We start from the raw sequence: 57,671 nt of genomic DNA, 5'->3' as shown, positions 1-57,671 counted from the left end.
AGACCGTGGTGCGCCAGGATTTCGTGGGCGAGGGTTCGGCGAACTTCGATGGGCGAAGACATAAGGGCTGCGTTGAGAACAATTCTTCCAGTTTTTGGGAAGTAGGCTCCCATGGCTCTTTGGTGGAGATGGACGGGATCGAACCGACGACCTCCTGCTTGCAAAGCAGGCGCTCTCCCAATTGAGCTACATCCCCATAAGGACCTTTCAATCCCACGAACATGATGCCCTTCGGGCAAAAAGTCAAAGGCAAAATCAAGGTCAGCCTTGTAAGTCGCCCCCACGCCACGCACTGGTGAAGTGCCTTCAGCCCTTCAATCCCCAACCCCTCCAAACAAAATGATTCCACGAGAGAAACGCAACATCACTGTTCCGCTTCATCGGGAATCCCGATTGGGAGTTCAAAACGGGTCGCGTGGGACACCTCGCCCTGATAGAGAAGGGCATGTCCCTTCCCGAGTCGTTCGACGATCATTCGGCCCAGGAAATCGAAGACTTCCATGGCGCGGTCCGGGGCAACCACCACCGTCACGACCGCCACTGCCACGATGCCGTCCGGGTCGCCCGCCATGCCCGTTCCACCGAGCCCCTCTCCGACACCATACCCCCGGCACGGATAGGAGTTGGCGGTGAACAGACCCATCTGGTCTTCCAGTGCGAGAATCAATGCACGATCCATCCCGTCATCGGGAACGATACAGGTCAGCAATCGTGCCGGTGGATGCTCCCGCATCCAGGGAGGGACGGTTTGGCACTCCTTCGGGTCATTGTCCAAGTTTATCGACGACCTCCTTAGGAATGTAGGTGGCTGCCTTTTCCAGGGGCGTCACATACATGAACCCCATCCCCGGGGTATCGAGTTGACCGGCGAGGTAGACGCTTTCGAAAACCCCCTCCATCTGGTCGGAAGAGACGACAATGTTGACGATCTCCTTTTCGACCTCGACCGCAACGCCCAGGAGCCCCAACCGTTCGCGAACGCCGCTGCCCTTGGCGAAGAACACCGTCGCCCCCTGGGCCCCGGCGTCTCGTGCCGCCTTGACGATGATGTCGCCCAGACCGCGCTGGACGATGCAGGTGATCAGTTTGACCTCGGTCAAAAACGTGATGGTCCGTCTGCCGGTTGTCATGATATACCGCTCCCGGAGGACGCGCCATGTTGCAGGCGTCCGGTAAACAGTGTGGCGACGATCGCCCCGGCAGTGAGGAAAAAAAGCAGCCCCGACCCGTGGCTTCTCCCGCCAAGACCAATCCCAAGGGGATGGATCAGCCCCACCAGGAGTGGTCCGGAAATCACCATGCCGCCGTCCCAGGAAATGGTGCCCCAGTCTTCCGGGAAACCGAAGATTGCGAAAAGAATGACCAGCCCCAGAGGCGCCAGCATCCAGAGATGAATGCCGTTGGCGAGGATGCCCGCGACCCCCACCAAACCGCCGATGCCCGCGCCAAAGGCCATCGATCGGGTCAGTTTTCGTTTTCTCGCCACCCCGTGCGACAGGCTTTCGATATTTGCGGTAAAAACAGTCAATCCCGGTTCGGCCAAGGTTGCACCGATGGCAACGGTCCCCACGAGAAACAAAACCATCCCGAACATGAATCCCGAGTCGAACCATAAATCAATCATTCCATTCCGGGCCAGGGCCGATGCGAAAAACTGCCCCAGACGTCCCCCCGCATCCGCCAGTCCCAGGCCCATGCCCGTATTGAAGAGGGCCAATCCCAGGGTGGACAGAACCACCCCATGGAGCAGCAACCCCACCCCCTGGACCCGTTCCCCAAGGACCAGAACCAACAGGAAAAACATCAGTCCCGCCATGGGAAGCACCGCCACCACGGCGGAAAGCGCCGCGGAACGATAAACAAACATCCATCCAGAAGATGGATCCGCCGCAACCGTCGTCCCTTCCGCCAGAATCGGCAACCGGGGCCCAACGACCTCGGGAGATACCGTTGCGGCCAAAAGGGTTCCAAGCACCAAAGTCGCAGCCACGACCAGAAAAAAAGCGACCGCGATCATCCCCAAACCCCATGCTGTCTCGTTGCCTCTGGACAGGGCCGTCGCCACCCCCCGTCCCAACCCCAGAAACATCGCAACCGTCACCGGTCCCAGAACCACCGCGCCGCAATCCCAGGCCAATCCGACCACATCCTTGCCCCATGGATCCATCCATGCCATTACAGTCAACCCCAGAGGCAAAAGCGACACGGCAAGAATCATTATTTTAAAGCGCCAACCGTGGAAAAAACGGAGTGTCGCCAACACAAGGGCCAATCCCACGGCCATTCCTGACGCCAATAGGACCCATCCCATTCGACCGAGCAACAGGAGCTGCACATCCGGAATCGTTCCCCGATCCACCGCATCGCCCACCCTCTCCATCCATCCCCAGGTCGCGTCGCAACACGTACTCCCCACTCCGAGAATGAAAAGGATCGACAACATCGCAGGCATCGGTAATTTTCGCGGCAAGGCATTACCCAGGAGTTCCCCCAGGGGAAAGATTCCCAGGCGCAACCCTTCGACCAGCATCATCAGTCCGATGACCACCAGAAACGACCCCGAAATCATTCCCACAATCAGCCACAATGGATCCTTCAGAAAGTTCCACTGAAACACCGAAAGAACAAGAGTCACGGGAAGAACGATCTTGAATGGTTCCATGAAGCGATGGGAAACATAATTCTTCAGCAAACGAAAAACATCCCTCAAATTGAGTTTGACCGCCGATGCGACATGAGGCACAATTCGCCCCTTCAAGTCGCGCCGAATCCTTGGAGTCAACAGGTTGTAACTCAAATGCCGTGTCACTACCGACTCTTCATCCAAGCCAGAACCCGAGCGGTTTTCCCGACTCATTGTTTCTCCCCTTTTTCTGACGCCCGATATTCCGGTCCGTCATCTTCCGTTGCCTTCACGGTCCGCCCCCGCCTTTCGCAAGGATTCTATCACCAATCACCTGAAAACGCCCCGCCCAAACCCCATCGGGTCACGAACCACCCACCGACCGGGACCTTCCTTCCCGGGAAACGTATCGATTCCCTGGTTCCACAAACTTCGCTCCGTCGATCATCACCGGTCGTTTTTCTTTTCAGCGCCATTTTTCACGCACAACTCCCACACTGAACCGTCATCCGGTCCGACCAGACCGTCGTCATGATTCGATCATTGGTCGCATCATGACAGACCCTTTCAAATTTATAAACAATCATTCAGAGTAAACCCATGACCACCGAAACCCCTGGCACCCACCGCACCCTGGGACAACTGAATCCGATCTGGAATTATTCGATGCTCCTGGGCATCGCCTGGTATGGATTTTCGGTACCCATCGAAATTGCGCTCAGACTTGATATGCCTTTGTGGTCCCACGGGTTGGACTTTATTCTGTCGATCCTGTTCATGGTCGATATTTTGATATTATTTCGCACGCCATTCTTCAAGGGACACGAATTGATTTCCGATCCGGTCGCGATTCGTCGGCACTACCTGAAGAACCGATGCCTGCTCGACATCATCGCGACGATTCCCTGGGATTTCGTCATGTGGTCCATTCTGCCGGCGGACCTGATCCATGCCGAAGTGATCATCTGGTTGCGGATGTTGCGCTTGTTACGGTTGTTCCGGGTACCCAGCATCGTCGCCGACCTACCGGCAACACCCTGGTCGATGCGATCTACCTGGAAACCAATCAGAAGGTTCGGATCTACCTGTTGCTGTTCTGGGTCCTGCTCGCCCTCAATCTGATTGCCTGCGGCTGGATCCTCCTTTATCAAACCGACAATACCGATCCCTTGTCGATCTACATTCAAGCCGTCTACTGGCTGATCGTCACCGTGGCGACGGTCGGCTATGGCGACATCACGCCGAAAACCGACATTTCCCGCATCTACGCCACACTGGTCATGATGGTCGGGATCGGCATGTACGGTTACATCATCGGTACCGTCTCCACGGTGATTGCCAATGCCAATGCCCAGAAACAACGGCAGCACGAAAAATTCTCGGCGCTGGCCGACTTCATGAAAAAATATGAGATTCCCCTTTCGATCCAGAACGACATCTTCAGTTTCTACGACCATTTTCTCCGCGATCGGGTGACGATGGCCACCGAGATCCTCGCCGAACTGCCGCAGGAATTGCGCCGTGAGATCGATAAATACGTCAACATGTTCATGCTGCGCAGCGTCCCTTTTTTCACCCAGGCATCCCATGAATGCCTGACCGATCTGGTCAATTGTCTCACCACCACCATCTGTTCCCCACGGGAAACCATCATCAACGCAGGGGACCAGGGCAATGAAATGTATTTCCTGTTTCATGGCGAGGTCGAAGTCCTCGATGCCCAGGGACGACTCCTGGTCCGCCTGAATTCCGGGGCGTTCTTTGGTGAGATTGCCCTGTTGCGTCAGGTCGAACGGGTCGCCACGGTTCGCGCCGTCAGTTTTTGTGACCTTTATGTCCTCAGTCGGACCGAGTTCAACCGGGTCATTGACCGGTATCCTGACTTTGCACGACAATTGGACGCAGTGGTTCGGGAACGGTATCCTTCCCTGAATGATAAGAGTTGATTCTGACCTTTTTCCGACGGCCATGGACGAACCATGAATCTTTCCTTTCCACGGCACGGGATCAGGCTTTTGACCCTGAACAGTCATGAAGCCTGGATCCATCAATTGGAGGCGTTGGGGTATCCGTTGGCGATCATCGACGGACTGCCCAATCGCGAGGTCTCCTCATGGGATAAACGCATTCGACCGGTACCGGAAAATGCCCGTCTGATCACCTTGAATCAGGCGCATGAAACACCGGGTGGCTATGATTGCATCATCGCGCATTCGATCCAGGATTTGATGGATGTCCGGACCATCGCCGGGGCGCGGATTCTGGTGATCCACAATCGCCTGGAAAGCAGAATCAGGGGCGCTTTGGATGTGATGAATCCGATGATGGTGCAACAAACCTTGAAGCATTACCTTGAATTGACGGGGGGTCATGTCGTCGCGGTTTCGCGCGCCAAGGGGGAATCCTGGGGATTCGCGGGTGGCGATGTCGTGGAATTCGGGGTCGATCCGGAACATTATCTGCCCTGGGTCGGCGACATGGCGGCGGGGTTGCGTGTTGCCAACCAGATTGACCGAAAAAAGGAACTATTGAACTGGGATTTTCATCGCGCCGCCTTTACGGGGATACCGGTCACCATCGTCGGCGACAATCCGGAAATGCCCGGGGTGCATCCTTCGCGGGATTGGGAGGACCTGAAAAAAATTCTAAGCCATCACCGGTTTTTCATTCATACCGCCCATCCATCGCTGGAGGACGGATACAACATGGCAACCATCGAAGCGATGGCGGCAGGATTGCCGGTCCTGGGCAATGTCCATCCCACGTCGCCCATCGAGCATGGAGTCAGTGGTTTTCTCTGTGACGATCCGGGAACGTTGCGACTTCATGCCAAACAGTTGCTGGAGGATCGATCGTTGGCGGAGCGGATGGGACGCCAGGCACGACAGAAGGTGACCGATTTTTTTTCCCGTTCCCGTTTTGCCGCCGGGTTCATGAAAGTCATCCAAAAGGCATTGAAAATAGAACATCGGATGATGGCGTAAGGGCATCATTCTTCACTTTCCCCCGTCATTCCCGTTCAGTTCCATGCGGCAATCCTCCGTTTCACCTCCTCGGCCCGATCCTTGAACCCTCCCGCCAACAAGGCGCGAAAATATTCGGCAACCAACTTTTCGGCAAAAGGCCATGACCCCCGATCGGTCTGCCGATCCAAAAGATCGAATCCCCGCTGCAAATAGTAAAGCCCCTCGCTCCCCGCCCCAAGGTGTCGCAGGTTGATCCCGAGTTTGTAACAACCAAAAATGGAGTCAGGCTCCCGCTCCAGCCAGGAACGGAGGATGGCGACGTTGCGCCGCATTTTTTCCCGATTCATCCCTCCCCGATAACCCAAATGAAGCAATCGCACCCCCCGAGCCACCAATGGCGGTTGCCGCGGCCAATGCGCAAGGAGCGACTGCGCCACACTTTCATGAATGGGATTGGCAAAACGGATGGCGGGATGGTTGCGAAACAGACGAACCGCCTGACTTTCCACAACCCCGCCATCGGCCATCAGATTGTCGATGGCGATGATCAAACCCGGACGATCGCTCCGACGGCAGCAATCACGCAAAATACCACCGACCCGAGGCGCATCCTGAAGAATTTCATCGCAATCGACGTTGAAAATCCACGAAAACCGGGCATGGTCGATACCCAGATTCTTCGGTGCGGAAAAATCATCCCGCCAGTTGGTTTGAATCACCCGCCCCCCCGCCGCACGGACCACGTCCATGGTTCGATCGACGGAACCGGTATCGACAAAGACAAGCTCGTCGGCAACCGCCAGGAGTGGAGGCAGACTCTCGGCCAGATGGTGCGCCTCATCGCGTCCCATCATGACGACCGAAAGCCCCTCCCCTCCTGGCACGGACATGAGCCGCTACTTTTTCTCGCCGATGATGGTCACACCGGGGAGTTCCTTGCCTTCCATCAGTTCGAGGAAAGCGCCGCCGCCGGTGGAAATGTGGGACATGGAACTGGCCACCCCCGCCTGTTTCACCGCCGCGTCGGTATCACCGCCGCCGACCACCGAGACCGCGCCACTGTTGGCGACCGTCTTGGCCAGGGCCATGGTGCCGGTGGCATAGGCGGGCTTCTCGAACATGCCCAAGGGTCCGTTCCAGACGATGGTCCGAACGCCACCCAGGGCCTCGTTGAACAATTTGACCGTTTCGGGACCGACATCAAGCCCCATCCATCCGTCGGGAATGGCATTGACCGGAAAAATCCGGGTCGGAGCGCCATCGTCCATGGACTGGGCACAAACGGCATCGACCGGCAACACCAGTTGCACCCCCTTGGCCTTGGCCTTGGCTTCGGCGTCGGCGGCGACCTTGACCTGATCGTCCTCGACCAGGGATGTGCCGGTGTTGTAGCCCCGGGCCTTGAAGAAGGTGAACGCCATGGCGCCACCGATGATGATCTTATCCACCTTGTCCATCAGGGCTTCGATGACCCCGATCTTGCTCGAAACCTTGGCGCCACCGAGAATGGAGACCACCGGACGCTGCGGATTGCGCACAACCTTGTTGAAGTATTCGATTTCCGCCGCCATGAGGTATCCCGCGACCGAGGGAGGAACACGTTCGCCGACGCCGACATTGGAGGAATGGGCACGATGCGCCGTACCAAAGGCATCATTGACCGCCACGTCGGCCAGTCTGGCAAAACCATCGGCCAGCGCCGGATCGTTCTTGGTCTCGCCCCCGTGAAAGCGGACGTTCTCCAGCAACAGGACCTCACCCGGCTTCAGGGCGTCAACCATCGCCTCCACCTCGGGTCCGACACAGTCGGGGGCGAGTTTGACTTCCTGACCCAAAAGCATGGACAGACGCTCCGCCACCGGTTTCAACGACAGGCTGGGGATGATCTTGCCCTTGGGACGGCCCATGTGCGACGCAAGCACCACCCGGCCTCCATCCTTGATCGCCTTGCGAATGGTCGGGAGGGCGCCACGGATGCGGGTATCCTCGCGAATCGTACCGCTCTCGGTCATCGGCACATTGAAATCGACACGGATAAAAACCCGTTTGCCCTTCAACGCCACATCATCAATCGTCAACTTGTTCATTCTGTTTTCCTTTCCAAGGCTTCAAGAATTAATGCCACCCGACACCCGGTTCGGGAGATTTAACACCGAAGACAACAATATTTCAACTGTTTCCTGTCGTGGAGGTTCCCCACCGAACACATTGCGCACGATCGCCCGACCGAGGGCCTCTGTGTCATGGCCATTCAGGGCATCCATGTAGGCCCGACTCCGCCCCATGGCATGCTGGATCAATTCCCGCATGCGCGAACCGATGCGAATGTCGTTGACGCCACGCCCCCGCAAACTTTCCTCGAATCCCTCGAAGGTCATGTCCCACAATCCCTGGACCAGTTCCCGGTCCTCCTTCACGGACACCATCACCACCGAAACCGCCAACACCATGACCTCGAAGCGCAGCGAAAACCGATCCGCGACGCCCAAGCGGTCCCCGGCGGTCCACTCCAGAACCTCCTCGACGATCCGTCCATGAAGCGCCATGACCCGTTGCCGCGCCACCTCCCTGTCCCTGTTCCCCGAACGAAGAAACCCGATGCCCATCATGGAAACTTTGCTCCCGCCCCGACCGGTAGTATCATGAGACCGATTCAAGATCGCCCCCGAGGCTGGCCCTGGTCTGGCCAGACCAGGGCGCTCCCAAGCCAACCCCGTCCAAGATGTTGGGTGATGCCATGTCCGTCCTTTCGTATCCGCTCGCCCGATTCCTCGTGCTTGTTTGTTCGCTGTTTCTGGCCGCTTGTCAAGCCATCGTCAGCGAATCGGGCAACATCATCGAAACCGACAAGGCGGACCAGATTCACATCGGCCAGACCCATCGCGACCAGGTTCGCGAACTTCTCGGACCGCCAACCCTGGTCAACACCTTTCGTCAGGAACGGTGGATCTATATCCAGGACCGGCAGTTTAAAAACATTCAACGAACATTCTCAAGGGTCACCAACCGTATCGAAATCACTTTCGACGAACAGGGGTTGGTCCGGGACATCCAGAAAAATTTCAACGATTCCCTCTATGATCCACGTCATTCATCCCGGGAGAACGAAGACAGAAGTTACGCCAAATGGCTTTTCGGCGGAGAATTCAGCAAACCGATGACCGATCCACCGAAGGAATCGGAGTCGGCGGCAGAGAACTCCCCATCCTTCTGGCCCCGTTTCCTGAAAAAGGATTCCGCCTCCGAGACCACATCGGAATCATCTCCCGCATCCGCCGTGGAACCAAACGAATCGGCCCCCGCCACCACTCGGGACTCCGGGACCTCCAACCTGCCCGAAGCCCCGATGGCCGGGACCGCCGATCCGTCCGAGATCCAGGCAGACAGGGCCATGCAGGAACATGAAAAGAACGCAACCGAAGCCTCCGAGACCGGGAAAAAATCCTTCTGGTCCTTCTGGCCCTGGGGCAAAAAGGATGAACGCGAAGAAGCATCAACCCAAACCGAACAGGAAGCGACCCCCGGCGCTCCCACGGAACCACGGGGGGAAAACAAACCACCCGTCCCGACCGACGCCGACGTGATGCAGGGGGGCAAGTATCAACCCGCCTATACCGAGGAATTGACCCCGAGAACCGTTCGCCAACCCGGAATGGACGGTCCACCGAACGATGCCCCTGCCGCCCCGAAGAAGGTCGAAACAAGACTTGAACAGCCGAAACCGCCCAGCCCAGGACTGCCCCAGGCCCCCTGGTGGCGCTTCTGGTCGCGCTGACCCATGACCGGGACCGAACAGAAGGCCGTCATCGTCGGGACCTCGCTCATGGGTTTGATGAAGACCGAGCCGTTTTGCCAGGCGCGGCGCTTCCAGGTCGCAACGCCGCATGGGACGGTAGCGTTCCTGGAGGTCTCAGGCCGAATTCTGTTGCAACGCCATGGACTGGATGACTATGATCCCCCCCATCGGATCGATCACCTGGCCCATTTTGCCGCCTTGAAGCAGGCTGGCGTTCGTTCCGTGGTTGCCCTGGGGTCGGTCGGAAGCCTGCGACGGCATCTTCCTCCCGGTTCGGTGGTGGTGCCTGATGATTTTTTCGCCCCCAACCTCAACCCGACCTTTTTTGCCGATGCCCGGGGACATGTCCTGCCGCGATTCGATCCGGTCCTGCGGTCCGTTCTCCTGGCCGCCCTGTCCCGCGCTGGTCTGCCCGCACCGGTGGATGGGGCCGTCTATTGGCAGACCACGGGTCCCCGCTTTGAAACGGCAGCGGAAATCCGTTGCCACGCCCCATGGGCCGAGATTGTGGGCATGACCTTGGCATCGGAATGTATTTTGGCTTGCGAACTGGGTCTTCCCTATGCGGCGGTTGCCATCGTGGACAATTTTGCCAATGGCATCGGCGGCGATCCTCTGACGATGGACCTGTTCCGAAGCCAGGTCGCCGACAACGCCCCCCTGGCGCATGGAATCCTGGAGACGCTCCTGAACCTGCCATGAATCTTTTCATTCACAATGTTTTTCTGGAAGGACGAGCGGGTCCGTTGTCGATCCTCATCAAAGATGGACGCATCGAACAGGTCGGATCCGGCGAACCCAATGAGACCGGGAGCAACCCTTCCACGTTTCCACGCCTCGATGCCCGCGGCATGACGGCGCTTCCGGGTCTGGTCAATGGCCATACCCACGCCGCCATGACGCTGTTTCGCGGCGCCGGCGACGATTTGCCCCTTGAAACATGGCTCAAGGAACGGATCTGGCCCGCCGAGGCACGCTTGAGCGCGGAAGATGTCTATTGGGGAACGCGCCTGGCCTGCCTGGAAATGATCCGCTGCGGAACCGTCGTCTTTCAGGATGGATATTGGCATTATCACGCCGTCGCCCGGGCGGTTCATGACAGCGGCCTGCGCGCCAGTCTGGGGATGGCAATGGTGGACGCCCAGGGACCGGAACAAGGAAAAGTCTGCAAGGAGACGGCCATGGAGATCATGAGAGATCCCGAACATCATGGTCCGCACATCCGGCCAATCCTTTTTCCCCACTCGATCTATGCGGTCACTCCCGGGAATCTGCGCTGGTGCGCCCGATTTTCCGCGGATCATGACCTTGGGGTTCATATTCACCTTTCGGAAAATCGATGGGAAGTCGAAGCGTGCCTGAGACAACACGGGATGCGCCCGGCCTTCCATCTTGACGCCCTGGGATTGCTGCATGAACGCTGCATCCTCGCCCACGGCGTCTTTCTCGATGACGCGGAACTGGAACTGATCGCCCGTCGCGGCGCCACCCTGGTCACCAATCCAACCTCCAACCTGAAACTGGCGGTCGGAGGAATTTTCCCCTACGGTCGGGTCGCGTCACTGGGAATTCCGGTCGGACTCGGAAGCGATGGCGCCGCGTCGAACAACAGCCTCGATCTGTTTTCGGAGATGAAAACCTTCGCCCTGATCCAAAAACACGCCACCGAAGACCCCACCACCCTCCCCGCCCCCCAGGTACTGGACATCGCCCAGGGAAGAAAAGCGCCGCTACTTGGGGCATCGGGTCTCCTCGCCCCCGGACAACCCGCCGATCTGCTCCTGATCGACACCAATGATCCGTCGATGACCCCTCCCCTGAACCTTGCCTCCAACCTGGTCTATTCCGCCACGGGCCACGTCGTCGATACCACCATCGTCGCCGGGCGTATCCTGATGAAGCACCGAATCATCGACGATGAGGAAGACATACGCCGCGAAGTCGCCAACAGGGCCCGGTCTCTCCTGGGCCACGGAACGCCCTCGTGAACATCATCGAACTGATCACCCTCCCCTGGTCTCAGGACCCAGACGCGGACCTCCTGATCCGGATTCGTTTCCAGGGACGTTGGCTCAAGCATCATTCATTGACCCAGGCAAGACTCCGTGAGGTTCTGGCCATCGTCGATCATTTCCGCTCCCTGTTTCTCCACCCGTTGCCCGCGGAATTGGAACAAACCGCCCTCATCAGCACCGGAATCGAACTGTTCGATGCCTGGCTCGCCCCCTCCTGGCCATTTCTCCAGACACGGATCGTTCCCGGCGAGGATCTTTTTCTTGTCGTCCAAAGTCCCCTCCCCGAGATCATCCTCCTCCCATGGGAGTTGTTGCGTCCCCCCACCCATCTTCCCTGGATCGGCAATCGGGGTTGGAGCATCCGTCGCAAGGGTGGAACGCCACGTACACCACACCGGTTTTTCCACCTTCATCCGCCGTCGCCACTGAAAATACTGGCAACCTTCCCCCCGCACCCACCTTCCGCCGCCCGGCATCACAGAAGGATCCCGCCACCCCTGAATCAGGAGATGGTGGAACTGCACTGGGAACCTTCGGGAAGTTTCGCGGGATTGCTTCAGGAAGTCCACCGTTTGCAGCCCAAGGGATTGATCCTCGATGGCACGACTCTGGTACGCGCCAACCGGGGATTTTTCCAGTTCATCGACGAGGGGGGAAATCCCGATCCCCGAAGCGGTCAGGAAATCGCCACGCCCGAATTGAAAGAAAGCGGCATCGAACTTCTGATCATCCTTGGACAGGCCCCACCGGGAGGCCCGCCCCCCTGGTCGGCAACCGCGCTCCTGGCCGACGAGCTCGCCAATAACGGAATCCCGATCACCATGGCCTGGCCCGACCCGAGCACCTGTTCTTCCAGCCGGAACGTGGTCCCCATCACGGAAAAAGCGGAAATGGCCGACGTTCAGGGACCCCCGCTGATGGACAATGTTTTGTTGTCGGTTTTTCTCAAAGCCCTGGCCCAGGGAGTCCCCATCGACGCAGCCCTCGACCGGGGACGGCGGGAGTCCACGCCGCAACAGCCACCCTTGCGCTCCCCCTCCGTGGTGATTCCCCTGGTCTTCGGCGCCCTTCCCGCCCTTTCGTAGACGCTACGGACAGGTAAATTTCTCCTTGATACGAAGGATCTCCGGAAGAATCTTCTGAAACAGATCCAACATGCGTGGGTCGAAATGGAGACCACGATCTTTTTGCATCATGGCCATGGCCTGCTCGACCGGCCATTGTTCCTTATAGGGACGCTTCATGGTCAGGGCATCGAATACATCCGCCACACTGACAATCCTGGCCCAGACCGAAATGGCATCCTCCCGCAACCCCTGCGGATACCCGGCACCATTCCATTTTTCGTGATGCTGATGCGCGATCAAGGCCCCCATTTGAAAAAGCGGATCCTGGCTCTCCAACAGAATATCCCGCCCGATGACCGTATGTGTTTGCATGATCCGCCACTCTTTGGCATCCAGCTTGGCAGGCTTCTTGAGCACCGAGTCGGGAATACCGATTTTGCCGATGTCATGCATGGAAGCAGCCAATTGCAGGAGTTCGCACTCCCGGGCGGAGGCCCCGGCCGCCACGGCCAATTCCTTGGCATACGCCGACATGCGCCAGATATGCACACCGGTATCGGTATCATTGAACTCACCAGCACGAGCCAGCATGTAGATGGTTTCACGCCTGCTTTCTTCCAACGCCTGGGTCCGCTCGCGAACCTGCACCTCCAGGGAATCGCTGTAGAGCCTCTGCGTTCGCTGCATTTGGCTCAAGGAGGCAAACGTCTGCACGCGGGACAGAACCTCGTCGTCCTCGAAGGGGCGCAGCAGGTAATCAACAGCCCCCTGGACCCTGGCCTGACTGCGCTGGGCGCCACTGTCCAGGAGAAACACCACGGGCGTCTCCTGGCTCTCCGGGACATCGGCCCGCATTCTGGGACAGACCTGGGCGCCATCGGCCAATCGGATATTCCCATCCAGCAGGATCACATCCGGACGGCGTTGCCGGGTGGCAAAAATCGCCTTTTCCCCATTGAGCGCAATCGTAATCTCGAATTGCTTTTCCAGGATCCTGGCCAAATGCCGAATTTCCGCCAGCTGGGCCACAATGAGCACCAGGGGTTTCACGTTATCTTATCCTCCTCGGATGCAACAAGATCTCAGGACAGTTCCGCCATGCGCACCCTGCCGCCGCCCTGCAACTGCGCCTGATTCAGGGCATCTTCGGCCAGTTGCAAAAGCAGGTTTTCGGCGGAATCAAAACTTGCCACCCCGCAACTGACCGTGATCCGTTCGTATCCGGGAAATGAACGCTCCTGGATGCGCTGACACAAGCGGTTGGCGATATTCATGGCATGCGTTGGTGGCGTATTGGGCAGCATCACCACAAAATCATATCCACCAAAATAAGCCACCCGATCGCTCTCCCGAAAACTGAACATATGAGCCACGGCCCGCAGCAAATCATCGTTGGGCTCATCCTCCGGCGCCGGCAGATCCAGCCGCACACGAATGACGGAAAAATTGATTTCATAGCGGGTGGCGCGGGCCAGTTCCCCCACCAGCAGGGATTCCATGAAAAAGGGTTCATTGAAGAGTCCGGTCACCGGATCCATGGCCGGAACGTTCCGCTCCTTGGACAATTTCATTCCCTTGCGCACATAGGCGGTCAACTCTTCGATATCATAAGGCTTGCGCACGTAGGCATCGGCGCCGATTTCCAACCCTTCGGCCAGGCCCCCTTCACGTCCCGTCAGCATGATGATGTACACCCCGTTGAACTGAGGCTTGCTGCGAATCAGACGACATGTGGAAATGCCATCCATCACCGGCATCATCACATCCAGCACGATGACCATGGGATGTTCCCGTTCCACGATCGTCAAGGCCTGCTGGCCGTTTTCCGCTTCGAGGATCCTGTCCGGTCCGAAAACACGTCCCATCTGCCGGACCAACGGTCGGCGAATCTCTTTTTCGTTGTCATCGACAACCAGAATTTTGGCCATCGCATTCTCCAAGATGCGGGGAGGAAAAAAACAGGCACGATTTCCTCGATTCAAGGCAACCATGACCGCGCAGGAGCCCACCTCGGGGCCGTTCATCAAGTCAAAGGAATGTCGATTATAACCGTTATGCCACACCCCGGAGCACTTTGACAAGAGATGCTTCCGCCGAGGGTCCGGGTCGCCAGATTGTAGACAATGTGCATGCCCAACCCACTGCCCCCCAGATCACGACGGGTGGTAAAAAACGGTTCAAAAATACGTTGACGCACCTCCTCCGACATCCCTTTGCCATTGTCACGATAGATCAACCGCAGACGATCTCCGACAGCCTGGAATTCCAGGATGACCTCGCCAGGGGTGTCCGGCGCGAACGCATGAACTTTCGAATTGATGATCAGGTTGATGAGAATCTGTGACAGCGCTCCCGGATGGCAGCGAATTTCCAGACGCTCATCGCACAGGATCTCGATGTGCAACCGGGTATGACGCAATTCGTGATGAATCGTCAGGAGGGTCGATTCCACGTATTCACGGACCCGGAAGGTGCGCAGGTTTTCGTTGGACTGATCCACGGCCACCGATTTGAAGCTGCGCACCAGTTCCGCGGCACGCACCAGATTGTCCAGGGTAAGTTTTGTCAATCGCCGCGTCGATGCGATGCACTCGCTCAATTCCTCCTCGCTGATCCCCTCGGATTGGACGACGCCTTCAAAAACAAGCATGCGCTCCAGCAGTTCCGAGGCCGCGGTCACGCCAATGCCCACGGGCGTGTTGATCTCATGAGCCACCCCAGCCACCATGCTGCCCAGGCCCGCCATTTTGGCCGACTGGATCAGGTCCTCCAGCAACCGCTTCTCCTCGGTGATGTCGGAAACCATGCCCACGATCGCCAGTCCCCCTTCCAGCATCATCGAATTGACGGCCAACCGGATCGGAAAAGCCGAACCATCCCGACGCAAGGCCGTCGTCTCGAACATGTGGGGAACGGTCGTCCGCGGCAATCCCGACTGAAAATACCGCATGAACCTGTCCCGATGCACGTCATGCAAACCGGGCGGAATCAGTGTGGTCAGGTTTTTGCCGATCATGTCGCCGCGCCAATCGCCGAAGATCCGTTCCGACGCGGGATTGAAGACGTGAATGACGCCGCGATCATCCGCCACGATGATGCCGAAAGGCGCCTGCCGGATAATTTCCCGGAACTGTTCCTTCAATTTCATCTCTTCACTGACATCGCGCAACAAGGCTGCCGAACCAATGACCACCCCATCCTCACGCAAGGTCGAAGCATGAAACAGCAACGCATTGCCCTTGTAGACCAACAGGGTGGGCATGTCCGCTCCTTCCCGCTCCAAAAAGGCGCCGACATACTCCGGATCGTCGATCAAATGGATGAACCCCTCCTCGGCAATCCTCGTAGCGGATTTTTTCAGCAGCCGCTCGGTGGCCTCGTTCACCAGAATCACCTGACCAGAGGCATCCGTGACGACAATTCCCTCCTGCACGCCATGAATGACGGTACGCAACTTGTTGCGTTCCTGCCAAAGCCCCTGATAGGTCCGGCGCAACTGGTTGGCCATGGCATTGAACGTGGCGGCCATCCGACTGATTTCGTCACGTCCCGGCACGATGATCCGTTCATCCAGATGACCGCCAGCCACCCGTTCCATGGAGCCCTCGATTCGACCCAACGGTCGGATCAGGAAACGATGCATCATCCAGTACAGCAAGGGCAACACGACAATCAACGCACCGATACCAAAAACAAGAGCTTCCTTCCTGGTGGCATGGATATCCCGTTCCGCTTCGGCCAGAGAGGTGGTCAGCAGCATGATTCCAAGCGGCTTCAAGCCCTCGCCATGACACGGGAAACAACGCTCATTCGGCAGAATCGGGGCCAACACCGTCATGACCAACTGGCCATCCCGCAGGTGCGGGTCGGAAAGGATGCGTTTCTCCTCCAGGGATTTCTTCAGATGGGCATCATCCGCCGCCAGGCCCCGTTCATGAAACTCCTGTACTCTTGGGGTAAACATCGTTCCCCCCAGACGGCGATTCATCTCGTCGATCGTGCCATTGTCCAGAAACGCCGTCTCCCCATTGGTCCGCAGGATACGAAAATCGAGAATGGCCGAATTTCTGCGTACCGACTCGACGAAGGCATTGACAATCAAGGCATTGCCCGATTCCATGAGCGACTGAATACCACTGGTGATGTTGGCGGACATCATGGCCATGGCACGTTGATTCTGGGCAATGATCGTTTTTTCCTGTTCGCGCACAAAAAAAGCGGTAAGCCCGACAACCACCATCGAAATGGTGCATAGAAAAAAAATGATCACTTTCCCGGTAATGCTCAGAAAATACATCCCTGGAGATCCCGTACCGTCCGCATTGAAGGCAATCCAATCTAACGGGGAATGAGCCGCACCCCCTGGGTGATGTCGTCCCCCTCGACCCGGGCCGAAAAGACCGCACCCCTGCCCCACGGTGGCAGCAGATTTTGCACCACAAGGTCAAACCCATACCGGTCCTTGAAGTCCCAGCGACCGCGACCGTTCATGACATAATCCTCCGCGGCGATCTTCATGTGTTGGATGCGGATTCCTCCAAGGTCCCAGCGCAGACGGGCCTGGGCATGGTCCCAGGACAACGATTTTTCCGCGTCGGAGATGGTCATCTCCTCGGTGGGCGATTTGAGAAACGGGACCGGGTCGATGCCCACGATCCGCCCCGACAGAAGATGAAGATCGCCCACTCCCGTCATCGTCGCCTCCTCCCAGGTGGACACGGAAGGGATCATCCCCTGGACACTCAAGGACCCGAACAACACCCCTTCGAGACGGGCCTCCCCCGCAGTGTTCCCGAAAGGAAGGTTTTCGAGGAAAATTCCAGTCGGATGCAGGGTGGCATGGTAGACCAGGGGACGTTCGTCCCGTGCCATCACCGCAAGATGCCCCACGATCCGCCCTCCTTCGGCTTCGATCACAAAACGAGGGACATTGAACATTTTTTCCTTCCACCGAAAAGGGGCCGCGAAACGGGTGAAGGAAAAGGAATCGATCGTCCCCGGTCCCAGTTGCGCCATCCCCTCGATCCGATCCTCGGGCGTCCCCCCCTGGACCATGGTCAACGTCACATCAAGATTCCCGGTGGGTTTTCGGACGGCGGACTTCCCAGTTGCGACCGGCCACGGCGGAAGATGTCGGGCCAACCGGGACAACGGCCATCGCGCCTGGACCCGCAACGCCCGTGATGGGTAAATGCGCCCCGAAACGCCAATCCGGGATTCAGGATCATCCGCCAGCGCCAGTTCGCCCGCTTCCAAAAAAACACTGCGCTCCGAAAACCGCCCCCTGGCCGTCAGGCGCAGTGGCTGACTTTCCTGCGTGAGAAACGGCGGTGGAAGTTCGATCGTCGGCGTCCAGTCGAGTTCACAGCGAAATTCCCCCGCCATGGACCAGGAGCCTTTCAGAAAGAGTTTCCCCACCGGAGTGGTCCCGCCCGGAAAAAAACCTGGCGGCAGGGGAAGCCGGCTCATTTCGACGCTGTTGCGAAAGGTCAGCTCCAGATCCCAGATCCCATCGCCATGGTTGGGAATTCCTCCCCTGATTTCAATCATGGGCTCGCCATCGAGGTAGATGAAAAACTCCTCGAAAGACAACGTCGTTCCCCCATCAGCCGTGACGCGAATCGACGATTTCTGGCGCAGGGCGATGTCCATGGCCCGAGGCCCATCCTTTTTTGTCCGCCCGACGCCGATGTTCCACAAGGGATTTTTTTCCCTGGGATTCATCGGATCGGCATAGGCCAGATCGAAACCATTCAATTCGATCCAACTGCTCGTTTGCAACCCCGTTCGTGGCACACCATGCAGCAGGGTGGTCACGAATCCCCGGGAAAGGCGGGCCTGGACCTCCTTGCCGGGAAAAAGATCGTTCAAATCCGCAAGCCCCGTCGATTTGGCGTCCAGGCTCAAAAGCACGGGCATTTCCATGGGATCCAGGGATGAAGGAAGCGGTCCGATCTGGCCGTTGACAGTGAACGGAATGTTGTACATCCGGGCAGCGGCGGTCAGCGGCGAGGCCCGACTGGCGGAAAGGGCATGCAGATTCAAGTGGATGTGATCGAGAATCAGGGTACCATCCCCGAACCGGCCATGGTCAAGCACCGTGATCATGCCATTCTGAATCGCCACCTTTCCCAGGGTCAATCCGGTCAGCCCCCATCCCAGTTCCTGGGTCATCTTGCGGTTGCTGGACCGGGCCTTGTCCTGGGCGCGGTCCAACAATTTCCCGCCTCCAGGCAGAACGATATTGAACTGGGGGTTGACCAGGGTGACACTGACCACCTCCGGTCGATCGAAAACCAGGGACAAGGCGCGAATTCCCAGAAGGACCTTGGGCGCCAGGAGCACGGGAGGATTGTCGGGATCGGAGGCTTCGATCTCCAGATTGTGCAGTTCCAGGGTGAACAGACCGTTGAAGGGATTGTAATCCAATCGCTCGATCCGAACCTTGTGCCCTGAAATCCGTTCCATCGTATGACGAATCTGTTCGCGCCGCCGTTCGGCACCAAACCATGTCGTGGTGTCCCACGGCATGAATGCCAGAAAAAGGATCAGAAGGAGAAGAATAAGGGAGAAAAAACGGATCATCCTTCGAGTTTGGCCTTGAGAATGGCATTGACCGCGGCAGGATTGGCCTTTCCCTGAGTTGCCTTCATGACCTGACCGACAAGGAAACCCACGACCTTGGTCTTTCCGTCGCGGTACTGTTGCACCTGAAGCGGATTGTCGGCCAGCACCTTCACGACCGCTGCCTCGATCGCCCCCGAATCACGGACCTGTTCCAGCCCCCGTTCCGCCACGATCCGTTCGGGATCGGCATCGGTTTCGAACATGAGATCGAACACCTGTTTGGCGATTTTTCCCGAAATGGCGCCGTTTTGAATCAGGCGCAACAAACGTCCCAGACGCCCGGGCGAAACGGGTGACTGCTCGATTTCCGTACCGTCGCGGTTGAGCCGGCCCAGGAGTTCGACCGTAATCCAGTTGGCGGCGGTTTTCGGCGCCGCGCCCTGGGCAACCGTCTCCTCGAAGAACATCGCCATTTCGCGGCTTGAGGTCAACACCCCGGCATCGTACTCCGACAGCCCGAAATCGGCGATGAAACGGGTCCCCTTGGCATCGGGCAGTTCCGGCATCCGCCGGGCAATTGCCTCGATCCGCTCCCGGGTGATCGACAGAGGCGGCAGATCAGGCTCTGGGAAATAACGGTAATCGTGCGCCTCCTCCTTGCCACGCATGGGGCGCGACGCATTGAGGCCGGCATCCCAGAGACGGGTTTCCTGAACGATGCGTCCCCCCGATTCGATCAGGTCAATCTGCCGATCCGCCTCATAGTCGATGGCACGCATGACATTGCGGATGGAATTAAGATTTTTAAGTTCGGTCCGCGTTCCAAGCCGCGTTTCTCCCCGGCGTCGCACCGACACGTTGGCGTCGCAACGAAACGATCCCTCTTCCATGTTGCCGTCGCACACCTGAAGATAGCGCAGAATGGATCGCAGTTTTTTCAGATAGTCTCCCGCCTCGCGGGAAGAACGAAGATCGGGTTCCGAAACGATTTCCAGAAGCGGTGTCCCGGTACGGTTGAGATCGATCCACGATGCCCCCGGAATCCCTTCATGCAGACTTTTTCCCGCATCGACCTCCATGTGGATGCGGGTGATGCCGATCCGTTTTTTTTCTCCGCCTTCCGGAAAGATCGTCAGCCCTCCGTGTTCGATGATCGGAAGTTCGAACTGGGAAATCTGATAACCGGCGGGAAGGTCGGGGTAGAAATAATTTTTCCGGGCGAACTCGGAACGATGGCGGATGGTACCGTCGATGGCCAATCCGGTCCTGATGGCCATCTGAACCAGTTCCCCGTTGAGGACCGGCAGGACCCCGGGAAAGGCGGCGCAAACAGGACAGATCTGGGTATTGGGTTCGGCCCCGAAGGTTGTGGCGCAACCGCAGAATATTTTGGAGCGGGTCCGCATCTGGGCATGAACTTCGAGCCCGATGATGGTCTCGTAGTAGGGATCGTTCGCCATGGGATTCTAGAGTTCCGGTTTGCGTTGATGCCAGGATGTGGCGGATTGAAAGGCATGCGCCACCGCGAGCAGCCGATCTTCCTTGAGGATGGGGGCGATGAGCTGCATGCCGATGGGCAATCCCCGGGTATCGGCGCCACAGGGAAGCGACAGGGCGGGAAGACCCGCCAGATTGACGTTGATGGTAAAGATGTCGGAAAGATACATAGCGACCGGATCATCGACTTTTTCGCCCAGGGGAAAGGCGGTTCCCGGAGTGGTCGGTGTCAACAGCAGATCCACCTGGGCAAAAGCGCGCTGAAAATCGTCGGCGATCAGACGGCGGACCTTTTGCGCCTTGCGGTAATAGGCATCATAGTATCCCGAGGAGAGGACATAGGTCCCCAGCATGATCCGCCGCCGGACCTCGGCGCCAAATCCTTCGGAACGACTGCGAGTATACAGGTCGCCAAGGTCCCGCGGATCCTGGCAACGATAGCCGAAGCGAATCCCGTCGTAGCGGGCAAGATTGGAAGAGGCCTCGGCGGGGGCGATGATATAATAGGTGGGAATGGCATGACGGGTATGGGGCAGGGACAGGGGAACCAGGGTGGCGCCCTGTTGGACGAACACCTCCTGGGCGGCATCGAGCGCCCGGGCGATTTCGGGATCGAGGGTATCGGGGCGGTATTCGACGGGAATGCCGATGCGGACCCCTTCCATGGATGTGTTCAGGGCGGCGGAATAATCGGGGACATCGGCCTGAATGCTTGTCGAATCGCTCGGATCGTGCCCCGACAGGACCTGAAGGACAAGCGCCGCGTCGGCGGCGGACAGAGTCATGGGTCCGGCCTGATCGAGCGATGAGGCGAAGGCGATCATGCCATAACGGGAAATCCGGCCATAGGTCGGCTTGAGACCGGTGATGCCGGTCAGGGCGGCAGGTTGCCGGATGGAACCGCCGGTATCGCTGCCGATGGTCGCCAGGGCGAGCCGGGCGGCAAGGGCGGCGGCGGAACCACCGGAGGAACCGCCGGGAATCAGGCGAGTATCCCAGGGATTCTTCACCGGGCCGAACCAGGAGGTTTCGTTGGAAGAACCCATGGCGAATTCGTCCATGTTGGTCTTGCCGAGAATGATCGCCCCGGCTTCCTTGAGTTTCCGGGTCACGGTCGATTCGTAGGGGGGGCGAAATCCGGCAAGCATCCGCGAACCGCAGGTGGTGGTCAGGTTTTCGGTGCAGAAAAGATCCTTGACCGCCACGGGAATGCCTGTCAACCCCGTCGACTGTCCCCGGTCCAGCCGTTCGTCCGCCTGGCGGGCTGCGGCCATGGCCCCCTCGTGATCGATGGTGATGAAGGCGTTGAGGATCGGATTGAGCCGGTCGATGCGTTCGAGAAAGGCTGCGGTCAGGTCACGGGCACTGAGCTTGCGTGCGCGGAGCATCGCGGTGGCCGAGACAAGGGTAAGCTGGGTTGGATCCACGGGAATGCTCCGCGTTGGCAATGGTTATTCGATGATCCTGGGAACCTGGAAATACCCCTGGACATGATCCGGGGCGTTGGCGAGCAGGGCTTCCCTGCGGTTGCCGTTGACCACGACATCGGCGCGTTCCGGAATGGGCATGTCCAGGGGGTGGGACATGGGAACCACCTCCCGGGTGTCCAGCTCGTCGAGTTGGCCGGCCAGATCAAGGATGGCGCCCAGTTGTCCGGCCAGGGACCCGACCGCCGCATCATCGAGTTGCAGCCGGGCCAGAAGGGCTACCTGCTTGACAGTTTCGGGTGGGATGGACATGATGAGACATGGGTGATCGGGAGAAGGGGTTGACCTTGATTTTAAATGTTTAACAACAGGGATGAATAATTGCAAGAAAAACCAATCATGACGCTCGATGAACCCCTGCGACAAAAATTGCTGCGTCTGCGACAGGACCTGTCCCGAAAGAGACGGACGATCCTTGCCTTTTCGGGTGGGGTGGACAGCACGTTTCTCATGGCGATGCTGAAGGAAGCGGGAACCAACTTTCTTGCCGTCACCGCGGTTTCCCCCACGATGCCCGCCCATGACCGCGAACAGTCCGTATCGCTTGCCCGCGCCCTCGATGTCGGGCACAGGATCATCGCCAGTGGTGAAATGGACAATCCCCGGTTTGTCAAAAACGATTTTGACCGATGTTTTCATTGCAAGGACGATCTTTTTTCCCGCCTGGTCACCATGGCACGGGAGGAAGGATTCGACCACGTCGTCGATGGCAGCACCGCGGACGACCTGTACGACCACCGTCCGGGAATGCGGGCAAAAATGGCCCACGGAGTAGAAAGCCCGCTGCTCGACGCTGGCCTGACCAAGGAGGAACTGCGCCTCCATTCGCGAACCCTGGGACTTCCCACCTGGAACCGCCCCGCCTCTCCCTGTCTTTCCTCCCGGATCAGCTACGGCGAACCGATCGAATCCGAAGCCCTGCGCATGATCGAATCGGGAGAAACGTGGCTTAAAGACCACGGCTTCGACATTGTTCGCGTCCGCAAACAACACCACACCGCCCGAATCGAAATTCCCGAAGAACAAATGGCCCGGTTCCTGGATCCCGGGTTTCGCCATGAAACGAACCTTTTTTTTCGCAATCTGGGATTTCAATTCATTTCCCTGGATCTGGAAGGGTTTGCCAGTGGCAAGCTCAACCGGATGGTGTTGAAATGAGCGCTTTTCGCGGACGAAACCGCCAGGGCTGTCCGTTCATCCGAGAACTTTCCGTTGCATCGTGCCACCCACGGAACGAACCGGTTTGCCGGATAGACCGTTCACCTGACCATTGGCGATGCGGACAAGTCGTTTGCATCCGGGTTGCGGGCCTTGAACCATTTGCTTGTCAACAATCGAGGAGAGGATCATGAACGACTTCTGTAGAAGAGCGATCACAGGGATGATCGTCTTTGCCGCACTGGCTCTGCTCCTGCCGGAAAATGCCCAGGCCCAACCCGGAAAACGAATTTGTGGACGCTGGGCGCAAACGGCGGGGGGATACGTCGGTTTGCTGATCGACGTGCAAAACAAAGACCCTCTGGCCAGTACCGTCTGCGACAAGGTCCGCAAGATCGATCAGGTCGGATACATTCAGTGGATGCAATCGATGGATGCCACCATGAAGGCATTGCAGGTAGACGTGAACGGGTTGACCTGGGTTCACCAGAGTTCGACAGCTTGCGAAAATGTCGGAAAAATGTTCACGGACAGCAAATATACCAGCTCCGACATGTGCGACAACATGGAAGGTTATTACATTTATATCGTCGTGAAAAACAACGGAACAACAACCTATTTCAAGAAAGATAAAGTTTCCTCGCTGGACGGCCTGGTTTCGGCAAGCACCAGCATCGCCAAGTCCGAATTGAACTCCCTGGCCGCGACGGCCAAGTCGGTCTACTCCAGTGCCGCCAACGCAGTCCAGGCGGGTTACAACGAATCCGTCGCCGCGCTGAAATCGGCCTGGACCGCCGCCCTGGAAGCCTTGTTCAGACAGATTGGCGGAAAGTTCATCAGCGACAACAAAACCGTCCTCACACAAATACGCAACTCACTGAAAAACCTTGATACAGATACCAAGGTCGCCTATACCCGGATCCAACGTTCCCTTTCCGACGGGCAAATCACCTCCCAGATGGCCCAGGATATGAGAGCCGTGGTGACCGCACTGAAGATGATGCCCAACCAAGCGGGGGCCGCCATTCCCGGCAAGGTCATCAACTCCTCGGTCGGCATTCCCCTGATGGGCGTCGATGCGGGGATGATTGGCGGCGTTTCGACGAACATATCTTTCGTTATGAATCTAATGCCTGACAGCAGCGGGAAATATACCTATGGAATCGTTTCTTATGTTGGCGGCACATTGGGCGCCACGATGAAAGCAGAGATTGACGGAGGAGGCTTGGGTATCTCCTGGAGTCCGGGCACCATCGATGAAAACAATGGCTGGTCCGTAGGGTTTGGAGTGGGCGCCGCGTTGGGAACGGGAGCGGATATGGGGTTGTCATGGGATGTATCGAAGGGAATGTCCGGGGCATCCAATGCCATTCCTGGGTTCGCCTTGAGTACTGCCAGCGGAGCGGGCTTCGATGCCTCCTTCAGCGCCGGATATACCAAGATCCTGATGAAATCGACGTTTTGACCTTTGGCGCAAGGACGCAAAATTCGCAAGAATTCAGGACAACGGCCTAAAGATTCCAGCAATGCCTGCGCAGGATTCCCGAAAAAACCACGAGGGAATCCTGCTTCGGGTAAACTGGCGCGTGGAGAAGCAAAGTCGAAACCAACCCCCTGGAGGCAATCCCCTGCCCCCTTTTTTCTTTCAATAATCTCGAACCGGAGGGGGCACCTGGGGAGTTACCTTTTTTCTTTTCAATATTTTTAATACTTTTTTTATATATATCAGTACACTGTCAACGGTTTCCTCCAATTAATGAATGTGACAAAATAGAATCAATCAGACTCCGAGCCACCGTCACTCGTCCCCAGACGGTTGATCAGGCCCGCGACATATCCCGCGCCAAATCCATTGTCGATGTTGACGGTAGTGACGTTGGCGGCGCAACTGTTAAGCATCCCCAACAAGGCGGAAAGCCCGCCAAACGAAGCACCGTAACCTTGCGAGGTGGGTACGGCGATGACCGGTTTATCGACCAGTCCACCGATCACCGAAGGAAGCGCCCCTTCCATTCCGGCGACGACGACGAACACCCGGGCCCGGGCCAGAAGATCTCCCGCCGCCAACAGCCGATGGAGTCCGGCGACACCGCTGTCGAAATGGGTGACGACCCGCGCTCCCATGATGCGGGCGGTCAGGACCGCTTCCATGGCAACCTCGATGTCGGCGGTTCCGGCGGAAAACACGGCGACCAGTCCCGTTTCATCTCCCACTGGATCGCCCTCGCGGTACAGACACCGGGTATGTTCCTCGTTTTTCAGGTCGGGAAACCGTTCCATCAGACGTTTTTGCTGTTTTTTCGCCAGTCGGGTGATCAGGACCGCTCCAGGACGACCCAGGGCATGGGCGACCACCTCCCGCAAATGACGCCAGCGCTTTCCCTGAGCGAGGATCACCTCGGGAAAACCGTGGCGCACATGGCGATGGGTATCGAGTCGCGCCACCACCCGATCATGATCGCGAACCTCCTCGATCGGGAAACGGGCCAGATGTCGCATCGCCGACGCCACATCCATCCGCCCGCGATGGACCTCTTCGATAATGGTGCGCAGGCGATGGGGCGTCATGAAGCGATGCCCTCCCGCGAAGGTTGGGCCTCGATCAGAAACGGAGCGATCCGAAGCGCGGTTTCAGGCAGGGACCACCCCATCTTCCGGGCAAGTCGCAGCAGGTCGTCGTGTTCCGCCTTGCAGCGCCCCGCCGCCACCTTGACCCCGATCTCCCCCCAGGGCGTCGCCACGTTCTTTTCCGTTCGCGGCCAAAGAAACCGGTCACACGGTTGCATCCGCACCCCCAGAGTGGTGGAATGTTCCAGAATGACCCGGGCCAGTTCCGCAGCCCGATCCATGGCCACCATGCATTCCAATCGTACCCCCGGACGTCCCTTCTTCATCGTCACTCCCGACAAGGACACATCCAACGCCCCCGCCTCGAACAACCGGTCCCATAACGGACCAAACCATTCCGGATTCATGTCGTCGATGTTGGCGGTGATCAGAGTCACCCGGTCCCGATCCAGGCCCCCGCCAATGGCGGGAGAAGACTCCTGGGCCAGCATTCGCAGACCGTTGGTGCGTCCGGGAAGTTCCCTCGTCCCCAAACCCAAACCGCAACGATCGATCGTGGTCAACATGGAAGGTCCGAAACGCCTGGCGAAGTGAACCAGAATGACCGCCCCCGTGGGCGTCGTCAATTCACCAACCGCCCCCTCCATTTCCACCTGAAGAGGCACACGAAAGCGACGAAAGAGTTCCGCGACCGCCGGGACCGGAACCGGCATCGAACCATGGGCGCAACGTACCATCCCCGACCCGACCGCAACGGGAGACGCAGTCACCTCCGTCACCCCAAGCCGCCAGACGGCAAAAGCGGCGCCGCACACATCGAGAATGGCATCTTCCGCCCCGACTTCATGAAAATGGACCTCCTCGGGATCGATGCCATGCACCTTCCCCTCCACCTCGGCCAACAACGAAAACATCGCCGCCGCATCCTCCTTGACCCGTTCGGGCAGTCCGGAACGGGAAATCAAGGCAAGGATGTCCGCCAGATGACGGTGATGATGGTGGTCATGAGCGGCAGCCGGATGGGAATGGCCCTCTTCCCCGGAAAGAAGAAATGCGACATGAAGCCCGGACATGCCGCCACGACGCAACCGCGTCACATCCAGCCGCCAGGGAGCGAGGTCCAGTGTACCGAGGGCCTCGACCAGCGCCTCCCGATCAAGGCCAAGATCAAGACAACCGGCGATGAACATGTCACCGGCGATTCCGGAAACGGGATCCAGATGAATGCGCATGAACCGTGGTCCTCGCTGTCGATTCTTGCCGGGAAAGGGACGCCGTGGGTTAAAATCCACCCGACCCCAAAAGATGGGACAGCCTTCGATGTTCCACCATGAGGCACCGATCCTGAACCGAAAGCAATCCCGCCCGTCGGGTGATCGCCAGTGCCTCGTCGTTGATGATCCCACTTTGCAACCAGAACCCCCGGGCCGCCACCGCCTCTTCGGCAATGGGGAGCACCTCGTCGGAACGGCGAAACACATCGACCAGATCGACGGACACCCCCGGTGGAAGCTGCTTCAGCGAAGAAAAACAGGGTTCTCCAAGAATCTCACCCCCTCCCGGGCGGATGGGTATGATCCGATATCCCGCCCGCTGCATGTAGGCGGCAACCCGATGGGATGCCCGGTCGGGTTTCGGCGACAGGCCAATGACGGCAATGGTCTTGAAATTTTTCAAGATCGGCAGGATGATGTCGTGATCGATATTGGTCATGGATGGATCCGAAATGAGGTGGCTGTGCATCGGGCAATAAAGTCAAAACCAAAACCCTGGGGACAATCCCCCGTCATTCCCTGCCACGGCGGGCCCCCTTTTTTTTCTTTCAATAATTTTTTCCGCGACACGAACACCAAGTACCGGTGGTTTCTGCCGGCGAAAAGGTTATTATGGGGCAAACAGGATGGCATGTCCTGGAATTTCCATCGACAAGGATCACTTTAATGCTGGACGCGGCACGTCGCACCCTTGCACTCGAAGCCCGGGCCATCGATGCCATGGCCTCCCGACTGGACGAACGGTTCATCCTGGCGGTCAACCGCCTCCACGACTGTCGCGGTCGGGTGGTGGTCTCGGGAATGGGCAAATCGGGACTCATCGGACAAAAAATTGCCGCAACCCTGTCAAGCACCGGAACGCCCGCGTTTTTTCTTCATCCCGCCGAAGGCAGCCATGGCGACCTTGGCATGATGACCCGGCAGGATTGTCTGATCGCCCTCTCCAACAGTGGCGAAACAGGGGAACTCATCGCCATCATGCCGGTCGTCAAACGCCTCGGAGTCCCCCTGATCGGTCTTTTGGGACGCATCGATTCCACCCTTGGACGATTGTGCGACGTGGCGCTCGATGTGTCGGTCGAACGCGAAGCCTGCCCCCTGGGACTGGCCCCCACCAGTTCCACGACCGCGGCCCTGGCCATGGGCGACGCCCTGGCGGTTTCATTGTTGGAACAACGGGGCTTCGACGAAGAACAATTCGCCCTGTTCCATCCCGGAGGCAACCTGGGCAAACGATTGCTCCTGAAAGTCCAGGACCTCATGCACACCGGTTCCCGCATCCCTCTGGTTCCGGAACACGAAAATGGCCGGGAAACGATCCTGGAAATGACCGCGAAACGCTTCGGCATGACCGGAGTGGTCGATGCCTCGGGTCAACTGCTGGGCATCATCACCGATGGCGATCTGCGGCGGCATCTGGAACGTGGCTCCGCCCTTCTGACCCAGACGGCGGGTACACTGATGACCCGTCATCCCAAAACCATCACCTCCGACGCCCTGGCCGTCGAAGCCCTGCGCCTCATGGAGGAAAAAAAAATCACCAGTCTGTTCGTCCTCCCCGAACCCGCATCCAAAGGCCGCGACGCCGAATCCCGGACAAAGGCCCCGGACAGATCACCGACCGAAGTGATCGGGGTCATCCATCTCCATGACCTTCTGCAAGCAGGGCTGATATGATCTTTCCCGATTCGCTGGGGCGCCCCCTGCGCCTGCTTGCCCTGGACGTGGATGGGGTCCTGACCGACGGCATCATTCACATCGATGGCGCCGGCACGGAACACAAACGCTTTCATGTCGGCGATGGCATGGGAATACGTCTGCTCCTCGATGCAGGTTTGAAGGTCGGGTTGATTTCCGCCCGGAATTCGCCCGCCGTCACCCGGCGGGCCCAGGAACTGGGACTCTCCTTCGCGCATCAGGGAATCCACGGCGACAAGTGGAACTGCCTCCGGGAAGAAATACAACGGTCGGGATGCGAACCGGCCCAATGCGGTTTCATGGGAGACGACCTGATCGATCTTCCGGTCCTGTGCCGGGTCGGCCTGGCAACGGCACCCCAGGATGCCCGACCCGAGGTCCGACAACGAGTCCATTGGGTAGCCCAGGCCGCCGGAGGACGGGGAGCGGTTCGGGAACTGGCGGAAAAAATTCTTTTGGCACAGGGACGATGGGAACACATCGTCACAGGCTTCATTCCCGTCAAGGATTGAACCCTCCGATGAATCATGACACGGATCGCCCATGAAATCCTTGTCGGCCCGAGTGACGGGTCATCTTAAATACCTGTTTCTCGCCCTTGCCCTGCTGATCCTGGCGGGATTGGCATGGTATTTGTTGCAACAATCGGGAGGCGGACCGTTATTGATGCTCAAGACCGGACCCGAAGGCGCCATGGTCACCGATCCGAGCATGGTGCAGTTCGAAGGACGGGAAACGCGCTGGACCCTGAACGCCAAAAGTGCCGTCCGCGCCAGAGACGACAACATCGTCATCGAACAACCTCATTTGGAAGTGTATTTCAAGGATGGGGGAAAAATGATGGTGACCTCCAGACAGGGAGCGGTCAACAACGAAACACACGCCGTCATTTTTCACGGCGAGGTCACGGCAACGAACGGTCCCTTCAACGTGCTGACAACCAACTGGTTGCGGTTTGATCCCAACAGGCAAATACTGTATACCGATCAGGCGTTCCGTCTGGAGGGGGAAAACCATCAACTGGAAGGGGTCGGATTCACGCTTGATCAGGAAACGCAAATCCTTCGGGTACACGACAAGGTGAAGGTGATGTTCAACAAGGATCGCGTCAAGGAGAATGGAGCGTGGGGTTCCTGAACCAGTCATGGACCGGTGGCGTGCCACGAAAGGGGCCCTTGCGATCGCTCGTCCGACACTTCGTGGCCCTGGGCCTTCTTGGCGTCTCCAGTGGCGGCGCGGCAAACGGCAACAGCCTGGTCGTGACCGCCGATGCCCTGGAAATGGATCAAAAACTCCAGACCGCGACATTCTCCGGCAATGTCGTGGCGGAAGACGGTCACATGCGCATCACCTCGGACCGCATGACGGTCCACTACATCATGAAGCCGCAATCGGGCCGTGGGCGCGGCAGTGTGCGCGAGGTCAAGGCGGATGGTCATGTCGCCATCGATCAAGGGGAAAATCACGGGGTGGCAACCTCGGCGGTCTACAGCGTCGGCCAACGCACCCTGGAACTCGTCGGCGGTCAGAACAACGCCTCCATCCAACGAGGACAGGATCATCTTGAAGGAAAACGAATCCTCCTGACCCTGGGAACCGATCTTCGCATCGACAAGGTTTCGGTCCAGAGCGGCGGTGGCAACAACCGGGTCTCCGCCCGCATCACCCCGTCGGGAAAAGTCGAAAAGGATGGTCCACCCGGCACCCTTCCGGAACTGATCGGCGTCGAAAAAACTCCGGGTCCCAAGGGGGCTACCCCCAGAAAGGTCGATCCCGCCAAACCATCCGCTGCCGTGGAATCAAACGCCATCACGGCCACCCCGCGCCAACGATACCCCCTCCCCGAAGCCCGCCCCACACAACGCCCCGGCCAGGAGCCGGGCGATTGACATGGCCAGGGAACACGAGTCCATCCTGGAACGGGGCTCCGTAATGGCCCTCGGCCTGGGGAAAAGCTATCGTGGCCGTCAGGTCGTCGATGATGTCGGCCTTAAACTTGTCGCTGGCGAGGTCGTCGGTCTTCTGGGCCCCAATGGCGCCGGCAAGACCACCACATTCTACATGATCGTCGGCCTCGTCGCCCCCGACAAAGGGTCCATCTGGCTCGACGGTCGTGACATCACCAACGATGCCATGTATCTTCGGGCCCGCCGCGGCATCTCCTACCTGCCCCAGGAACCCTCGGTATTTCGTAAACTATCGGTCCGGGACAATATTCTGGCCATTCTTGAAACATTGCCGTTGACACGGGAGCAAAGACTGGAAAAACTGGAGGAACTCCTTGTCGAACTGGGTGTCTCGCACCTGGCCCGGTCCATGGGCTATACCCTTTCAGGTGGTGAACGCCGCCGGGTCGAGGTCGCCCGGGCCCTGGCCATCGAACCCCGGTTCATCCTTCTGGACGAACCCTTCGCCGGAGTCGATCCACTGGCCATCGAAGACATCCGTTCCATCATCCTCCACCTGAAACAAAGAGGAATCGGTATCCTGATCACCGACCACAATGTTCGTGAGACCTTGGGAATTTGCGACAGAGCCTATATCCTTTCCCAAGGTCGGGTCCTGGCACGAGGTCTTCCCGACACGGTGGTCCGCGATGAACAGGTCCGGCAAATGTATCTTGGAGAAACATTCAGGCTCGATTAGACGCAAGGGAAGTTCATGGCCTTAGGTTTGGAACTCAAACTCCGGATGGGCATGCAGTTGGTGATGACGCCCCAACTGCAAATGGCCATCAAACTGTTACAGATGTCCAGCCTGGATCTGGCGGACTATCTGCAGGAGGAACTCGAAAAAAATCCACTTCTCGAACGGGAAGATGGTCCGGACGAGGGGGCCGATGCCTCCGGCGCGGAAAAACAGGACGATTCCGGGGAACATTATGGTTCCGAGGGGGAAGAGTCCTTTCCCATCCGGCCCGATGGCGTCGATATCGTCAAGGAACGGGACAAACTGGATCGTGAAGGGAGCGAATCGAGCCTGGGTGAAGAACTTCAGGTCGATGCCTCCTGGGATGATGTCTACGGCGACAGCTATTCGGCCCTGCCCTTCGAGAATTCCACCAGTACCGAAGCGCCACCCCTGGAAAACACCCTCACCGGAAGCCAGACCCTTCAAGACCACCTGGTCTGGCAACTGGGGGTTTCCGCCTTGAACGAACGGGAACGGTCCCTGGGACTGACCCTGATCGATGCCATCGATGAAAACGGTTATCTCACCACCAGCCTGCATGCCATCGCCGAGATGACCGGCGCCTCCGAGGAGGACCTGGAGGACGCCCTGATCCTGATCCAATCCTTCGACCCCGCCGGCATCGGCGCCCGCAATCTGGCGGAATGCCTTTATCTTCAATTGAAAAACGAAGGGATGGCTCATCCCCCCTACACCCAGCTTCTGGAAAACCTTGAAGATCTTGCGCGCAGGGATTTTCGCAAACTCAAACGCCTGCTCAAACTTGACGAAGAGGAACTGAGCGATGCCGTCGCGGTCATCCAATCGCTCAACCCAAAACCGGGACTGGCCTACGGCAGCGATCAGGCCAACTATATCGTCCCCGACGTGTTCGTCCGGAAGATCGATGGCGAATGGGTCGTCGAGATCAATCCCGAAACCCAACCCCGCCTCCGCATCAATCGTGCCTATGAAGCGGCCCTTGGCAGCAACATATCCTCGCAGGACAAACGATTCCTGGCCGACAACGCCCGTTCGGCCCAATGGTTGATCAAAAGCCTTGAACAACGTTCGAGCACCATCTTCCGGGTCGCCGAAAGCATCGTCCGCTTCCAGAAGGATTTTCTCGATCATGGGCAGGAATACCTCAAACCCCTGATCCTCAAGGATGTCGCCGATGACATCGGCGTCCATGAATCGACCACATCGCGCGTCACCAGCAATAAATACATGCACACCCCGCGGGGAATTTTCGAACTCAAGTTTTTCTTTTCCTCCTCGCTGGGTTCGCAAACCGGGGGAGAAAATCATTCGTCCGAGGCCGTCAAATACAAGATTCGCAAACTTGTGGACAGTGAACCACCCAATCGGCCATTCTCGGATGAAAAACTGGCCAAACTGCTTCGGGAACAGGGAATCGACGTCGCCCGGCGGACCGTGGCCAAATATCGCGACGCCCTGAACATCCCTTCTTCCTCGCGCCGCAAGCAATTGGCCCCGAAAGGCGATAGCGAATGATCGGGAGAAACACCTGGAGTGGATGGAATGAATCCGGAGAAACAAATCAGCCATCTGGTGATCCTGACCGGTTGTTCCGGGGCGGGAATCTCCAGTTCCCTGAAACATCTTCAGGATATGGGTTTTTCGTGGATGGACAATCCTCCGCCCGAAGGCATCCTCTCCCTGATCGAACACAGCCGCGCCGCGCCGGACACTGCAAAACGATGGGCCATCGGGTTGCATTGGCATGAAGGATACGACATCGCATCATTGAAATCGATCCTCGAAACCCTTTCCCACAAAACACGGCGAATGGAACTGGTCTTTCTCGAAGCCAAACCCGAAGTGTTGGTTTCGCGCTATCGCGAAACACGCCGCAGGCATCCCATGGCCGAAAATCGTACCGTAAGCGAGGCAGTCCTGAAAGAAATAAATGGTTTGCAACCACTTCGGGCGATGGCGAACACAATCCTGGATACTTCCAAAACCACTCTGCCCGAACACAAGGAACGGCTGCAACGTCTTTTCGAGACAAAAACCTCCGCGAATCTAATCATCGTCCTGCGCTCCTTCGGCTTCAAGTACGGCATCAATACCGACGCCGATATGGTCCTGGATGCGCGTTTTCTTCCCAATCCCTACTACCTCCCCGAACTCAGAGACCTGACCGGACTGGAGGCCCCCGTCCAGGCGTTCCTCGCCCAGGATGGCGACGTCCAATCCTTCCTCGATCGTCTCGTGGAATTGTTCGCCTACCTCCTGCCACGCTACGAAATGGAGAAAAAACACTATTTTACCATCGATATCGGATGCACCGGCGGCCACCATCGATCGGTATTCCTGGTGCGGCAATTGTCACAACGACTTGATTCCATGGGGTATCAGGTATTGGTGCGCCACCGGGAACTGGAACGGTAACGGAAACGCATCCTTTTGTCCTTGATTCTGGACCCGGAAATGCCCAATACAAGGACATTGCCCATGACAAATTGAATTCATTTGTTTAAAGTAGACGCAATTAATATCCACTCCTGGCAGTAGGCCGCCCCGGGGTATACATCGGGGTCCCACTGGGGTTCATCTTGCAATGGAGACTCATGGAATGAGCAGGAACTATCTTTTTACCTCCGAATCGGTTTCGGAAGGGCATCCCGACAAAATGGCCGACAGAATTTCCGACGGCATTCTCGATGCCCTCCTGGAACAGGATCCCAAAAGCAGGGTTGCCTGCGAAACCATGATCACCACCGGCATGGCCATCATCGCCGGTGAAATCACCACCCGGGCGGTCATCGACTACCCGGCGACGGTGCGGGAGGCCATCAAGGAGATCGGTTACAACTCGACCGAAAAGATGGGGTTCGATTACGCCTCGTGCGCCGTGCTGGTCAGTCTGGACAAACAATCACCCGACATTGCCCAGGGCGTCAACGAGGGCCAGGGGCTGGATCTGGACCAGGGGGCCGGGGATCAGGGATTGATGTTCGGTTTTGCCTGCAACGAAACCCCGCAACTCATGCCCGCCCCGATCCACTACGCCCACCGGATCATGGAACGCCAGGCGCGGGTCCGCAAGGAGGGAAAACTTTCCTGGCTCAGGCCCGATGCCAAATCCCAGGTCACCATCCGCTATGAAGAAGGCAAACCGGTAGCCATCGATACCGTCGTCGTCTCGACGCAGCACGATCCCGATATTGCCCATGAACGCCTGAAGGAAGCGGTCATCGAGGAGATCATCAAACCGGAACTTCCACCCCACCTCCTCAAGGGATCGGTCACCTACCATGTCAATCCAACCGGACGGTTCGTCATCGGCGGTCCCGTGGGCGACTGCGGCCTGACCGGACGCAAGATTATCGTCGATACCTATGGCGGAGCCGGCTACCATGGCGGCGGCGCCTTTTCCGGCAAGGATCCATCCAAGGTCGATCGCTCCTCCGCCTACATGGGACGTTACATCGCCAAAAACATTGTCGCCTCGGGCGTGGCGGACCGTTGCGAGGTCCAGGTTGCCTATGCCATCGGCGTCGCCAAACCGGTCTCGATGATGGTCAACACCTTCGGCACCGGCAAAATCGCCGATGAAAACATCGAGGCATTGATCCGCGAACATTTCGACCTGCGCCCGAAAGCCATCATTCAAACCTTGAACCTTTTGCGCCCCATCTACCGCAAAACCGCCGCCTACGGCCATTTTGGCCGCGAGTTGCCAGAATTTTATTGGGAAAGGACCGACAAGGCCGCAGCCATCCGCCAATCATCGGGTCTTTAGAGTCCCAAAGACCGATCGCCCCGCCACTTTCCCGGGAGTGGAACATATCCCACCCCGGAAAGGTGGTCGGAGGGCGCTTCCTCCACGACTCGAACACCTTCCGTAGCCACCGTACAGCCCTTTGTATCCAGACTTCCACGCTTTTTTCCTTGGGGACCGTCGCCACCCACCCCATCATCGTTCATTATCGTTCCGAGGATAAAAACAACCATGAGTACACAACCCCGAGTGAAAACCACGCCGCAAAACGATTACAAAGTTGCCAATCTTTCCCTGGCAGACTGGGGACGCAAGGAAATCGCCATTGCCGAAACCGAAATGCCCGGTCTCATGGCCCTGCGCGAAGAGTATGCCGGCAAAAAACCCCTGGCGGGGGCGCGGATCGCCGGCTGCCTGCACATGACCATCCAGACCGCCGTCCTGATCGAAACCCTGGTCGCCCTGGGCGCCGAAATACGCTGGTCCTCCTGCAACATTTTTTCCACCCAGGACCAGGCCGCCGCCGCCATCGCCCAGGCCGGAATCCCGGTGTTCGCCTGGAAGGGGGAAACCGAAGAGGAATTCTGGTGGTGCATCGAACAAACGATCCGCGGTCCCAACGGATGGACCCCCAACATGATCCTCGATGACGGCGGCGACCTGACCATCGTCATGCATCGCCCCGAATACGCCGATCTGATGGCCCAGGTGCGCGGCATCTCCGAGGAAACAACCACCGGAGTCCACCGCCTCAATGAAATGGCCGCCCAGGGGGTGCTGAAAGTTCCCGCCTTCAATGTCAATGATTCGGTGACCAAGTCCAAATTCGACAACCTGTACGGCTGCCGCGAATCGCTGGTCGATGGTATCAAACGGGCGACCGATGTCATGATCGCCGGCAAGATCGCGGTGGTGTGCGGCTACGGCGATGTCGGCAAGGGATGCGCCCAGGCCTTTCGTGGCCTGGGCGCCACCGTATGGATCACCGAAATCGATCCGATCTGTGCCTTGCAGGCGGCCATGGAAGGCTACCGCGTGGTCACCATGGAGGATGCCGCCCCCCTGGCCAACATCTTCGTCACCGCCACCGGCAACGTCAACGTCATCACCCGCGGGCATATGGATGCCATGAAGGATCAATCCATCGTCTGCAACATTGGCCATTTCGACTCGGAAATCGACATCGCCGGCATCCGCAATCTTACCTGGGAAAACATCAAGCCCCAGGTCGATCATGTCATCTTTCCCGATGGCAAACGGCTCATCGTCCTGGCCGAGGGGCGTCTGGTCAACCTGGGGTGCGCCACCGGTCATCCCAGCTTCGTGATGTCCAATTCGTTCACCAATCAGGTCATGGCCCAATTGGAATTGTGGAACAACCCCGGCAAATATCCCGTCGGCGTCTACATCCTCCCCAAGGCACTCGACGAAAAGGTCGCTCGTTTGCACCTCGGCAAACTGGGCGCCAAACTGACCCGTCTCACCGAAAAACAGGCCGCCTACATCGGTGTTCCCGTCCACGGTCCCTTCAAACCGGAACACTACCGCTATTGACCTGCACCCACCCGGGGGGATTCATCCCCCCGGTCTACCGTCCAATGCACCCCAGAGACACAACCTGTCGAAATTTGCACTTTTTGACATTCATGGAAAAAATCTTTCCACTCCAGAAAACTATCCAATCTTTCAACAACTTGGAATGGTCCTCCGTTCAGAAATCCCCTTGTCCCCCGAGACCAGCGGAAAAGAATTTTCCACTTTCTTTTTCCGTCAATTAAATTATTCAACAGAGCGTTGTTTTCATTATTCTTTTCAATGTGGCACAAGTCTTGATAGACTCTTGTTGAAGAGAAATTCTTGAGACGATTCAGCCGGTGCTTGGACGCCACCGGTTCACGGAAGGACGGGAATTCATTTCCTGTCCTTGCCAGGGGCAGGCGTACCCCCCTTCATCTGCCCCTGAAGGCTCATAGGTGAGCATTTGACATAGGTTGTGGTTACACACGCCTATGGCCAGGGGCCGGTTCCCCTCTCCCCCCCTCTTACCGGCCCCTGGCATTTTTTTTCCATCCGCCCAATCCTGTTGTTTGCGATATTTTCCTTGTTCCCCCCTCTCAGGTCCATCATTTTTTTTTCATATCCTCTGGTTCCAATCCACGTTTTACCAATAAAAAAAAAGACTGCCGCTAACGGCAGTCTTCAGATTGAACCCATCCAGGAAGTACACTTCCCGAAAATCGTTTTATTCTATTTGAGCGGCCCCACAAGGGCGATCAATACCGCCGCCAGGATGGCCGAGGTGATGACACCGCTGATATTGGCACCCATGGCCTGCGGCAGGATGATGCATTCACGGTTTACTTTGGTAACACTCTTTTGCGCCACCTTGGCACATGTCGGAACGCAACTGACTCCCGCAATGCCAATCACCGGGTTGTATTTTTTCCCCGACCAGAAATAAAGCGCATACCCCCCGAGGATTCCGCCAATGGCTGCCACGGTCAGGGCAAAGATGCCAAGGACGAGCAGACGCAGCACCACCGGGTTCATGATGGTCGCAGCTTCGCAAAGAATGCCGAGAACCAGACCAAGGAAGAAGGTCGCTCCATAAAGCACGGTATTGGAGAAAAGGGTATGAAAATCCTTGAGGCCCGCTTCACGAATGGTCACCCCAAGAAACACGGAGAGAAACAGAGGAGCGGCGACCGGAAACAGCAGACAGAGAAGGATGCAGGTGATGATGGCAAAAACCATCTTCTGTCCGGCGGTGATCCGTACCGGTTTTTCGATCGGCATTGGAATGGCCAGGATATGCTCCGGGATCATCGCCTTGATCAGATAGGGATACCCGCCATAAGTCAGCCCCAGATAAAGATAGGCGACCACAGTGATCGGGACAAAGATGTCCGGGGCCAGCATCAAGGATGCGAACAGCACCATCGGGCCATCCGCCCCGCCGATCGTCGAGGTGGCGGCGGCCGCCCCCTCGGGCAAACCGATGGCCACCCCCAGAGGATAGGTCACGATGGTCCCCAGTTCGGCGCACACCGCAATGAACATGCTCTGAAAGGGCCGGGCCATGATGTACCCGACATCCAGGAGCGATCCGATCCCCATGAACACCAGACAGGCGATCAAACCGTTGGAGAAGGTATAGATGTAAATCGGCTGAAGAAAATCGACCTGGAGTATGTAGGTCAGTTTTTCCCCTTCGGAAATCATCGGGTTGAGAAACAATGTTCCCTTGTCTCCCTGCTCCGGAAGATTCATGGAAGGTGGAACAAACATGACGCCCGCGTTGACCGCCGCCATGCCCAACCCCATGGGAACCATCAGCAGAGGTTCGAGCACCCCCTTGTGCCCAAGATAAATCAGAACGCAGCCAAGAGCGATGAGAAACAGTCTGGCGAAAGCGATTGAAGGTTGGCTTTCGAAAGAGGACACCAATGTACTGATGCCCTGAAAAATATCCAATGGGTTAATATCCACGCCGGTGCTCCTCCTGATACCATAATGCCCGATCAACCGTTATCCGACCTGATCCACCAGAAAAGCCGGTGGCACAATACCGACCCGCCACGACAAAGATTCCCGCACGCCCCTGCCAGAAACACCACGGCAAAACGGACGGAAAAAAAACTCCCTCCAAAACATTCCCCGGATCGCCTGAATCATCGGCAAACAGACGATCGGCGATCCGGAAAAAGCACACCCGCGCCGCGGAGAGAAAAAACTCTTCGGTCAGGCGATGTTCATCAACAGTTGAGCGGACTCCACCGCGTCACCCACCTTGACCGCCAAGTCTTTCACGGTCCCGGCGCGATGGGCGACCACCTCGTTTTTCTGTTTCATGGCTTCGATTTCGACGACCCGGTCTCCAGCCTTGACGACATCGCCATCCTTGACGAACACGGCAGTCACGATCCCGGCGAGGGGGGCGATCCGGGCTTCCTGACCACCGGCGGCAGCCGGAGCGGCGGCCTTCGGCGGCGGAGGGGCTGCGACCGGAGCAGCAGCCGGCGCTTCCCTGGAAACCATTCTCGGAGCCACCGGGGTCTTGTCTCCACCCGTGATATCCTCGACGAGAACTTCGTACTGCTTACCCTCAACCGTTACTCTCAGTTTTCTTTGCTTCACAACAGTATCCTCGGCAATTGAGTGGTACTCACGGTTACATGGATCAGCGACGGACGTTGTGCGACGATTGTTGCATCGAACGACCCACCGATGTCCAACTCTTGTCAACTCCAGTATCTTCGATCCTCAGGATGCGGCCTCCCGACATGGTCTGGGTGGCCGCGATGATCGCAACCAGATGGTGCGGCGGAATTCCGCCCGCCAGGACCGGAACCGCCTTCGGTGCCGGTTTGACGACGGCGGGCGTGGCGGCCATGGATTTTTCACCCATGCGGGTAAAAATATCCACAATGACCTTGATCACCACTGCCACGAGACCAGCAATGACGATCAACATCCCATAAGCAAACAACGACTTCATAATCACCTGGGACAACATCATCGTTTTCCTTAGTTAACCGGTTCAGACGATCGTCAAAGGGGAATATTGCCGTGCTTCTTCAGCGGCCGGAGGTCCCTCTTGCTCAAGAGTTTCCTCAATGAAAGGGCCGCCTGTCCCCGGGTTTGACCCGGCTCAATCACGTCGGTGATGTACCCCCGGGAGGCCGCAAGATAAGGGGAAGCGAATTTGTCGCGATATTCCGCAGCCAATTCCTTGGCCTTGGCCCTCTTGTCCGTGGCCTCGTCCATTTCCTTGCGGTACAGAATGTTGATCGCCCCTTCGGCACCCATCACGGCAATCTCGGCGGTCGGCCAGGCGAGTACCACATCGGCCCCGAGCTCCTGGCTGCACATGGCCAGGTAGGACCCGCCATAGGCCTTTCTCAGGATGATGGTGATCTTGGGGACCGTGGCGGCGGAATAGGCGAACAACAATTTCGCGCCATGGCGGATGATCCCGCCCCGCTCCTGCTCAATCCCGGGCAAGAATCCCGGCACATCGACCAGATTGACCAGAGGAATATTGAAAGCGTTGCAGAAGCGGATGAACCGCGCCCCCTTGTCGGAAGCGTCAATGTCCAGACAACCCGCCCGTACCTTGGATTGATTGGCCAGGATCCCCACCACGACCCCTTCGATCCGGGCAAAGCAGGTAATCAGATTCTGGGCGAACAGTTCGTGAACCTGAAGGTAAATCCCGTCATCGACAAGCCGCTCGATCACCTTGGTGACGTCCATCGCCTCCTTGGGGTCCTCGGGAACCAGCTTCTCCATCTCCGGGTCCTCGGACATGTCCAGTTCGGGATAGGGATGATGGGGCGGGTCCTGGGTGTTGTTGTTTGGCAGATAGCTCAACAACTCCTTGCAGATTTCGATGGCGTGCTCATCGTCGTCGGCGACAAAATGGACATTGCCGCTGACGGTGGCGTGCATCATGGCGCCGCCAACCTCGTCCATGGAACATTCACGACCGCTGACTGCCTTGATCACCTGGGGTCCGGTGATGAACATCTGGGCATTTTCGCGGGTCATGATGATGAAGTCCATCAGGGCCGGCGAATAGGAGGCGCCACCGGCGCACGGCCCGAGAATGACCGCGATCTGCGGCACCACCCCGGACAGGAGGACGTTCTGATAGAACACCTCGCCATACCCCGACAGGGCATCGACCGCTTCCTGGATGCGGGCGCCGCCCGAATCCTTGAAGGCGACCAGGGGAATGCCCACTTTCTTGGCGATTTCCATCCCGGCGACGATCTTGGTGGCGTGCGCCTTGCCAAGAGTCCCCGCCATGGCCAGGAAATCCTGACTGGCGGCGGCAACCTGCCGTCCATCGACGTACCCGGTCCCGACGACAACCCCGTCGGAAGGGATTTCTTTCCCTTCCATGCCGAAAAAGTTGCACCGGTGCTGGATATGCGCTCCCAATTCCTGGAAGGTCCCCTCCTGGAAAAGGTGGTCCAGACGCTCGCGCGCTGTCATCAACCCCTTGGCGCGGCGTTTCTTGATCTTGTCCTCGTCACCCGTCTCGGAGATCGCCTTGCGGCGGTTACGCAACGTTTCAAGGGCTTTGATTGGTATCGCCATATCCTCTGTCCTCGGTTGGGGGCGGGCCGGACCGGACCCCCTGTAGCAAGTTGCCTGATGATGGCTCCCCATCCCAAACCCTCCCAAGCCCCTGGATGCGGACCGAATCTGATCGGGCTGGCCACGCATGGCCCATGCGCACCGTCCGAGGAATCTCCCCGGAGCCGTGCATGGACTCATGACCTGGCAGGATTTGGAAGCGCCATTGGAGCCGCGTTCCTGTTTGGTCGCAATCCTACGAAAGCCCGGCTCAAAAGAAAATGAAAAATCCACCGGGAGCATTTTTTTTTCCACTTTTTCCACAGACCGGTGACGTAAAATTCCTTAATGCGGCAACGACGTTCCCCCCCCCTTGCCCAATCATGTCTCCCCGTTTCACCGATGGCCTTCATGAAATCAATTCATCGAGACTCTTGCCCACGGGCGAAGTTTGCTGTAATAACAGCCCATGGATAAAATTCTGGTCCGTGGTGGCCGCCCCCTCAATGGGACAATCTCGATCAGTGGCGCCAAGAACGCCACGCTTCCGGCACTGGCGGCGAGCCTGCTGACGACAGGCCGGGTGCGCCTGTCCAACATACCCCATCTCCGGGATGTCACGACGATGCTGGAACTGCTCGGCCAGCACGGATCCTCCATCACCATCGACGAAAAACTCGATGTCGAGATCGACAACTCCCGGATCGTCAACTTTACCGCCCCCTACGACCTGGTGTGTACCATGCGGGCCTCCATTCTGGTCATGGGGCCGCTTCTGGCCCGTTACGGGCAGACCGAAATCTCCCTCCCCGGCGGCTGTGCCATCGGCTCGCGTCCCGTCAACCTTCACATCCAGGGACTGCGGGCGATGGGGGCCGACATCGAACTGGGTGGCGGCTACATACGCGCCCGCGCCAAACGCCTCCATGGCGCCCGCTTCACCTTCGATCCGGTGACCGTGACCGGAACCGAAAACCTGCTCATGGCGGCAACGCTCGCCAAGGGGGAAACGCTCCTCGAAAACGCCGCCCGCGAGCCCGAGGTCGTCGATCTGGCCCAGTGTCTGACCGCCATGGGGGCCAGAATTCACGGCGCCGGGACCAGCACCATCATCATCGAAGGGGTCGATCACCTGCAAGGATGCCGTCATGCCATCATCCCCGACCGCATCGAAACGGCAACCTTCATGATCGGCGCCGTCCTGACCCGGGGAGATGTCCTTCTGACCAACGCAAGCGCCGAAACCCTCCGCGCCCCCATCGACAAACTGAAAAACATGGGCGCCATCATCGAGGAACCCGACAGCGACACCATCCGCGTCCGTTGCAGCGGTGACATCGAGGCCGCCGACCTGGAAACCGCCCCCTACCCCGGCTTCCCCACCGACCTTCAGGCGCAAATGCTGGTCCTCAACAGCCTTGCCCGCGGAACGGGAATCGTCACCGAAACCGTTTTCGAAAACCGCTTCATGCATGTTTCCGAACTGCAACGGATGGGGGCCGACATTCGTGTCCGGGGCAATACCGCCCATGTCCGCGGTTCCCGGCGCCTCATCGGCGCCCCGGTCATGGCGACCGACTTGCGCGCCTCCGCATCGCTCGTCCTGGCGGGACTCGCCGCCGAAGGGGAAACCCTCATTTCCCGGGTCTATCATATCGATCGCGGCTACGAGCGCATCGAGGAAAAACTTCGCGCCTTGAACGCCGACATTCAAAGAATCAGCGGTTAGTCCCGCTTTGTCGCACGCATGATCCATGCGTGTTTTTTTGTTTCGCCTTGTCATGGATACGATCATTCGGTCAACGGGTTGTACACGGGTCAGATGATGAACGACTTTCCCATTCGCCTTCTCGACACCCGCGATCCCCGATTTGCGCTCGAACTGGACCGTCTTGGACAGTGGAACGAGGATCGGGTCGCCGATATCGAAGCCACCGTCGCCGACATCATCCAGCAAGTCCGCCGCGAAGGCGACACCGCCCTGGCGCGATTGACCGCACGATTCGACCGCATCGACCATTCCCGAGGGACACTTCGATTCGACGACACAGAGATCGATCAGGCAATGGGTCAATGCGATTCCAAGGACCTCGAAGCCCTGGAACTGGCAGCCCGGCGCATTCGCGATTATCATGTCTGGCAAATGCCCCCCATGGGCGTGCATACCTTCGTCGATCCCCATGGAACCACCCTCGGACAACGGTTGCGCCCCCTCGACCGGGTCGGGCTTTATGTTCCCGGCGGTCTTGCCAGCTATCCCTCCTCGGTTCTCATGAATGCAATTCCTGCCCGGGTCGCGGGTGTACGGGAACTGGTCATGACGGTGCCGACCCCGGAGGGACGCATCAATCCCCTGATTCTGGCCGCCGCCCGGATCGCCCAGGTCGATGAGATCCATCGCATCGGTGGCGCCCAGGCGATCGCCGCCCTGGCCTTTGGCACCGCGACCCTCCGGCCCGTGGACAAGATCGTCGGTCCGGGCAACATCTATGTCGCCACGGCCAAGCGGCAGGTCTTCGGGCATGTCGGGATCGACATGATCGCCGGGCCCTCGGAAATACTCATCATCGCCGACGGCGCCAACGATCCGTCATGGCTTGCCGCCGATCTGCTCTCCCAGGCGGAACACGATGCCAGCGCCCAATCCATTCTGATCACCGACCAGGCCGATGTCGCGCTCCGGGTCGTCGCCGCCCTCGAAGATCATCTGGCGACGTTGCAACGACAGGAAATCTGCCGCAAGGCATTGGCCGATCATGGAGCGATCATCATCGCCCGGTCCCTGGAGGAAGCGTGCCGCATCGCTTCGCGAATGGCTCCGGAGCATCTGGAACTGGCAGTGGCACACCCCGAGGAACTCATCGATTCCATCGACAATGCCGGGGCCATCTTCCTGGGCAGATTCACCCCCGAACCGATCGGCGACTACATCGCCGGTCCCAATCATGTTTTGCCAACCTCGCGCACCGCCCGGTTTTCAAGCCCCCTGGGGGTTCATGAGTTTATCAAACGATCAAGCATCATCGGTTGCACCCGCCAATCCCTGGAGGCCATCGGACCGGCGGCAGCCCGGCTGGCGGCAGCCGAGGGGTTGACCGCGCATCAACGCAGCATCGACATTCGATTGAAACAACGTCCATGATCCGCCGAGCCTCCATTCAACGAAAAACCGCCGAAACCTCCATCTCGATTTCCCTGTCCATCGATGGACGGGGGAGTTCGCGCATCGATACCGGCGTTGGTTTTCTCGATCACATGCTGGATCAACTGGCCCGTCATGGACTGTTCGACCTTGAAATCGACGCCCGCGGCGACAATCATGTCGATGACCATCATACGGTGGAAGACGTCGGAATCGCCCTGGGACAAGCCTTTCGCGAAGCCCTTGGGGATCGGCGGGGCATCGTCCGTTTCGGGTCGGCCCATGTTCCCCTTGACGAATCGCTGTCCCGCGTCGTGGTCGATTTGTCCAACCGTCCCGGTTTGTCATGGAAAGTATCGTTTCCGACGCAAAAGGTGGGATCGTTCGACACTGAATTGTTCAAGGAGTGGTTCGTGGCGTTTGCCGGCAATGCCGGGATGACGGTGCATGTCGAAAATCTGCATGGCGAGAACAGCCACCACATCATCGAGTCCTGTTTCAAGGCATTGGCCCTGGCGCTGCGTCAGGGATGTGCGCGTGACCCGGCGCGGGCCTCCGACATTCCGAGCACCAAGGGAACGCTTTAGAGCCTCGCATCCTGCCAGCAAGGATCATCATGATCACCATCATCGACTATGGTTCCGGCAATCTTCGTTCCGTGGCCAAGGCCCTGGAAAAATCGGGGGGGACCGTTCGGATCAGCCACCATCCCGAGGAAATCCTCCAGGCCGACCGGATCGTATTGCCCGGAGTCGGCGCCTTCGGCGACTGCCGCGCCAATCTGGAACAGGCCCAATTGCTGCAACCCGTCCGCGAACACATCCAAAAAGGAAAACCGTTCCTTGGCATCTGTGTCGGAATGCAACTCCTGTTCTCGGAAGGACACGAATTCGGCATCCACCCCGGAATGGGACTGTTTCCGGGCAAGGTGATCCGCTTTCCCCGCACCATGCCCGATCCCGGCAACCCGTCTCTTTTCCTCAAGGTGCCCCACATGGGATGGAACCGGGTCCATCAAACGACCCCCCATCCGTTATGGCAAGGGATCCGGCAGGATACATTCTTCTATTTTGTCCACTCCTTCCATGCCGTTGCCGACCATCGGCACATGATCGCCGGAGAAAGCCATTACGGCATGACGTTCCTGGCCGCCTGTGCCCGGGACAACCTGTTCGCCACCCAGTTCCACCCGGAAAAAAGCCAGGCGGCTGGACTCGAACTGCTGAAAAACTTCATCACCTGGAGCCCCTGACCATGATCGTCATTCCCGCCATCGACCTCAAGGACGGTCAGTGCGTCCGCCTGTTCCAGGGGGACATGCGCCGCGACACCGTCTATTCCGACGACCCGGGCGCCATGGCCCTGCGCTGGCAGGACGAGGGGGCGTTGCGTCTTCATGTCGTGGACCTCAATGGGGCATTTGCCGGGGTCCGGGTCAATCAACAGGCAGTCGCGGCCATCCTCGAAACGATTTCCATTCCGATGCAACTGGGAGGTGGCATTCGCGATCTGCACACCATCGAATCGCTCGTGAACATGGGAATCTTTCGTGTCATCCTGGGGACGATCGCCTGCCGCAATCCCGCTTTGGTTCAGGAGGCCTGCCGCCAGTTTCCCGGTCGCATCTCCGTGGGAATCGATGCCCGCGGCGGCAAGGTGGCCATCCAGGGGTGGTCGGAAGTGACCGATATGGACGCCACTGCCCTCGCCCGACGATTCGAGGACGCGGGGGTGGCGGAGGTCATCTTTACCGACATCGCCCGCGATGGCGCCTTGACGGGAGCGAATCTTCCGGCAACCATCGCCCTGGCCCAGGCCATTTCCATACCCGTGATCCTTTCGGGGGGAGTGGCGGGAATGGATGATATCGAAGCGGTCCTTGCCCATTGCGGACCCTTCGCCTCCGGGGGGCGCATTTCGGGAGTGATTACCGGCAAGGCGATTTATGATGGCCGGCTGTCATTCAAGGATGCGGCACACCGGGTACGGGAAAGAAAAAAAATCCACCATGTCTGACTCTACGATGATCCATCATACGTCATTACCGCCGCGCCCATTTTGAAAGCGTCCGATCATGCTCGCCAAAAGAATCATCCCCTGCCTCGATGTCCGTGAAGGACGGGTCGTCAAAGGGGTCCAGTTCGAAGGTCTCGTCGATGCCGGCGACCCGGTGGAAGCAGCACAACGGTATGACCAGGAAGGGGCGGACGAACTCACCTTTCTGGACATCACCGCCTCGCACGAAAACCGCGATACCATCCTCGATGTCGTGCGCCGGACGGCGGACGCAGTGTTCATCCCCCTGACCGTCGGCGGCGGAATCCGGACCAACGACGACATCCGCCGCCTCCTCAACGCCGGCGCCGACAAGGTGGGAATCAATACCGCGGCGGTATTCCGCCCCGAATTCGTCCGAGAAGCAGCCAACCGCTTCGGCGCTCAATGCATTGTCGTGGCCATCGATGCCAAATGCGTCGAAAAAGATAACCTTGGCCACCCCATCCGCTGGCAGATCTTCACCCACGGAGGCCGCAAACCAACCGGTCTGGACGCCGTGGACTGGGCACGGCGCATGGAAGAATACGGAGCGGGTGAAATCCTTCTGACCTCCATGGATCGCGACGGAACCAAGGCAGGCTACGACATTCCATTGACCCGGGCCATCGCCGAGGCCACCTCCATCCCCGTCATCGCCTCGGGAGGGGTCGGCACCCTCGACCACCTGCTCGAAGGCCTCCAGGCAGGCGGCGCCGACGCCGTCCTTGCCGCCTCCATTTTTCACTTTCGCCAACATACCATTCCGGAATGCAAGGTGTTTCTGAAAAACCACGGAGTGGAAGTCCGCTCATGAGGAACACATGAAAGAACTGCCCGATCTGGATTCCCTGAAATTCAACGCCGATGGCCTGATCCCCGCCATCTCCCAACAATACGACACCGGCATGGTGTTGATGATGGCCTGGATGAACCGTGACTCCCTGACCGAATCCATTCAAAGCGGTGTCGCCTGTTACTGGTCCCGTTCGCGCAAACAATTCTGGAAAAAGGGTGAAACCTCAGGCCATGTGCAAAAAATAAAGGCGATCCGCACCGACTGCGACCGGGATACCCTTCTGCTTCTGGTGGATCAGATCGGAGTCGCCTGCCATACAGGCCGCAAAAACTGTTTTTACCTGGAAGCCCGGGAAAAAGAATGGGTGGAAATCGCCCCCCCCCTGAAAGATCCCAATGAAATCTACGGCAGGCAATGACCGCACCCGCAAACCGCGCCCTTTTTCTCGATTCGTTGTACAATCTGCTGGTCACACGCAAACATTCAGCCGATGAATCCTCCTACGTTGCCCGCCTGCACCGGCAGGGGCTGGAGCACATTCTGAAAAAGGTCGGAGAAGAGGCAGTCGAAACCCTTCTGGCCGCAAGCCGCGGAAACCACCAGGAGATCGTGCATGAAACCGCCGACCTCTGGTTTCATACCCTGGTGATGCTGGCCCACCTGGACATCCATCCCGACGTGATCATGGATGAATTGATCCGCCGTCACCAGACGACCGACGCACGGAGACCGGAAGGTCCCAAGGTCGATCCCACCGGAAAACAAGGAACGAACCATGAATGATTCCTGTCTCTTTTGCAAAATCGTCGCGGGAACGATCCCGGCACGAAAAGTTTACGAGGACGAAGAGGTGCTGGCCTTTCACGACATCCACCCCCAGGCCCCGGTCCACGTCCTCGTCATCCCGAAAAAGCATCGGGAAAGCCTTGACGCCGTCACCCCCCAGGATCGCCTTCTTCTGGGACACCTGATGGAACGGACCGCCCACATCGCCCGGGAACTGGGCCTCGGCGCCTCGGGATATCGAACCATCATCAATACCAAAGGGGATGGCGGACAGGAGGTGTTTCACATCCACGTCCACATACTCGGCGGACGGGCCTTGGGCCGGATGGTCTCCCATTGACCCCGACCCTGACGCTCAAGGAGGGCCGTGAAAAATCGGTCACACGGCGTCATCCGTGGATTTTTTCCGGGGCCGTCGCCCGCATCGAAGGAGCACCCGGTCAGGGAGCATCGATCGCCATCCTTGATTTTCGAGGCAAACGGTTGGGATGGGGGGCCTTTTCGGGTCAATCGCAGATTGTCTCCCGCATCTGGAGCTTCAATCCCGATGAACACATCGCCCCCGCGTTTTTCCGCGAGCGACTCGAACGTTGCCTCGACCGGCGACGCCCGATGATGAAGGAGGCCCCGGAAACCTCGGCCCTCCGTCTGGTCAACGCCGAATCGGACGGTCTGCCGGGAGTCACCGTGGATCGCTATGGTTCCTGGCTGGTTGGACAGTTCACCAGCACCGGAGCACAGCAATGGAAGGATGTGATTGCGACACTGTTGCTGGAAGTGACCGGAGCCAGGGGCCTGCTCGAACGAACCGACGGCGAAGCCTGCGCCCGGGAAGGATTGCCGGAATCGACCGGTCCCCTCCGGGGCGAAGCCCCTCCCGAGAAAATCACCATCCTCGAACACGGCCTGACCTATGCCGTCGATCCCTGGCGCGGTCATAAAACCGGGTTCTACCTCGATCAGAAAGACAACCGTTTCCTGATCCGGGAGGAATCCTCCGGAACGCGCTTCCTCAACACTTTTTCATTCTCGGGAGGCTTTGGACTCAATGCCATGGCCGCAGGGGCCGGACATGTAGTCCAGTTGGACAGCGCCCCCGGCTGCCTGAGCCTCGCCGAAGAAAACGCACGGCAAAACCATCTGCCCGCGGACCGCTTCGAATACTGCAAGGCAAACGCCTTCCACAAACTCAGGGAATGGCGCGATCAACACCGTGACTTCGATGTGATCGTCCTGGACCCGCCAAAACTGGCCGATTCCCAGGGAGGGGTACAACGCGCGGCCCGGGCCTACAAGGACCTCAACTGGCTGGCCTTTCGCCTACTGGCCCCCGGAGGTCGCCTTTGGACCTTCTCCTGCTCGGGTCGCATGCCGGAAGAGCTGTTTGCCAAGGTGGTTGCGGATGCCGCCATTGACGCCGGACGCAATGCGTTGATTCAACGTCGCCTGGGTCCAGCGCCGGACCATCCCGTTGCCCTTGCCTTTCCCGAGGGACGCTACCTCAAAGGGCTCCTGTGCGTTGTCGATTGACATCGAAACGTTCAAACCCAACACGCCCGAAACCTGCTCGACCCGGCCCAGAAACTCCTCGCGACGGATTCGGACATTCCTCGACGGCGGCAAAATGACGTCCATGTTACACCTTTCCTTGAAGAAGACCAACATTATCAACGACAAAGCCTCTTGATTTAAGCCGTGGCAACAGTTTGAGCAACTGTTGCCTGCTGATTCCCTCCAAAAGAACGGTTTCCCCATCCTTCAACATGAATCGGTTCCGTTCCTTGTGAAGTTTCAGTACAGGCATGATCTGGCTCCTCGGCGCGACATTATGGAATCCGACAGGATCATGCACAAGATGAACCATTTTTGCAATTTTATTGTAATATATTGAAATATAATACTATTTTTATATTTCATTCAATTCTCGCCACGGGTGTCCACACACATGCGTCAGCATACCGACATGTTTGCCACGGCAACGGCCCCTGCGAATGGCCCATCTTCTGTAATCACAACAAAAAAAACACTCGTTGATCATCCGCACCGACAAAGAAATAAAATTTTTATAATCGAAAGTCGGCAAAATACCGTATCATCAATGCTCAAGAAGCGCATTCAGTCGATCGAAGAGGAGTCAGATTGACCGAAAACAGCTTCCATTCTTCTTTGCTTTCGGATAGCGTTGTATTTTGCTCGTGAGGCATGTATATTTCAAACACCGCCCTGGTACACAAAGGGCGCCGTTGGAAAATTTAGGTTTGTCCGATACAAACATTGAGTTGCGCGCAAAGAATACCAACCTAAAGAGCCATTCCCATGAACAGCACCCTGAACGAACGGATCAAACTGGCCAGGAAGCATGCCGGCCTGACTCAAAAGGAACTTGCAGACAAGGTTGGGATCAGTCAGACGGCAATCCACAAGCTGGAAGGGGGCGGGTCCCGTTCCTCGCGCAAGACGATCGCCATCGCCCTGACCTGTGGTGTCGATCCCATCTGGCTGGATACCGGTCGCGGAGAAATGGAACTCGCCGGCGGCTCCCCCTATTCCTCCTCACGGAAGGAGTTTGATGACGAACAGGGGGAATCCAGCCGCTCCTATCCCCTCATCGCCCGGATCCCCCTGATCTCCTGGGACGCGCTGGCCAAATATTGCGGCCTGCCCAAAGAAGCGTTCATCCCCGAGGTCCTCTCATGGGTACCGGTCGCCCCCAAGGCCAGCGAGCGGTGCTTCGCCATGAAGGTTCCCGACGACTCCATGGAACCCGAGTTTCACGAGGGAGAAATCATCGTCATCGATCCGACGAAGAAAGGCTCCCACAACCAGTTCCTGATCGCCCGCGAAGGAAACAACCGGCCCACCTTCAAACAATTGATCCATCACAGCAACCAGCAATACCTCAAACCGCTCAACTCCCGGTATCCCCTGATCGAGGTCAAAGGAGAAATTCAGGTGTGCGGGGTTGCAATCTGCAAATACAAGGAATACGAATAGGTCGATTCGCGTTCGTCCACCAACCCGAGCCTTGGCTGTCGGTCCATGATCCCGCCCCCTCCGGAAGACCTGAATTCAGCTTCACGCGAGGCCGATCGTTCCGGGGCCCTGGTCCTGTTTTCGGGGGGGCAGGATTCAACGACCTGCCTGGCATGGGCGCTCCAACGCCACGACCGGGTCGAAACCGTCGGCTTTTCCTATGGACAGAGGCATGCCATCGAACTGTCCTGCCGGGATACCCTGCGGCGTTTGCTGGCCGAACGATTTCCCAAATGGAGCGAGCGCCTTGGCAGCGATCATCTGATCGACATCCCAGCCCTGGGTCGGATCAGCGCGACTGCCCTCACCCGGGACATGGAGATCGAACCGTTGGCCTCGGGGTTGCCCAATACCTTCGTCCCCGGACGAAATCTTTTGTTTCTGACCCTGGCGGCAGCCCTGGCCCATCGCCTTGGAATCGGAATCCTGATCGGTGGCATGTGCGAAACCGACCATTCCGGATATCCCGACTGCCGGGATGATGCCATCAAGGCATTGCAGGTCGCCTTGAACATCGGCATGGCCTCCAGGATACGCATCGATACCCCGTTGATGTGGCGGACCAAACAACAAACCTGGGCCCTCGCCGAATCCCTTGGCGGAATGGAACTGGTTGACCTGATCCGGATCCATACGCATACTTGCTATCTTGGTGATCGAGGCCAATGGCACTCCTGGGGCCATGGTTGCGCAACGTGCCCCGCCTGCCGCATCAGGTCTGAAGGTTATTCCCGTTATCTGGAGACTCGGGCGCCAATCCTTCCATGAAAGAATCCTTGTTTTACACAACGATGGCCCGGTTCGACGCGGCACGCCGAATCGATTCCCTGCCGCAGGGACATCGACAGGGGCGCGTTCATGGTCATGGCTTTGTCGTTCAGGTTCGCGCCCGTCCCCCAATCGCGGGGTCCGTTCCTCCCGGAACCGAAGTGGCGCACCTTGGCCGGTTGTCGCATGAATGCGTCGCCCCCCTGGATCATCGGTTTCTCAATGATCTTGTGACCGATCCCACCGATGAACGCCTTGCCCGGTGGATCCGGGATCATCTGGACTGGCCCGGAATCGACATGGTCGGCCTCCAAAGCACCTGGAATGCCGGAGTCTCCCTGGATGGACGGCTTCATGCCCATCCCTGGCGCCTTTTTTCCTTCGAAGCCGCCCACCGCCTGCCCCATGTACCGCCCGGTCATCCGTGCGGTCGCATGCATGGCCATGGCTTCCGCGTCATCATCCATGTCGATGGCAATGCTTCCACACAAATGACACCCTTCGACCCGGACGACATCGACCGCCATTGGCACCCCTTGCAGCGTCAATTGCATGCGCACTGTCTCAACGAAATCCCCGGATTGGAAAATCCAACCAGCGAAATGCTGGCCGGCTGGATCTGGCAACGCCTTGAAGGACGCCTGCCGGAACGCTTTCGGGTCACGGTCCTTGAAACAGCGAGCAGTGGAACATCCTTCGATGGACAACACCATCGAATCTGGAAGGAATTCACCCTCGACAGCGCCGTGCGTCTTGCCCGGGTATCACGGGAAGATCCCCTGCATCGGCTTCATGGCCATACGTTCACCCTCCGTTTGCACCTGAGCGCTTCCCTGGATGCAATTCTGGGTTGGACCGTCGATTTTGGCGATGTCAAAAGGCTGTTCCTCCCCGTTTTTTCCCTCCTGGATCATCACCCTCTGCATGAACTCAACGGTCTCGAAGACAACGATTGCCTGTCCCTGGCCCGATGGATCCACAGCCAAACCGCGCCCCTGCTGCCACAACTGGATCGGATCGACCTCCTCGAAACGCCCGGATGTGGTGTCATCCTGGCGACCCAGGATGCCGCCAAACCTCTGTTCCCTTGATCGACAGCGATTTTCAGGATCATCGTCCCAGACCCTTTCTCCCCATCCATCCCGTTATTGTTTCATCCCCGAGGACTTCATGTGGCAAAGAAACTGGTCCATCTCCTCCTAATCCTCGCCATCAGCCGGGAACTGGCCGCCATGACCTGGCTGATCTGGGAACGATCGCAATGGAACGAAGGCAGCGACGCGGTTACGGCATCCCGTTCCGAAAACGATTGGACCACCCCCCTGGTCACCCGGATCACCCCGGAATTGGATTGGCTCGGTCCCCTCTTTGGCGAGCCTCGCATCAAAAGGGATGTCCCCCTGGGAATGAGTCAGGACCAACTCGATGCCCTGCCCATTTCCCCGATCAGCCTCCTCCTCATCGGCGTCCTCCATCACGACGATCCTTCCCGCAGTCTGGCGGCGTTCCTCGACCCGTTCGGTCAGGAACGAATACGCAGGATTGGATCACCCTTGCCTGAAGAGGGACGGCTGATCGCCATTCTTCGAGATCGAGTCGTCATCCTGAGAAAGGGACAACGGGAACAAATCCGCCTCCCCGATGAAGGACAAAGGGAAATCCTGGCCCGTTTCCGGGCGCGCGTCGAACAACAGCGCGAGGTCAGCCGGGTATGGCAAACCTTCACCGAAAAACCGGAAGAGGTTCTGCGACTGGTACGCCTGGATCCGGCAGAACAAAACGGCAAACTGATCGGCGTTCGCCTCGGCCACGGTCAGGATGAGGGGTTCCTCGGTCGATTCGGTCTCCAGCCGGGAGATGTCGTCACCTGGCTCAATGGGGAACACCTTGATTCGTATGAAAAAGGAATGCAGGCCCTGCGACGGCTGAATACCGCCCAGACAATGCGTTTCAAAATATTGCGCGGCGAAAAGACCCTGGAATTCACCTATAACCGCTCCAGTGAGGAAACGCTGGATCCCGCCGCCATCAGATTGAAAAAAATACAACCATGAACTCGATCATCCACGTCAGGGACCATCGGATTGCAAAATTCTTGTCTTTTGCAATCTTCCAGGATAGTGTCTCTTCAGTGCCCACCCGTTTCCGATCGAAAGCCATGAATGAACCCGCCCAAGGATCGTGATGCCTCATCCGAAGCCCCATCCTCGTCCACATCATCACGCAGACAATGGCCCAGGGAAACAGCCACCATCCCCATGACCTTCGTCCTGGAAGACGGAAGGCGGCGACTTTCCGGTTTCAGTCAGGATGTCAGCCTGGGTGGAGTTGCCTTGAAACTCGACTCCGTTCCCGATACCATCAACGCCGATCAGGAGGGGTGGGTCGAACTCCGCTTCGATTCCAAGGTGCATCGCTTTCCCTGCCGCGTCGTGCGAACCGCCAAGGTCACTATTTTCGTGGCCATGGACGAAAACCGGCGCGCCCAGTTCGCTTCCCTGGTATCGCTCATGCAACTGTCCTCCATGCGGGACAATTGCCACCTCCTCGAACGCTGGGACGCCACCCGTGGAAAAAAAAAGCGCAGGCCCCGATCAACCTTCGTTCCAGAGAAAACTGGGAAACATTCCTGAATCCTTGCTGGGTCATCGTGAAACCACTACTTCCAATGGACAGGCAGACATGAAAAAAACGCTGACCGTCACCATGCCGGACCGCTCCCTCTGGAGCATCCCCGTCGAAATCATCGCCCGGCATCGGGCAGAACACTTTGCCATGCGGTTGTTCGATGGCGATGTCGAACGTTCCCTCAAGGAGGATACCCTGCCCCTGTTTCAACAAAATTCCTACGCCATCGAACGCTGGAGCGAAGACATGATGGATTGGGATGATGTCAAGGAACACGCCAGCCAGATTGCCACGGCGAACGTCAATTATTTCGACGGTTGGCTCAAAGGGGTCAAGGTGCTCTCCTGACACCGATGCCCCGTTCCCATGAAACAGACGCCACAAGTCATCATGATTGTTTTTTCCGCCGTTGCGATCCGAGAAGCCGTCTGTTGGCTTTTTTTTTGATGCTGGTTCCCCTCACCCGGGGATCATGGCACCAGATTGGATGGTGGATTGCCATCGGTGGCATCTGTCTTTTCCCCCGGCTCGCAGGCATGAGCATTCCAGCCCTGCTCTACCCTTTGCGGAAACTGCGTTTTTTCTTCCTTGCTCTTTTTCTTCTGCACGGGTTTTTCATCCCGGGCAGCGCCGTGTTGCCCTTCTCCGAATGGCCCAGCCGGGAAGGGCTCATGGTCGGTGGCCAACAGTCCCTGAGGCTGGGTCTCATGGCCATTCTTGCCTGGACCCTGGTCCGGGTTTCGACGACGGAAGATTTGATCGCCGGGATGTGTGGCTTGTTTGGCGTTTTGCAACGATGGGGTATCCCGGTCATGCGCTGGGCGGCTCTGCTGTCATGGACCATTGAATGCGTCGGTCGTTTGGTGACCCTCGCGTCCGCCACCCGTACACTCCCCCCCCACCCCCCCCATCTCAAGGGATGGATGGCCATCATGACTCAGTGGAGCCAGCGCGGCGGCGCCCTGCTCGATGCAATGCAGGTGGATATGGCCAGACAAGAACAACGTTTGCGCGATCAGGGCATCCTGTCAGGACTCCCCGTCCCCCCGAGCACTCCCTTTCACCCAGGATGGCAAGATTTTTTGATTGTCTTTTTTTCTTTAATGATTTTTATCTTGTATTTGCTTCAGTAATTGACACGTTCATGCTACCGACTTGCATCCCGTGATCGCACCAGGAACGGCCCGAGCGCCAGACAGTCAAGCCGCCCATCAAGGAACGAGGTGACGGCATCGTCGGGAGTGGCAACAATAGGGGCCTCGTGCATGTTGAAACTGGTGTTCACCAGCGATGGAATCCCGGACAGCTTTTCATATTCGGTCAATATTTCATGAAAACCTGGATTGACCCGGGAATCGACCAGTTGCCCGCGGGCGGTACCATCGACATGAACCACCGCGGGAGAGCTTCGTTTCATCTGGGGGGTGCAGTCGAAGGTGATGGTCATGAACTCGGCGGTATGGGCGCAACCATCGATGTTCAAATAACAATCCCCTGCCTTCTCGATCAGTGTCGCCGGGGCGAATGGCATGAACTCTGTCCGGGCCAGGCGTTTGTTGAGCCATGCGTTCACCGAGGGATCGACCGTGTGGTAGAGAATCGAACGGTTGCCCAAGGCCCGTGGTCCAAACTCCATGGCGCCATCGAATCGGGCCACCACCTGTCCCTGGGCGACCAGACGGGCAATCGCAAACTGAATATTTTCGACCTTTTCCCAGGCCAGGCCGCGACGCTCGATCGCCTCGCGCATCTCCTCCTCGTCGAAGGAGGGACCGAGAAAACAATGATCCAGACGGCGGGGCGGCACCCCACAATTCATCCCCAAATGATACAACGCCGCCCCCAGCGACAATCCGCCATCATCCATGGCCGGCTGAACGAACACATTGCGAAATCCCAACTCCTTGACCTTCTGATTGACCCGAACGTTGGCGAAAACACCCCCCGCCAGGCAAATATCGGTATGGCTCAGGTCGATCGGCGCATGCTCGGCGATCAATGCCAGGGTGCGCCGTTCCGTATCCTCCTGGATGGCCCAGGCAAGGTCCTCCTGCCGGACCCCCCCCAGACGGGTCCGACGCAACTGTCGCAATTCCTGCAACACCTTGTCTTCATTTTCATCGTGAAGGCGGTCGAACCAGTTTTTTTCTCCCCACCTCCAGGAATCGGCAAAAAATCGCGACACCGCGGTCAGGCAGGCTGAATCGGGCCGACCCCGGGCGGAAAGGCCGGTGATCTTGCCACAATGACGGTCAGGATTGAATCCCAACAGACCGGTCAGGACCTCATAGTTGGCTCCGAGGGGCATGTCGTTATAGAAATATTTGGCCTTCCTCGTCAGTCTTGAACCGCTGCCCTCGTACACGGTCGCCGACAAACAATCACCGACCCCATCGAGGGTCACCACCAGGGCTTTGGGAAAACCGGAACAATAATAGGCACTCGCGGCATGGGCCGCATGGTGTTCCACCAGAAGATCAAACCCCAGTCCCCCCGTGCTGGCACCTGGATCCGCCCCGACGACACCCCCTCCCCGCCCCCCCAGCAACCGCCGGCCCCAGGTTTCGAACAACGAACCAAGACTCTTGGAAGTGTTGTGCCCCCGGATCCTACTGCGCACGACCAGTTCCAGATTGCGCCCCATCTTGGGCAGCAAAGGCATATCGACGTAGCATGTCGGAGCGCCGGCAGAAAACGACGGAAAACGGCGGCGAAGGTCGGCCATGCTCAGGCGCGGCATCCCTTTCTGCAATTTTTTCTTGGTATAACGTTCTTCGGCGGAAGCAAACACGATCCTGCCACTGTCATCCACCAGGACAGAACTGGCGCAATGGCTGTCATGCCATCCGACCACCGTTCCCATCGATCGTTGTGTCGTCTTGTCCATTTCGCCCCAGGCAAGGAAAACAAAAACCCTGAAGATCATCCTCCAGATTTTTCAACAAACCGCAACCATCACGGCATACGCAGTTTTTCCACATCGGGATCAGAAACGTCTTTTACCCACAGCCGACAGGACATCATCATCCCCGCCGCCATGCAAAAACCCATCGTCACCAGGTACGTGGCACAAACGTTTCATTATTGGCCAACTTGACGCTGTCGCCAGACTGGACGATGACGAACAGCCCTTCATTCATGGCAAATCGATCGACATCCTTATCGATCAGGATGCCGGCCACAGCGCCCATGACCCGTGCGCCACCTTCGCCTTCATAGAACTCCTTGTATTCACGCACCCGCTTCAGATGATCACGGAC

The 57,671-nt window shown here is 58.0% G+C and carries 58 protein-coding genes and 1 tRNA gene; 35 read left to right on the top strand and 24 right to left on the bottom strand.

The window, feature by feature from the left end; genetic code table 11:
* Positions 1–120 precede the first annotated feature (120 nt).
* The 4 genes from HQL76_09360 to HQL76_09345 all read right to left on the bottom strand — a co-directional run bounded on the left by HQL76_09360 (position 121) and on the right by HQL76_09345 (position 2,857).
* Positions 121–196: transfer RNA gene (locus HQL76_09360), tRNA-Ala, on the bottom strand.
* A gap of 168 nt (positions 197–364) precedes the next feature.
* Positions 365–775, bottom strand: coding sequence for a hypothetical protein (locus tag HQL76_09355; protein ID MBF0109371.1), 411 nt, complete (start codon positions 773–775; stop codon positions 365–367).
* On the bottom strand, positions 765–1,130 hold the full coding sequence (locus HQL76_09350; GenBank protein ID MBF0109370.1) for a P-II family nitrogen regulator: 366 nt from the start codon (positions 1,128–1,130) through the stop codon (positions 765–767). The genes HQL76_09355 and HQL76_09350 overlap by 11 nt, the downstream gene beginning before the upstream one ends.
* Entirely contained in the window at positions 1,127–2,857 is a 1,731-nt protein-coding gene (locus HQL76_09345; protein MBF0109369.1) for a DUF1538 family protein, read from the bottom strand. Before HQL76_09345 ends, HQL76_09350 begins: the two co-directional genes overlap by 4 nt.
* 366 nt (positions 2,858–3,223) lie before the next feature.
* Here HQL76_09345 and HQL76_09340 point away from each other — a divergent pair, with 366 nt between their 5' ends.
* From HQL76_09340 to HQL76_09330, 3 genes are read left to right on the top strand one after another with little or no spacing between them, the layout of a single operon-like run.
* Entirely contained in the window at positions 3,224–3,745 is a 522-nt protein-coding gene (locus tag HQL76_09340; GenBank protein ID MBF0109368.1) for an ion transporter, read from the top strand.
* A complete protein-coding gene (locus tag HQL76_09335; GenBank protein ID MBF0109367.1) occupies positions 3,712–4,569 on the top strand; it encodes a cyclic nucleotide-binding domain-containing protein in 858 nt (285 codons plus the stop codon). The genes HQL76_09340 and HQL76_09335 overlap by 34 nt, the downstream gene beginning before the upstream one ends.
* 33 nt (positions 4,570–4,602) lie before the next feature.
* Positions 4,603–5,607, top strand: a complete 1,005-nt coding sequence (locus HQL76_09330) for a glycosyltransferase (protein MBF0109366.1) — start codon at positions 4,603–4,605, stop codon at positions 5,605–5,607.
* Positions 5,608–5,642: 35 nt separating this feature from the next.
* Here HQL76_09330 and HQL76_09325 read toward each other — a convergent pair whose 3' ends face one another.
* From HQL76_09325 to HQL76_09315, 3 genes are read right to left on the bottom strand one after another with little or no spacing between them, the layout of a single operon-like run.
* Positions 5,643–6,479, bottom strand: coding sequence for a glycosyltransferase (locus tag HQL76_09325; GenBank protein ID MBF0109365.1), 837 nt, complete (start codon positions 6,477–6,479; stop codon positions 5,643–5,645).
* A 6-nt stretch (positions 6,480–6,485) separates the two neighbouring features.
* Entirely contained in the window at positions 6,486–7,676 is a 1,191-nt protein-coding gene (locus HQL76_09320; GenBank protein ID MBF0109364.1) for a phosphoglycerate kinase, read from the bottom strand.
* Between the two features lie 21 nt (positions 7,677–7,697).
* Positions 7,698–8,198, bottom strand: a complete 501-nt coding sequence (locus tag HQL76_09315) for a ubiquinol-cytochrome C chaperone family protein (protein ID MBF0109363.1) — start codon at positions 8,196–8,198, stop codon at positions 7,698–7,700.
* A 128-nt stretch (positions 8,199–8,326) separates the two neighbouring features.
* Here HQL76_09315 and bamE point away from each other — a divergent pair, with 128 nt between their 5' ends.
* From bamE to HQL76_09295, 4 genes are read left to right on the top strand one after another with little or no spacing between them, the layout of a single operon-like run.
* Positions 8,327–9,364 carry an outer membrane protein assembly factor BamE gene (bamE, locus tag HQL76_09310; protein MBF0109362.1) on the top strand — a complete coding sequence of 346 codons (1,038 nt, stop codon included), beginning with the start codon at positions 8,327–8,329 and terminating at the stop codon, positions 9,362–9,364.
* 3 nt (positions 9,365–9,367) lie between these two features.
* Positions 9,368–10,087, top strand: a complete 720-nt coding sequence (locus HQL76_09305) for an MTAP family purine nucleoside phosphorylase (protein MBF0109361.1) — start codon at positions 9,368–9,370, stop codon at positions 10,085–10,087.
* A complete protein-coding gene (locus HQL76_09300; GenBank protein ID MBF0109360.1) occupies positions 10,084–11,373 on the top strand; it encodes an amidohydrolase in 1,290 nt (429 codons plus the stop codon). The genes HQL76_09305 and HQL76_09300 overlap by 4 nt, the downstream gene beginning before the upstream one ends.
* Positions 11,370–12,485, top strand: coding sequence for a hypothetical protein (locus HQL76_09295; protein ID MBF0109359.1), 1,116 nt, complete (start codon positions 11,370–11,372; stop codon positions 12,483–12,485). Before HQL76_09300 ends, HQL76_09295 begins: the two co-directional genes overlap by 4 nt.
* 3 nt (positions 12,486–12,488) lie before the next feature.
* Here HQL76_09295 and HQL76_09290 read toward each other — a convergent pair whose 3' ends face one another.
* The 7 genes from HQL76_09290 to gatC all read right to left on the bottom strand — a co-directional run bounded on the left by HQL76_09290 (position 12,489) and on the right by gatC (position 22,270).
* Positions 12,489–13,517 carry an HD domain-containing protein gene (locus HQL76_09290; protein ID MBF0109358.1) on the bottom strand — a complete coding sequence of 343 codons (1,029 nt, stop codon included), beginning with the start codon at positions 13,515–13,517 and terminating at the stop codon, positions 12,489–12,491.
* Between the two features lie 32 nt (positions 13,518–13,549).
* Positions 13,550–14,395, bottom strand: a complete 846-nt coding sequence (locus HQL76_09285; protein MBF0109357.1) for a response regulator — start codon at positions 14,393–14,395, stop codon at positions 13,550–13,552.
* 95 nt (positions 14,396–14,490) lie between these two features.
* Positions 14,491–16,764 (bottom strand): PAS domain S-box protein, encoded by a 2,274-nt coding sequence (locus HQL76_09280; GenBank protein MBF0109356.1) that lies wholly within the window; start codon positions 16,762–16,764, stop codon positions 14,491–14,493.
* Between the two features lie 41 nt (positions 16,765–16,805).
* Entirely contained in the window at positions 16,806–19,052 is a 2,247-nt protein-coding gene (locus HQL76_09275; GenBank protein MBF0109355.1) for a hypothetical protein, read from the bottom strand.
* Positions 19,049–20,494: an Asp-tRNA(Asn)/Glu-tRNA(Gln) amidotransferase subunit GatB gene (gatB, locus tag HQL76_09270; protein ID MBF0109354.1), complete on the bottom strand. Its 1,446-nt coding sequence runs from the start codon at positions 20,492–20,494 to the stop codon at positions 19,049–19,051. Before gatB ends, HQL76_09275 begins: the two co-directional genes overlap by 4 nt.
* A 6-nt stretch (positions 20,495–20,500) precedes the next feature.
* Complete coding sequence (gatA, locus tag HQL76_09265) at positions 20,501–21,919, bottom strand: Asp-tRNA(Asn)/Glu-tRNA(Gln) amidotransferase subunit GatA (protein MBF0109353.1); 1,419 nt, start codon at positions 21,917–21,919, stop codon at positions 20,501–20,503.
* Positions 21,920–21,982: 63 nt separating this feature from the next.
* The gene (gene gatC, locus HQL76_09260) at positions 21,983–22,270 is read right to left on the bottom strand and encodes an Asp-tRNA(Asn)/Glu-tRNA(Gln) amidotransferase subunit GatC (GenBank protein ID MBF0109352.1); all 288 of its coding nucleotides are present in this window, start codon (positions 22,268–22,270) and stop codon (positions 21,983–21,985) included.
* An 87-nt stretch (positions 22,271–22,357) separates the two neighbouring features.
* Here gatC and larE point away from each other — a divergent pair, with 87 nt between their 5' ends.
* Positions 22,358–23,176 (top strand): ATP-dependent sacrificial sulfur transferase LarE, encoded by an 819-nt coding sequence (gene larE, locus HQL76_09255; protein ID MBF0109351.1) that lies wholly within the window; start codon positions 22,358–22,360, stop codon positions 23,174–23,176.
* 190 nt (positions 23,177–23,366) lie between these two features.
* The gene (locus HQL76_09250; protein MBF0109350.1) at positions 23,367–24,641 is read left to right on the top strand and encodes a hypothetical protein; all 1,275 of its coding nucleotides are present in this window, start codon (positions 23,367–23,369) and stop codon (positions 24,639–24,641) included.
* Between the two features lie 311 nt (positions 24,642–24,952).
* Here the strand turns inward: HQL76_09250 and larB are convergent, their stop codons facing one another.
* From larB to HQL76_09235, 3 genes are read right to left on the bottom strand one after another with little or no spacing between them, the layout of a single operon-like run.
* On the bottom strand, positions 24,953–25,744 hold the full coding sequence (gene larB, locus HQL76_09245) for a nickel pincer cofactor biosynthesis protein LarB (protein MBF0109349.1): 792 nt from the start codon (positions 25,742–25,744) through the stop codon (positions 24,953–24,955).
* Entirely contained in the window at positions 25,741–26,976 is a 1,236-nt protein-coding gene (gene larC, locus HQL76_09240; protein ID MBF0109348.1) for a nickel pincer cofactor biosynthesis protein LarC, read from the bottom strand. The genes larB and larC overlap by 4 nt, the downstream gene beginning before the upstream one ends.
* A gap of 49 nt (positions 26,977–27,025) precedes the next feature.
* Positions 27,026–27,487: a CoA-binding protein gene (locus HQL76_09235; GenBank protein ID MBF0109347.1), complete on the bottom strand. Its 462-nt coding sequence runs from the start codon at positions 27,485–27,487 to the stop codon at positions 27,026–27,028.
* 197 nt (positions 27,488–27,684) lie between these two features.
* On the opposite strand from HQL76_09235, the gene HQL76_09230 reads away from it, so the two are divergent.
* From HQL76_09230 to HQL76_09190, 9 genes are all read left to right on the top strand, one after another.
* Positions 27,685–28,695 (top strand): KpsF/GutQ family sugar-phosphate isomerase, encoded by a 1,011-nt coding sequence (locus tag HQL76_09230; GenBank protein MBF0109346.1) that lies wholly within the window; start codon positions 27,685–27,687, stop codon positions 28,693–28,695.
* Positions 28,692–29,228, top strand: coding sequence for a phenylphosphate carboxylase subunit delta (locus HQL76_09225; protein MBF0109345.1), 537 nt, complete (start codon positions 28,692–28,694; stop codon positions 29,226–29,228). Before HQL76_09230 ends, HQL76_09225 begins: the two co-directional genes overlap by 4 nt.
* A 31-nt stretch (positions 29,229–29,259) precedes the next feature.
* Entirely contained in the window at positions 29,260–29,853 is a 594-nt protein-coding gene (lptC, locus tag HQL76_09220) for an LPS export ABC transporter periplasmic protein LptC (protein ID MBF0109344.1), read from the top strand.
* On the top strand, positions 29,841–30,605 hold the full coding sequence (locus tag HQL76_09215) for a hypothetical protein (GenBank protein MBF0109343.1): 765 nt from the start codon (positions 29,841–29,843) through the stop codon (positions 30,603–30,605). The genes lptC and HQL76_09215 overlap by 13 nt, the downstream gene beginning before the upstream one ends.
* A gap of 1 nt (position 30,606) precedes the next feature.
* Entirely contained in the window at positions 30,607–31,362 is a 756-nt protein-coding gene (gene lptB / locus HQL76_09210) for an LPS export ABC transporter ATP-binding protein (GenBank protein ID MBF0109342.1), read from the top strand.
* 15 nt (positions 31,363–31,377) lie between these two features.
* Positions 31,378–32,904, top strand: coding sequence for an RNA polymerase factor sigma-54 (locus HQL76_09205; protein ID MBF0109341.1), 1,527 nt, complete (start codon positions 31,378–31,380; stop codon positions 32,902–32,904).
* 27 nt (positions 32,905–32,931) lie between these two features.
* Positions 32,932–33,804, top strand: a complete 873-nt coding sequence (rapZ, locus tag HQL76_09200; GenBank protein MBF0109340.1) for an RNase adapter RapZ — start codon at positions 32,932–32,934, stop codon at positions 33,802–33,804.
* Positions 33,805–33,988: 184 nt separating this feature from the next.
* Entirely contained in the window at positions 33,989–35,158 is a 1,170-nt protein-coding gene (locus tag HQL76_09195) for a methionine adenosyltransferase (GenBank protein MBF0109339.1), read from the top strand.
* A gap of 210 nt (positions 35,159–35,368) precedes the next feature.
* Positions 35,369–36,691: an adenosylhomocysteinase gene (locus tag HQL76_09190; protein MBF0109338.1), complete on the top strand. Its 1,323-nt coding sequence runs from the start codon at positions 35,369–35,371 to the stop codon at positions 36,689–36,691.
* A gap of 693 nt (positions 36,692–37,384) precedes the next feature.
* On the opposite strand, the gene HQL76_09185 is transcribed toward HQL76_09190, so the two are convergent.
* From HQL76_09185 to HQL76_09170, 4 genes are all read right to left on the bottom strand, one after another.
* Positions 37,385–38,626, bottom strand: coding sequence for a sodium ion-translocating decarboxylase subunit beta (locus HQL76_09185; GenBank protein MBF0109337.1), 1,242 nt, complete (start codon positions 38,624–38,626; stop codon positions 37,385–37,387).
* 252 nt (positions 38,627–38,878) lie between these two features.
* Complete coding sequence (locus tag HQL76_09180) at positions 38,879–39,175, bottom strand: acetyl-CoA carboxylase biotin carboxyl carrier protein subunit (GenBank protein ID MBF0109336.1); 297 nt, start codon at positions 39,173–39,175, stop codon at positions 38,879–38,881.
* A 142-nt stretch (positions 39,176–39,317) separates the two neighbouring features.
* Positions 39,318–39,656, bottom strand: coding sequence for a hypothetical protein (locus HQL76_09175; GenBank protein ID MBF0109335.1), 339 nt, complete (start codon positions 39,654–39,656; stop codon positions 39,318–39,320).
* 32 nt (positions 39,657–39,688) lie between these two features.
* Positions 39,689–41,242: an acyl-CoA carboxylase subunit beta gene (locus HQL76_09170; protein MBF0109334.1), complete on the bottom strand. Its 1,554-nt coding sequence runs from the start codon at positions 41,240–41,242 to the stop codon at positions 39,689–39,691.
* Positions 41,243–41,690: 448 nt separating this feature from the next.
* Here HQL76_09170 and murA point away from each other — a divergent pair, with 448 nt between their 5' ends.
* The 10 genes from murA to HQL76_09120 all read left to right on the top strand — a co-directional run bounded on the left by murA (position 41,691) and on the right by HQL76_09120 (position 49,512).
* Positions 41,691–42,950, top strand: a complete 1,260-nt coding sequence (murA, locus tag HQL76_09165; GenBank protein MBF0109333.1) for a UDP-N-acetylglucosamine 1-carboxyvinyltransferase — start codon at positions 41,691–41,693, stop codon at positions 42,948–42,950.
* Between the two features lie 96 nt (positions 42,951–43,046).
* Positions 43,047–44,363 carry a histidinol dehydrogenase gene (gene hisD / locus HQL76_09160; GenBank protein MBF0109332.1) on the top strand — a complete coding sequence of 439 codons (1,317 nt, stop codon included), beginning with the start codon at positions 43,047–43,049 and terminating at the stop codon, positions 44,361–44,363.
* Complete coding sequence (hisB, locus tag HQL76_09155; protein ID MBF0109331.1) at positions 44,360–44,950, top strand: imidazoleglycerol-phosphate dehydratase HisB; 591 nt, start codon at positions 44,360–44,362, stop codon at positions 44,948–44,950. Before hisD ends, hisB begins: the two co-directional genes overlap by 4 nt.
* Before the next feature lie 29 nt (positions 44,951–44,979).
* Positions 44,980–45,615: an imidazole glycerol phosphate synthase subunit HisH gene (gene hisH / locus HQL76_09150; protein MBF0109330.1), complete on the top strand. Its 636-nt coding sequence runs from the start codon at positions 44,980–44,982 to the stop codon at positions 45,613–45,615.
* 2 nt (positions 45,616–45,617) lie between these two features.
* Positions 45,618–46,379: a 1-(5-phosphoribosyl)-5-[(5-phosphoribosylamino)methylideneamino]imidazole-4-carboxamide isomerase gene (hisA, locus tag HQL76_09145; GenBank protein ID MBF0109329.1), complete on the top strand. Its 762-nt coding sequence runs from the start codon at positions 45,618–45,620 to the stop codon at positions 46,377–46,379.
* A gap of 58 nt (positions 46,380–46,437) precedes the next feature.
* Positions 46,438–47,214 (top strand): imidazole glycerol phosphate synthase subunit HisF, encoded by a 777-nt coding sequence (gene hisF / locus HQL76_09140; protein MBF0109328.1) that lies wholly within the window; start codon positions 46,438–46,440, stop codon positions 47,212–47,214.
* Positions 47,215–47,221: 7 nt separating this feature from the next.
* Positions 47,222–47,614: a phosphoribosyl-AMP cyclohydrolase gene (gene hisI / locus HQL76_09135; protein MBF0109327.1), complete on the top strand. Its 393-nt coding sequence runs from the start codon at positions 47,222–47,224 to the stop codon at positions 47,612–47,614.
* A complete protein-coding gene (locus tag HQL76_09130; GenBank protein MBF0109326.1) occupies positions 47,611–47,979 on the top strand; it encodes a phosphoribosyl-ATP diphosphatase in 369 nt (122 codons plus the stop codon). The genes hisI and HQL76_09130 overlap by 4 nt, the downstream gene beginning before the upstream one ends.
* Positions 47,972–48,322: a histidine triad nucleotide-binding protein gene (locus HQL76_09125; protein ID MBF0109325.1), complete on the top strand. Its 351-nt coding sequence runs from the start codon at positions 47,972–47,974 to the stop codon at positions 48,320–48,322. Before HQL76_09130 ends, HQL76_09125 begins: the two co-directional genes overlap by 8 nt.
* The gene (locus tag HQL76_09120; GenBank protein MBF0109324.1) at positions 48,319–49,512 is read left to right on the top strand and encodes a class I SAM-dependent methyltransferase; all 1,194 of its coding nucleotides are present in this window, start codon (positions 48,319–48,321) and stop codon (positions 49,510–49,512) included. Before HQL76_09125 ends, HQL76_09120 begins: the two co-directional genes overlap by 4 nt.
* A gap of 106 nt (positions 49,513–49,618) precedes the next feature.
* Here HQL76_09120 and HQL76_09115 read toward each other — a convergent pair whose 3' ends face one another.
* Positions 49,619–49,786 carry a hypothetical protein gene (locus HQL76_09115; GenBank protein MBF0109323.1) on the bottom strand — a complete coding sequence of 56 codons (168 nt, stop codon included), beginning with the start codon at positions 49,784–49,786 and terminating at the stop codon, positions 49,619–49,621.
* A gap of 512 nt (positions 49,787–50,298) precedes the next feature.
* Between HQL76_09115 and HQL76_09110 the strand changes: the two genes are divergently transcribed.
* The 7 genes from HQL76_09110 to HQL76_09080 all read left to right on the top strand — a co-directional run bounded on the left by HQL76_09110 (position 50,299) and on the right by HQL76_09080 (position 55,544).
* Positions 50,299–50,976, top strand: coding sequence for a helix-turn-helix domain-containing protein (locus tag HQL76_09110; protein ID MBF0109322.1), 678 nt, complete (start codon positions 50,299–50,301; stop codon positions 50,974–50,976).
* A 45-nt stretch (positions 50,977–51,021) separates the two neighbouring features.
* The gene (gene queC, locus HQL76_09105) at positions 51,022–51,783 is read left to right on the top strand and encodes a 7-cyano-7-deazaguanine synthase QueC (GenBank protein ID MBF0109321.1); all 762 of its coding nucleotides are present in this window, start codon (positions 51,022–51,024) and stop codon (positions 51,781–51,783) included.
* Positions 51,780–52,874, top strand: coding sequence for a 6-carboxytetrahydropterin synthase (locus HQL76_09100; GenBank protein ID MBF0109320.1), 1,095 nt, complete (start codon positions 51,780–51,782; stop codon positions 52,872–52,874). Before queC ends, HQL76_09100 begins: the two co-directional genes overlap by 4 nt.
* An 81-nt stretch (positions 52,875–52,955) precedes the next feature.
* A complete protein-coding gene (locus HQL76_09095; protein MBF0109319.1) occupies positions 52,956–53,837 on the top strand; it encodes a hypothetical protein in 882 nt (293 codons plus the stop codon).
* 108 nt (positions 53,838–53,945) lie between these two features.
* Complete coding sequence (locus HQL76_09090) at positions 53,946–54,416, top strand: PilZ domain-containing protein (GenBank protein ID MBF0109318.1); 471 nt, start codon at positions 53,946–53,948, stop codon at positions 54,414–54,416.
* 49 nt (positions 54,417–54,465) lie between these two features.
* Positions 54,466–54,759, top strand: a complete 294-nt coding sequence (locus HQL76_09085) for a hypothetical protein (GenBank protein MBF0109317.1) — start codon at positions 54,466–54,468, stop codon at positions 54,757–54,759.
* An 83-nt stretch (positions 54,760–54,842) separates the two neighbouring features.
* Positions 54,843–55,544, top strand: coding sequence for a hypothetical protein (locus HQL76_09080; protein MBF0109316.1), 702 nt, complete (start codon positions 54,843–54,845; stop codon positions 55,542–55,544).
* Between the two features lie 14 nt (positions 55,545–55,558).
* On the opposite strand, the gene HQL76_09075 is transcribed toward HQL76_09080, so the two are convergent.
* Positions 55,559–57,337: a carbamoyltransferase gene (locus HQL76_09075; GenBank protein MBF0109315.1), complete on the bottom strand. Its 1,779-nt coding sequence runs from the start codon at positions 57,335–57,337 to the stop codon at positions 55,559–55,561.
* 127 nt (positions 57,338–57,464) lie between these two features.
* A partial coding sequence (locus tag HQL76_09070; protein MBF0109314.1) for a DUF3782 domain-containing protein occupies positions 57,465–57,671 on the bottom strand: 207 nt, incomplete at its 5' end.

The organism is Magnetococcales bacterium, from assembly GCA_015228815.1.
Lineage (GTDB): Bacteria > Pseudomonadota > Magnetococcia > Magnetococcales > UBA8363 > UBA8363.
This window is presented reverse-complemented; position numbering and strand designations above follow the sequence as displayed.

What these genes read in the sequence shown, in the direction of transcription:
- HQL76_09350 (MBF0109370.1), bottom strand. Translation starts at nt 1,130, where the DNA reads ATGACAACCGGCAGACGGACCATCACGTTTTTGACCGAGGTCAAACTG.
- HQL76_09345 (MBF0109369.1), bottom strand. Translation starts at nt 2,857, where the DNA reads ATGAGTCGGGAAAACCGCTCGGGTTCTGGCTTGGATGAAGAGTCGGTA.
- HQL76_09340 (MBF0109368.1), top strand. Translation starts at nt 3,224, where the DNA reads ATGACCACCGAAACCCCTGGCACCCACCGCACCCTGGGACAACTGAAT.
- HQL76_09330 (MBF0109366.1), top strand. Translation starts at nt 4,603, where the DNA reads ATGAATCTTTCCTTTCCACGGCACGGGATCAGGCTTTTGACCCTGAAC.
- HQL76_09325 (MBF0109365.1), bottom strand. Translation starts at nt 6,479, where the DNA reads ATGTCCGTGCCAGGAGGGGAGGGGCTTTCGGTCGTCATGATGGGACGC.
- HQL76_09320 (MBF0109364.1), bottom strand. Translation starts at nt 7,676, where the DNA reads ATGAACAAGTTGACGATTGATGATGTGGCGTTGAAGGGCAAACGGGTT.
- HQL76_09315 (MBF0109363.1), bottom strand. Translation starts at nt 8,198, where the DNA reads ATGATGGGCATCGGGTTTCTTCGTTCGGGGAACAGGGACAGGGAGGTG.
- bamE (MBF0109362.1), top strand. Translation starts at nt 8,327, where the DNA reads ATGTCCGTCCTTTCGTATCCGCTCGCCCGATTCCTCGTGCTTGTTTGT.
- HQL76_09305 (MBF0109361.1), top strand. Translation starts at nt 9,368, where the DNA reads ATGACCGGGACCGAACAGAAGGCCGTCATCGTCGGGACCTCGCTCATG.
- HQL76_09300 (MBF0109360.1), top strand. Translation starts at nt 10,084, where the DNA reads ATGAATCTTTTCATTCACAATGTTTTTCTGGAAGGACGAGCGGGTCCG.
- HQL76_09285 (MBF0109357.1), bottom strand. Translation starts at nt 14,395, where the DNA reads ATGGCCAAAATTCTGGTTGTCGATGACAACGAAAAAGAGATTCGCCGA.
- HQL76_09280 (MBF0109356.1), bottom strand. Translation starts at nt 16,764, where the DNA reads ATGTATTTTCTGAGCATTACCGGGAAAGTGATCATTTTTTTTCTATGC.
- HQL76_09275 (MBF0109355.1), bottom strand. Translation starts at nt 19,052, where the DNA reads ATGATCCGTTTTTTCTCCCTTATTCTTCTCCTTCTGATCCTTTTTCTG.
- gatB (MBF0109354.1), bottom strand. Translation starts at nt 20,494, where the DNA reads ATGGCGAACGATCCCTACTACGAGACCATCATCGGGCTCGAAGTTCAT.
- gatA (MBF0109353.1), bottom strand. Translation starts at nt 21,919, where the DNA reads ATGCTCCGCGCACGCAAGCTCAGTGCCCGTGACCTGACCGCAGCCTTT.
- gatC (MBF0109352.1), bottom strand. Translation starts at nt 22,270, where the DNA reads ATGTCCATCCCACCCGAAACTGTCAAGCAGGTAGCCCTTCTGGCCCGG.
- larE (MBF0109351.1), top strand. Translation starts at nt 22,358, where the DNA reads ATGACGCTCGATGAACCCCTGCGACAAAAATTGCTGCGTCTGCGACAG.
- HQL76_09250 (MBF0109350.1), top strand. Translation starts at nt 23,367, where the DNA reads ATGAACGACTTCTGTAGAAGAGCGATCACAGGGATGATCGTCTTTGCC.
- larB (MBF0109349.1), bottom strand. Translation starts at nt 25,744, where the DNA reads ATGACGCCCCATCGCCTGCGCACCATTATCGAAGAGGTCCATCGCGGG.
- larC (MBF0109348.1), bottom strand. Translation starts at nt 26,976, where the DNA reads ATGCGCATTCATCTGGATCCCGTTTCCGGAATCGCCGGTGACATGTTC.
- HQL76_09235 (MBF0109347.1), bottom strand. Translation starts at nt 27,487, where the DNA reads ATGCACAGCCACCTCATTTCGGATCCATCCATGACCAATATCGATCAC.
- HQL76_09230 (MBF0109346.1), top strand. Translation starts at nt 27,685, where the DNA reads ATGCTGGACGCGGCACGTCGCACCCTTGCACTCGAAGCCCGGGCCATC.
- HQL76_09225 (MBF0109345.1), top strand. Translation starts at nt 28,692, where the DNA reads ATGATCTTTCCCGATTCGCTGGGGCGCCCCCTGCGCCTGCTTGCCCTG.
- lptC (MBF0109344.1), top strand. Translation starts at nt 29,260, where the DNA reads ATGAAATCCTTGTCGGCCCGAGTGACGGGTCATCTTAAATACCTGTTT.
- lptB (MBF0109342.1), top strand. Translation starts at nt 30,607, where the DNA reads ATGGCCAGGGAACACGAGTCCATCCTGGAACGGGGCTCCGTAATGGCC.
- HQL76_09205 (MBF0109341.1), top strand. Translation starts at nt 31,378, where the DNA reads ATGGCCTTAGGTTTGGAACTCAAACTCCGGATGGGCATGCAGTTGGTG.
- rapZ (MBF0109340.1), top strand. Translation starts at nt 32,932, where the DNA reads ATGAATCCGGAGAAACAAATCAGCCATCTGGTGATCCTGACCGGTTGT.
- HQL76_09195 (MBF0109339.1), top strand. Translation starts at nt 33,989, where the DNA reads ATGAGCAGGAACTATCTTTTTACCTCCGAATCGGTTTCGGAAGGGCAT.
- HQL76_09190 (MBF0109338.1), top strand. Translation starts at nt 35,369, where the DNA reads ATGAGTACACAACCCCGAGTGAAAACCACGCCGCAAAACGATTACAAA.
- HQL76_09180 (MBF0109336.1), bottom strand. Translation starts at nt 39,175, where the DNA reads ATGGTTTCCAGGGAAGCGCCGGCTGCTGCTCCGGTCGCAGCCCCTCCG.
- HQL76_09175 (MBF0109335.1), bottom strand. Translation starts at nt 39,656, where the DNA reads ATGATGTTGTCCCAGGTGATTATGAAGTCGTTGTTTGCTTATGGGATG.
- HQL76_09170 (MBF0109334.1), bottom strand. Translation starts at nt 41,242, where the DNA reads ATGGCGATACCAATCAAAGCCCTTGAAACGTTGCGTAACCGCCGCAAG.
- murA (MBF0109333.1), top strand. Translation starts at nt 41,691, where the DNA reads ATGGATAAAATTCTGGTCCGTGGTGGCCGCCCCCTCAATGGGACAATC.
- hisD (MBF0109332.1), top strand. Translation starts at nt 43,047, where the DNA reads ATGAACGACTTTCCCATTCGCCTTCTCGACACCCGCGATCCCCGATTT.
- hisB (MBF0109331.1), top strand. Translation starts at nt 44,360, where the DNA reads ATGATCCGCCGAGCCTCCATTCAACGAAAAACCGCCGAAACCTCCATC.
- hisH (MBF0109330.1), top strand. Translation starts at nt 44,980, where the DNA reads ATGATCACCATCATCGACTATGGTTCCGGCAATCTTCGTTCCGTGGCC.
- hisA (MBF0109329.1), top strand. Translation starts at nt 45,618, where the DNA reads ATGATCGTCATTCCCGCCATCGACCTCAAGGACGGTCAGTGCGTCCGC.
- hisF (MBF0109328.1), top strand. Translation starts at nt 46,438, where the DNA reads ATGCTCGCCAAAAGAATCATCCCCTGCCTCGATGTCCGTGAAGGACGG.
- hisI (MBF0109327.1), top strand. Translation starts at nt 47,222, where the DNA reads ATGAAAGAACTGCCCGATCTGGATTCCCTGAAATTCAACGCCGATGGC.
- HQL76_09130 (MBF0109326.1), top strand. Translation starts at nt 47,611, where the DNA reads ATGACCGCACCCGCAAACCGCGCCCTTTTTCTCGATTCGTTGTACAAT.
- HQL76_09125 (MBF0109325.1), top strand. Translation starts at nt 47,972, where the DNA reads ATGAATGATTCCTGTCTCTTTTGCAAAATCGTCGCGGGAACGATCCCG.
- HQL76_09115 (MBF0109323.1), bottom strand. Translation starts at nt 49,786, where the DNA reads ATGCCTGTACTGAAACTTCACAAGGAACGGAACCGATTCATGTTGAAG.
- HQL76_09110 (MBF0109322.1), top strand. Translation starts at nt 50,299, where the DNA reads ATGAACAGCACCCTGAACGAACGGATCAAACTGGCCAGGAAGCATGCC.
- queC (MBF0109321.1), top strand. Translation starts at nt 51,022, where the DNA reads ATGATCCCGCCCCCTCCGGAAGACCTGAATTCAGCTTCACGCGAGGCC.
- HQL76_09100 (MBF0109320.1), top strand. Translation starts at nt 51,780, where the DNA reads ATGAAAGAATCCTTGTTTTACACAACGATGGCCCGGTTCGACGCGGCA.
- HQL76_09090 (MBF0109318.1), top strand. Translation starts at nt 53,946, where the DNA reads ATGAACCCGCCCAAGGATCGTGATGCCTCATCCGAAGCCCCATCCTCG.
- HQL76_09085 (MBF0109317.1), top strand. Translation starts at nt 54,466, where the DNA reads ATGAAAAAAACGCTGACCGTCACCATGCCGGACCGCTCCCTCTGGAGC.
- HQL76_09075 (MBF0109315.1), bottom strand. Translation starts at nt 57,337, where the DNA reads ATGATCTTCAGGGTTTTTGTTTTCCTTGCCTGGGGCGAAATGGACAAG.